This is a genomic window from Nocardia sp. NPDC055050, from assembly GCF_053608345.1.
This window is the reverse complement of the sequence record NZ_JBSGVG010000011.1, coordinates 112490-168989: the sequence shown is the minus strand read 5'-3', so window position 1 is coordinate 168989 and position 56500 is coordinate 112490. Positions and strand designations below refer to the sequence as shown.

58 protein-coding genes and 2 pseudogenes (1 of these 60 only partly in view) are annotated in these 56500 nt (G+C 66.0%); 19 read left to right on the top strand and 41 right to left on the bottom strand.

Annotated features, from left to right (window positions below):
• A protein-coding gene (locus ACWGCN_RS14515) for a sensor histidine kinase (protein ID WP_452457191.1) crosses the window boundary here: on the top strand, window positions 1-1041 show its 3' portion. It extends 696 nt beyond the left edge of the window; 1041 of the gene's 1737 nt are visible here — the last part of the coding sequence; the start codon falls outside the window, past its left edge; the stop codon is at window positions 1039-1041.
• 3 nt (window positions 1042-1044) lie between these two features.
• On the opposite strand, the gene ACWGCN_RS14510 is transcribed toward ACWGCN_RS14515, so the two are convergent.
• Window positions 1045-1977 (bottom strand): CHAD domain-containing protein, encoded by a 933-nt coding sequence (locus ACWGCN_RS14510; protein ID WP_387443803.1) that lies wholly within the window; start codon window positions 1975-1977, stop codon window positions 1045-1047.
• A 204-nt stretch (window positions 1978-2181) separates the two neighbouring features.
• On the opposite strand from ACWGCN_RS14510, the gene ACWGCN_RS14505 reads away from it, so the two are divergent.
• The 5 genes and pseudogenes from ACWGCN_RS14505 (at window position 2182) to ACWGCN_RS14485 (ending at window position 6074) form a co-directional block, all read left to right on the top strand.
• On the top strand, window positions 2182-3045 hold the full coding sequence (locus ACWGCN_RS14505; protein ID WP_452457192.1) for a universal stress protein: 864 nt from the start codon (window positions 2182-2184) through the stop codon (window positions 3043-3045).
• Window positions 3046-3189: 144 nt separating this feature from the next.
• Window positions 3190-3582, top strand: a complete 393-nt coding sequence (locus ACWGCN_RS14500) for a YciI family protein (protein WP_387443799.1) — start codon at window positions 3190-3192, stop codon at window positions 3580-3582.
• Window positions 3558-4346 (top strand): annotated as a pseudogene (locus ACWGCN_RS14495) (RNA polymerase sigma factor); the annotation flags it as partial. The gene ACWGCN_RS14500 and the pseudogene ACWGCN_RS14495, both read left to right, overlap by 25 nt.
• A 52-nt stretch (window positions 4347-4398) precedes the next feature.
• Window positions 4399-4824: a hypothetical protein gene (locus ACWGCN_RS14490; protein ID WP_452457296.1), complete on the top strand. Its 426-nt coding sequence runs from the start codon at window positions 4399-4401 to the stop codon at window positions 4822-4824.
• Window positions 4825-5429: 605 nt separating this feature from the next.
• Window positions 5430-6074 (top strand): nuclease-related domain-containing protein, encoded by a 645-nt coding sequence (locus tag ACWGCN_RS14485; protein ID WP_452457193.1) that lies wholly within the window; start codon window positions 5430-5432, stop codon window positions 6072-6074.
• A 106-nt stretch (window positions 6075-6180) separates the two neighbouring features.
• On the opposite strand, the gene ACWGCN_RS14480 is transcribed toward ACWGCN_RS14485, so the two are convergent.
• The gene (locus tag ACWGCN_RS14480) at window positions 6181-6342 is read right to left on the bottom strand and encodes a hypothetical protein (RefSeq protein WP_452457194.1); all 162 of its coding nucleotides are present in this window, start codon (window positions 6340-6342) and stop codon (window positions 6181-6183) included.
• A gap of 460 nt (window positions 6343-6802) precedes the next feature.
• Here ACWGCN_RS14480 and ACWGCN_RS14475 point away from each other — a divergent pair, with 460 nt between their 5' ends.
• Window positions 6803-7219, top strand: coding sequence for a hypothetical protein (locus tag ACWGCN_RS14475; protein WP_452457195.1), 417 nt, complete (start codon window positions 6803-6805; stop codon window positions 7217-7219).
• Between the two features lie 259 nt (window positions 7220-7478).
• On the opposite strand, the gene ACWGCN_RS14470 is transcribed toward ACWGCN_RS14475, so the two are convergent.
• From ACWGCN_RS14470 to ACWGCN_RS14345, 26 genes and pseudogenes are all read right to left on the bottom strand, one after another.
• Window positions 7479-8135: a nitroreductase family protein gene (locus ACWGCN_RS14470; protein ID WP_067453708.1), complete on the bottom strand. Its 657-nt coding sequence runs from the start codon at window positions 8133-8135 to the stop codon at window positions 7479-7481.
• Window positions 8136-8657: 522 nt separating this feature from the next.
• Window positions 8658-8891: a hypothetical protein gene (locus ACWGCN_RS14465; protein WP_452457196.1), complete on the bottom strand. Its 234-nt coding sequence runs from the start codon at window positions 8889-8891 to the stop codon at window positions 8658-8660.
• A 281-nt stretch (window positions 8892-9172) separates the two neighbouring features.
• Window positions 9173-11329 carry an elongation factor G-like protein EF-G2 gene (locus tag ACWGCN_RS14460; protein WP_452457197.1) on the bottom strand — a complete coding sequence of 719 codons (2157 nt, stop codon included), beginning with the start codon at window positions 11327-11329 and terminating at the stop codon, window positions 9173-9175.
• A 516-nt stretch (window positions 11330-11845) separates the two neighbouring features.
• Window positions 11846-12277, bottom strand: a complete 432-nt coding sequence (locus ACWGCN_RS14455; RefSeq protein WP_452457198.1) for a DoxX family protein — start codon at window positions 12275-12277, stop codon at window positions 11846-11848.
• A 77-nt stretch (window positions 12278-12354) separates the two neighbouring features.
• Window positions 12355-12987: an HAD family acid phosphatase gene (locus ACWGCN_RS14450; RefSeq protein ID WP_378987280.1), complete on the bottom strand. Its 633-nt coding sequence runs from the start codon at window positions 12985-12987 to the stop codon at window positions 12355-12357.
• A 196-nt stretch (window positions 12988-13183) separates the two neighbouring features.
• On the bottom strand, window positions 13184-13501 hold the full coding sequence (locus ACWGCN_RS14445; RefSeq protein ID WP_378627985.1) for a GYD domain-containing protein: 318 nt from the start codon (window positions 13499-13501) through the stop codon (window positions 13184-13186).
• A gap of 262 nt (window positions 13502-13763) precedes the next feature.
• On the bottom strand, window positions 13764-14486 hold the full coding sequence (locus ACWGCN_RS14440) for a DUF6390 family protein (RefSeq protein WP_452457199.1): 723 nt from the start codon (window positions 14484-14486) through the stop codon (window positions 13764-13766).
• A gap of 29 nt (window positions 14487-14515) precedes the next feature.
• A complete protein-coding gene (gene hypE / locus ACWGCN_RS14435) occupies window positions 14516-15589 on the bottom strand; it encodes a hydrogenase expression/formation protein HypE (RefSeq protein WP_452457200.1) in 1074 nt (357 codons plus the stop codon).
• Complete coding sequence (gene hypD, locus ACWGCN_RS14430; RefSeq protein ID WP_378987289.1) at window positions 15582-16694, bottom strand: hydrogenase formation protein HypD; 1113 nt, start codon at window positions 16692-16694, stop codon at window positions 15582-15584. The genes hypE and hypD overlap by 8 nt, the downstream gene beginning before the upstream one ends.
• Window positions 16691-17035 carry a HypC/HybG/HupF family hydrogenase formation chaperone gene (locus ACWGCN_RS14425; RefSeq protein WP_378987292.1) on the bottom strand — a complete coding sequence of 115 codons (345 nt, stop codon included), beginning with the start codon at window positions 17033-17035 and terminating at the stop codon, window positions 16691-16693. Before ACWGCN_RS14425 ends, hypD begins: the two co-directional genes overlap by 4 nt.
• Before the next feature lie 17 nt (window positions 17036-17052).
• Window positions 17053-19401, bottom strand: coding sequence for a carbamoyltransferase HypF (gene hypF / locus ACWGCN_RS14420; RefSeq protein WP_387443747.1), 2349 nt, complete (start codon window positions 19399-19401; stop codon window positions 17053-17055).
• A complete protein-coding gene (locus ACWGCN_RS14415) occupies window positions 19398-19640 on the bottom strand; it encodes a HypC/HybG/HupF family hydrogenase formation chaperone (RefSeq protein WP_378627973.1) in 243 nt (80 codons plus the stop codon). The genes hypF and ACWGCN_RS14415 overlap by 4 nt, the downstream gene beginning before the upstream one ends.
• Before the next feature lie 3 nt (window positions 19641-19643).
• Window positions 19644-20165: a hydrogenase maturation protease gene (locus tag ACWGCN_RS14410; RefSeq protein ID WP_452457201.1), complete on the bottom strand. Its 522-nt coding sequence runs from the start codon at window positions 20163-20165 to the stop codon at window positions 19644-19646.
• Between the two features lies 1 nt (window position 20166).
• Complete coding sequence (locus tag ACWGCN_RS14405; RefSeq protein WP_378627967.1) at window positions 20167-20286, bottom strand: DUF6893 family small protein; 120 nt, start codon at window positions 20284-20286, stop codon at window positions 20167-20169.
• Window positions 20287-20301: 15 nt separating this feature from the next.
• Window positions 20302-21624 carry a hypothetical protein gene (locus ACWGCN_RS14400; protein WP_452457291.1) on the bottom strand — a complete coding sequence of 441 codons (1323 nt, stop codon included), beginning with the start codon at window positions 21622-21624 and terminating at the stop codon, window positions 20302-20304.
• A gap of 8 nt (window positions 21625-21632) precedes the next feature.
• Window positions 21633-22280, bottom strand: a complete 648-nt coding sequence (locus ACWGCN_RS14395; protein WP_378987310.1) for a DUF6084 family protein — start codon at window positions 22278-22280, stop codon at window positions 21633-21635.
• Entirely contained in the window at window positions 22280-22912 is a 633-nt protein-coding gene (locus ACWGCN_RS14390; protein ID WP_378987313.1) for a DUF5947 family protein, read from the bottom strand. Before ACWGCN_RS14390 ends, ACWGCN_RS14395 begins: the two co-directional genes overlap by 1 nt.
• Window positions 22909-23838: a NifU family protein gene (locus ACWGCN_RS14385; RefSeq protein ID WP_378987316.1), complete on the bottom strand. Its 930-nt coding sequence runs from the start codon at window positions 23836-23838 to the stop codon at window positions 22909-22911. Before ACWGCN_RS14385 ends, ACWGCN_RS14390 begins: the two co-directional genes overlap by 4 nt.
• Before the next feature lie 5 nt (window positions 23839-23843).
• A complete protein-coding gene (locus ACWGCN_RS14380; protein ID WP_379314902.1) occupies window positions 23844-25640 on the bottom strand; it encodes a nickel-dependent hydrogenase large subunit in 1797 nt (598 codons plus the stop codon).
• A gap of 12 nt (window positions 25641-25652) precedes the next feature.
• On the bottom strand, window positions 25653-26708 hold the full coding sequence (locus ACWGCN_RS14375; RefSeq protein WP_301907654.1) for an NADH-quinone oxidoreductase subunit B family protein: 1056 nt from the start codon (window positions 26706-26708) through the stop codon (window positions 25653-25655).
• Window positions 26709-26781: 73 nt separating this feature from the next.
• On the bottom strand, window positions 26782-27639 hold the full coding sequence (gene hypB / locus ACWGCN_RS14370; RefSeq protein ID WP_452457202.1) for a hydrogenase nickel incorporation protein HypB: 858 nt from the start codon (window positions 27637-27639) through the stop codon (window positions 26782-26784).
• Window positions 27597-27971 (bottom strand): hydrogenase maturation nickel metallochaperone HypA/HybF, encoded by a 375-nt coding sequence (locus ACWGCN_RS14365; protein ID WP_378987325.1) that lies wholly within the window; start codon window positions 27969-27971, stop codon window positions 27597-27599. Before ACWGCN_RS14365 ends, hypB begins: the two co-directional genes overlap by 43 nt.
• Window positions 27972-28060: 89 nt before the next feature.
• Window positions 28061-28780 (bottom strand): energy-coupling factor ABC transporter ATP-binding protein, encoded by a 720-nt coding sequence (locus ACWGCN_RS14360; protein ID WP_387443737.1) that lies wholly within the window; start codon window positions 28778-28780, stop codon window positions 28061-28063.
• Complete coding sequence (gene cbiQ / locus ACWGCN_RS14355; protein ID WP_452457203.1) at window positions 28777-29538, bottom strand: cobalt ECF transporter T component CbiQ; 762 nt, start codon at window positions 29536-29538, stop codon at window positions 28777-28779. Before cbiQ ends, ACWGCN_RS14360 begins: the two co-directional genes overlap by 4 nt.
• Window positions 29539-29895: a PDGLE domain-containing protein gene (locus tag ACWGCN_RS14350; protein ID WP_452529036.1), complete on the bottom strand. Its 357-nt coding sequence runs from the start codon at window positions 29893-29895 to the stop codon at window positions 29539-29541.
• Between the two features lie 66 nt (window positions 29896-29961).
• Window positions 29962-30606, bottom strand: a pseudogene (locus ACWGCN_RS14345) (energy-coupling factor ABC transporter permease); the annotation flags it as partial.
• A 129-nt stretch (window positions 30607-30735) separates the two neighbouring features.
• On the opposite strand from ACWGCN_RS14345, the gene ACWGCN_RS14340 reads away from it, so the two are divergent.
• Window positions 30736-31134: a low affinity iron permease family protein gene (locus ACWGCN_RS14340; RefSeq protein ID WP_378987334.1), complete on the top strand. Its 399-nt coding sequence runs from the start codon at window positions 30736-30738 to the stop codon at window positions 31132-31134.
• Window positions 31135-31174: 40 nt separating this feature from the next.
• Entirely contained in the window at window positions 31175-31585 is a 411-nt protein-coding gene (locus ACWGCN_RS14335) for a VOC family protein (protein WP_378987337.1), read from the top strand.
• Window positions 31586-31689: 104 nt separating this feature from the next.
• Here ACWGCN_RS14335 and ACWGCN_RS14330 read toward each other — a convergent pair whose 3' ends face one another.
• Window positions 31690-32109, bottom strand: coding sequence for a DUF6223 family protein (locus tag ACWGCN_RS14330; protein ID WP_452448999.1), 420 nt, complete (start codon window positions 32107-32109; stop codon window positions 31690-31692).
• Between the two features lie 220 nt (window positions 32110-32329).
• Here ACWGCN_RS14330 and ACWGCN_RS14325 point away from each other — a divergent pair, with 220 nt between their 5' ends.
• A complete protein-coding gene (locus tag ACWGCN_RS14325; protein WP_452457204.1) occupies window positions 32330-33445 on the top strand; it encodes a sensor histidine kinase in 1116 nt (371 codons plus the stop codon).
• The gene (locus tag ACWGCN_RS14320; protein WP_449964969.1) at window positions 33442-34104 is read left to right on the top strand and encodes a response regulator; all 663 of its coding nucleotides are present in this window, start codon (window positions 33442-33444) and stop codon (window positions 34102-34104) included. The genes ACWGCN_RS14325 and ACWGCN_RS14320 overlap by 4 nt, the downstream gene beginning before the upstream one ends.
• A gap of 167 nt (window positions 34105-34271) precedes the next feature.
• Here the strand turns inward: ACWGCN_RS14320 and ACWGCN_RS14315 are convergent, their stop codons facing one another.
• The 5 genes from ACWGCN_RS14315 to ACWGCN_RS14295 all read right to left on the bottom strand — a co-directional run bounded on the left by ACWGCN_RS14315 (window position 34272) and on the right by ACWGCN_RS14295 (window position 38409).
• Window positions 34272-34895 carry a nucleotidyltransferase family protein gene (locus ACWGCN_RS14315; protein ID WP_452457205.1) on the bottom strand — a complete coding sequence of 208 codons (624 nt, stop codon included), beginning with the start codon at window positions 34893-34895 and terminating at the stop codon, window positions 34272-34274.
• Between the two features lie 284 nt (window positions 34896-35179).
• Window positions 35180-35605 (bottom strand): DUF302 domain-containing protein, encoded by a 426-nt coding sequence (locus ACWGCN_RS14310; protein ID WP_379314207.1) that lies wholly within the window; start codon window positions 35603-35605, stop codon window positions 35180-35182.
• A 28-nt stretch (window positions 35606-35633) separates the two neighbouring features.
• The gene (locus tag ACWGCN_RS14305) at window positions 35634-35876 is read right to left on the bottom strand and encodes a YgaP family membrane protein (RefSeq protein ID WP_378987349.1); all 243 of its coding nucleotides are present in this window, start codon (window positions 35874-35876) and stop codon (window positions 35634-35636) included.
• 46 nt (window positions 35877-35922) lie between these two features.
• The gene (locus ACWGCN_RS14300; RefSeq protein WP_378987352.1) at window positions 35923-36189 is read right to left on the bottom strand and encodes a metal-sensitive transcriptional regulator; all 267 of its coding nucleotides are present in this window, start codon (window positions 36187-36189) and stop codon (window positions 35923-35925) included.
• Between the two features lie 63 nt (window positions 36190-36252).
• Window positions 36253-38409 carry an MMPL family transporter gene (locus ACWGCN_RS14295; protein ID WP_452457206.1) on the bottom strand — a complete coding sequence of 719 codons (2157 nt, stop codon included), beginning with the start codon at window positions 38407-38409 and terminating at the stop codon, window positions 36253-36255.
• A 525-nt stretch (window positions 38410-38934) separates the two neighbouring features.
• Between ACWGCN_RS14295 and ACWGCN_RS14290 the strand changes: the two genes are divergently transcribed.
• Window positions 38935-40440, top strand: coding sequence for a hemopexin repeat-containing protein (locus ACWGCN_RS14290; protein ID WP_452457207.1), 1506 nt, complete (start codon window positions 38935-38937; stop codon window positions 40438-40440).
• A gap of 551 nt (window positions 40441-40991) precedes the next feature.
• Here the strand turns inward: ACWGCN_RS14290 and ACWGCN_RS14285 are convergent.
• From ACWGCN_RS14285 to ACWGCN_RS14275, 3 genes are all read right to left on the bottom strand, one after another.
• Window positions 40992-41441, bottom strand: coding sequence for a hypothetical protein (locus tag ACWGCN_RS14285; RefSeq protein WP_452457208.1), 450 nt, complete (start codon window positions 41439-41441; stop codon window positions 40992-40994).
• 11 nt (window positions 41442-41452) lie between these two features.
• A complete protein-coding gene (locus ACWGCN_RS14280) occupies window positions 41453-42430 on the bottom strand; it encodes a toll/interleukin-1 receptor domain-containing protein (RefSeq protein WP_452457209.1) in 978 nt (325 codons plus the stop codon).
• Between the two features lie 471 nt (window positions 42431-42901).
• On the bottom strand, window positions 42902-42985 hold the full coding sequence (locus tag ACWGCN_RS14275) for a group II intron maturase-specific domain-containing protein (protein ID WP_378988448.1): 84 nt from the start codon (window positions 42983-42985) through the stop codon (window positions 42902-42904).
• Window positions 42986-43024: 39 nt separating this feature from the next.
• Here ACWGCN_RS14275 and ACWGCN_RS14270 point away from each other — a divergent pair, with 39 nt between their 5' ends.
• Complete coding sequence (locus ACWGCN_RS14270) at window positions 43025-43666, top strand: hypothetical protein (RefSeq protein ID WP_452457210.1); 642 nt, start codon at window positions 43025-43027, stop codon at window positions 43664-43666.
• A 12-nt stretch (window positions 43667-43678) separates the two neighbouring features.
• The gene (locus ACWGCN_RS14265) at window positions 43679-44734 is read left to right on the top strand and encodes a hypothetical protein (protein WP_452457211.1); all 1056 of its coding nucleotides are present in this window, start codon (window positions 43679-43681) and stop codon (window positions 44732-44734) included.
• A gap of 27 nt (window positions 44735-44761) precedes the next feature.
• Here ACWGCN_RS14265 and ACWGCN_RS14260 read toward each other — a convergent pair whose 3' ends face one another.
• Window positions 44762-45001: a hypothetical protein gene (locus ACWGCN_RS14260; protein WP_379316403.1), complete on the bottom strand. Its 240-nt coding sequence runs from the start codon at window positions 44999-45001 to the stop codon at window positions 44762-44764.
• A gap of 156 nt (window positions 45002-45157) precedes the next feature.
• Between ACWGCN_RS14260 and ACWGCN_RS14255 the strand changes: the two genes are divergently transcribed.
• Entirely contained in the window at window positions 45158-48508 is a 3351-nt protein-coding gene (locus ACWGCN_RS14255) for a DUF4185 domain-containing protein (RefSeq protein ID WP_452457212.1), read from the top strand.
• A gap of 52 nt (window positions 48509-48560) precedes the next feature.
• On the opposite strand, the gene ACWGCN_RS14250 is transcribed toward ACWGCN_RS14255, so the two are convergent.
• Both ACWGCN_RS14250 and ACWGCN_RS14245 read right to left on the bottom strand, forming a co-directional pair.
• The gene (locus ACWGCN_RS14250; protein ID WP_452457213.1) at window positions 48561-49610 is read right to left on the bottom strand and encodes a peptidoglycan-binding protein; all 1050 of its coding nucleotides are present in this window, start codon (window positions 49608-49610) and stop codon (window positions 48561-48563) included.
• A gap of 813 nt (window positions 49611-50423) precedes the next feature.
• On the bottom strand, window positions 50424-51074 hold the full coding sequence (locus ACWGCN_RS14245; RefSeq protein ID WP_452457214.1) for a TetR/AcrR family transcriptional regulator: 651 nt from the start codon (window positions 51072-51074) through the stop codon (window positions 50424-50426).
• 109 nt (window positions 51075-51183) lie between these two features.
• Here ACWGCN_RS14245 and ACWGCN_RS14240 point away from each other — a divergent pair, with 109 nt between their 5' ends.
• The 4 genes from ACWGCN_RS14240 to ACWGCN_RS14225 all read left to right on the top strand — a co-directional run bounded on the left by ACWGCN_RS14240 (window position 51184) and on the right by ACWGCN_RS14225 (window position 54805).
• Entirely contained in the window at window positions 51184-52611 is a 1428-nt protein-coding gene (locus tag ACWGCN_RS14240) for a cytochrome P450 (protein WP_452457215.1), read from the top strand.
• The gene (locus ACWGCN_RS14235; RefSeq protein ID WP_378987379.1) at window positions 52608-52799 is read left to right on the top strand and encodes a ferredoxin; all 192 of its coding nucleotides are present in this window, start codon (window positions 52608-52610) and stop codon (window positions 52797-52799) included. Before ACWGCN_RS14240 ends, ACWGCN_RS14235 begins: the two co-directional genes overlap by 4 nt.
• Window positions 52800-53156: 357 nt before the next feature.
• Window positions 53157-54683: a sulfatase family protein gene (locus tag ACWGCN_RS14230; protein WP_452457216.1), complete on the top strand. Its 1527-nt coding sequence runs from the start codon at window positions 53157-53159 to the stop codon at window positions 54681-54683.
• Entirely contained in the window at window positions 54680-54805 is a 126-nt protein-coding gene (locus ACWGCN_RS14225; RefSeq protein WP_378987385.1) for a hypothetical protein, read from the top strand. The genes ACWGCN_RS14230 and ACWGCN_RS14225 overlap by 4 nt, the downstream gene beginning before the upstream one ends.
• Here ACWGCN_RS14225 and proS read toward each other — a convergent pair.
• Window positions 54799-56238, bottom strand: a complete 1440-nt coding sequence (proS, locus tag ACWGCN_RS14220; protein WP_452457217.1) for a proline--tRNA ligase — start codon at window positions 56236-56238, stop codon at window positions 54799-54801. The two genes, ACWGCN_RS14225 and proS, sit on opposite strands and share 7 nt — an antisense overlap.
• Between the last annotated feature and the right edge of the window lie 262 nt (window positions 56239-56500).

The following is a 56500-nucleotide window of genomic DNA, read 5'->3' as shown; positions in this document are numbered from 1 at the left end:
GTGCTCGGCCTGGTCGCCGAACGCGGACGCGCCCTCACCGATTCGGCCTGCACATTTCTCGCGCTGCCCGAAGACCCGGATGTTCCCCCCGACGAGATCACCGAACTGGTCGTGGTCGCCGCCGCCGGGATCGATGCCGGCAGCCTGATCGGCAAGCACATCCCACTCGAGGATTCGCACTCGGCCGAGGCGTTCCGGTCCGGGCGCACCGTCGCCGCCGACTCCCCCACCCAGACCCCGATCTTCGACTCGGTCGACGATTTCGGGCCGGTCCTCACCTTGCCCCTGCGTGCGAACGGCTCGGTCACCGGCGTCCTGACCTCGGTGTTTCCCGCCGGTGCGGCGCAGCTCAGCGCGATCGACCAGGCGCTGATGACTACCTACGCCGACCAGGCCGCGGTCGCGTTGCAGCTGGCCGACACCCAGCGCCGGATGCGCGAACTCGACGTCTATGCCGACCGCGACCGCATCGCCCGCGGCCTGCACGACCACGTCATCCAGCGCCTCTTCGCGGTCGGCCTGTCACTGCAGGGCACGATGCAGCGAGCGAGGTCGACCGAGGTGCGCGGGCGTCTCGACGAGACCATCGACGACATTCAGGCGATCGTGCAGGACATCCGCTTCTCGATCTTCGACCTGCAGAGCAACACCACCACCGACTCCTCGACCTATCGCAAACGCCTGCACGACATCATCACCGATATGACCGACGAGATCGGCCTGCGCACCACGGTCCGGCTGGCCGGGCCGGTCACCGTGCTCGAGCCACCGCTGTCCGATCATGTCGAAGCCGTCCTGCGCGAGGCGGTGAGCAATGTCGTGCGGCACGCGAAGGCGAGCACGGTGGCGGTGGAGCTCACCGTGCGCGACGAGGTGTCGATCGAGGTCACCGATGACGGGACCGGTATCGACCCCGAGATCGGCCGCCGCAGTGGCCTGGCCAATCTGGCGGCCCGCGCCGCGGAGATGGGCGGGACCTTCACCATCACACCGAGGCCCCAGGGTGGAACCACCATGCGCTGGACGGCACCGCTGGACTGATTTCTACGCGTGCACGTCCGCCATCACCCGGGCATCACGCAGTGATCGCCAGTAGGCCGACGGCAAGTCCGCCGAGCATTGCTCGGTCCGGTCGATTTCGCGCTGCAACAGCAACCCGTAGGTGAATGTCGGTTCGTCGGCGTTCTCAGCTTCCCTGGCGATCTGGACCAGGTGGTGTTTGGCCACCACCGCGTCCTGGTGCTCGCCGAGCAGATCTTGTATCGCGGTCATGCCCCCGCATGCCTGCGCGGTGCGCGCCGGCGCGAGATTGCGCACGCTCTCGAGGTAGTAGCGGGTGCGCCGAATCGCTTTGCGCAATGCGTGGATCGCCGCGTCGCGGGCGTCTTCCTCCCCCGCCGAGTCGACCGCACGCATGCGCGACCTGACCCGATCGAGCAACGCGCCGAGCACCACGGTGTTGTCGACATCGTCGATCCCCGCGACAACGCCGCCGCACAGCAATCGTTCCTCGGCCATCAGGTCCTCGATCATCGCGGGAAACCGGGCCGATCCGAGCAGGTCACAGGCGGCCATCCAGGCGAGTCTGGTTCGTTCCCCGAAGTACTCGCTGATCCTGGCGCGCACCGGTCCGCGGACATAGCGCGGACGCAGCACATCAACGGCGGCGTGCAATCGCGCCGACTGTGTCCGCAGCTCGTGGGCCGCGCCGACGCTGATACCGAACCAGCGCAGTTCCTCGATCAGTCTGCGCACCTCCGGCTCGGCATGAACGGTTCGCCGGTGTGCGCTCAGGACGCTACGGGCCCGCCGCGCCGCGATCACCATGGCGGGGACCGAATCCGGATCGTCGTGCGCCTCGACCGTGATCTGACCATCCAGGATCGTCTCGCGCTGCGTGTGCAGGTAGCCGGCCAGCAACGTGCTCACCGACGCGGGCTCGCGGACATCGACGGTGAGAGGGCTCTCGGTCTTCATCGCAAACCTGCCTTGCTGAGTGGGTGAACGGTTCTGTCTCCACCCTGCTCGCAACACCGTCACCCGCCCAGGGTCGTTCGCCCCCCGCAGGTCCCCGATCGGGGTGTTCTCGCCGACGACCTAGTTCCTCTCCGCACGGGCCATCTGACCCTGCTGCGCTGCGAAAGCCAGGCTCACAGTGGAGGAAACAGAAAGGCCCACATCATGTTCACTCCTGGACACCCGAACCGGCCGGTCGTCGTCGGCGTCGACGGATCGCAGCAGTCCCGCATCGCCCTGCGCTGGGCTGCCGAATACGCCGCGCGGCACCGCACCTCGCTGCAGCTCGTCTACGCCATCGATGTCCCGGTCGACTACGGGCCGGGCCTCGTCGGGCCACTCTACGATGCGGAACAGCTACGCACCCACGGCGAATCCATCGTCGCCGCGGCTGCGGCAACGGCCGCGAAGGTCCCCCTCATCGCCCGGACCGTCATCTCCACTGCCGCGGTGTCCGGTTCCCCGGTTTCCGTGCTGCGCGAGCGCAGCAGATCGGCGCGGCTGGTGGTCGTCGGGAGCCGTGGGCTCGGCGCAGTGCGTCGCACCCTGCTCGGCTCGGTCAGCACATCACTCGCCTGCCACGCCGAATGCCCCGTCGCGGTGATTCCGGAAACGGTAGCCGACACCGGCGCGGTGGTGGTCGGTGTCGACGGTTCGCCCTGCAGCGCCGACGCGATCGCGATCGCGTTCGATGAGGCCGCACAACGCGGTGCGGGTTTGGTGGCAGTCCATACCTGGTCGGAGTTCTACCGCTACGAAGCGCGCACGACCATGCAGACCGAGGCCGAAGCGGTGTTGTCGGAATGCCTGGCCGGCTACGCCGAGAAGTACCCCGAGGTGTCGGTCGAGCGCGTCGTCGCAGAGGAACTGCCCGCCGAAGCGATCCTCACCGCCTCCGCAGCCGCACAACTCGTCGTCGTCGGCAGCCACGGCCGTCGCGGATTCGCCGGCATGACTCTGGGCTCGGTCTCCCAGGCGGTACTGCACAGCGCCGAATGCCCGCTCATCATCGCCAGGCCCACCACCTGAAATTGAACTACGTGCGCTGCGCGGAACCTCGCCCTCGCACGGCGGGTAGGCGAATGCAATTGGGATGTCGATATCAGGGCGTGGACTCCGACGTTCAGGTAAGGATGGGTCATCCGGCGCATCCGCGATCGCGAAGGAGTCGTGATGAAATACGTGATCCTGATTCACTCCAATCCGCAGCCCTGGGGACATCCGACGGGTGACTACCTGCCCGAGTACCAGACGATGTCGCAGGAGCAGCGGGGTCAAATGAACTCCGATTTCGAGAAGCTGCTCGGCGAGATGCAGGAGAAGGGCGAGTTGCTGACGGGCGAAGCCCTCGGGGCGCCCGAATCATCGCGGCTGTATCGGTGGAGTGACAGCAAACCGCTGGTAACCGATGGGCCGTATTCGGAGGCCAAGGAGCATCTGGCGGGGTTCTTCCTCATAGATGTGGAAAACCGCACCCGCGCCGAGGAGATCGCCGCGCAATTCGCCGGCCCTGGCGAAACCGTCGAACTGCGGCCGACGATGTGGCCGGGCGGCGACGACCAGTGAGTGACCCGGTGGTGGAGGACGTGTGGCGGCACGAGTCGCCGCACGTCCTCGCTGCCCTGCTGCGCAGGCATGGTGACTTCGCAGACTGCGAGGACGCGGCCCAGGAAGCAGCCGAGGCGGCGGCGGTGCAGTGGTGTCGCGACGGGGTGCCTGCCAATCCACGCGGCTGGCTCATCACCGTGGCGTCGCGGCGATTGATCGATCGGTTACGGGCCGACCGCGCACGGGCTGGGCGCGAAGAGGCGGTGGCCGTCGCACAGCCCGGCGGCGCGTACATCGCGCCGTCGGCGGATCAGGCGACTGCCGGCGACTGCGACGACATGCTGCAGATGTTCGTTCTGTGCTGTCACCCGAGTCTCAGCCGCTCCTCGCAGGTTGCGTTGACTCTGCACGCCGTCGGTGGACTGGGAACCCGCGAGATCGCTGCCGCTTACCTGGTTCCGCACCGGACCATGACGCAACGTCTCACCCGGGCTCGGTCGATCCTGAGGTCGGCCGGTGCTGTGTTCGAGCTCCCGAGCGAACAGGACTTGCCCTCGCGCGTCACGTCGGTACTCGATGTGTGCCACCTGCTGTTCACCGAGGGTCACACCCGTTCTGCCGGTGGCGCACTGGTGGATTGGAGTCTGACCGGTGAAGCAATCCGGCTGACCCGTCAATTGCATTGTGCGATACCGGATCACGACGAGGTGGCGGGCGCTCTGGCGCTGATGCTGCTCACCCACTCGCGAGCGGAGACCCGCACCGAGAACGGCAACCTGATCCCGTTGGCGGAACAGAATCGTTCCCGGTGGGACCGGGACCTGATTGCGGAAGGTGTCGCAATTCCTGGAGCGGGTCCTGCCCCGCGGCCATGTCGGCCGGTTCCAGTTGCAGGCGGCGATCGCTGCCGTGCACGCGGAGTCGCCCACGTGGGAGAGCACGGACTGGCGGCAGATCAGCATCCTTTACGACATGCTCGACCGAGTGGGACCCAGCCCGGTGGTGACGCTCAACCGGGCCATCGCCATCAGCATGGCTTTTGGCCCGAAGCAGGGATTGGACCTGATCGCTCCCCTGCTCGACAACCCGTCGATGCGGCGTCATCACCGAACCCACGCGGTACGCGCACACCTACTGGAAATGATCGGCGACCGGACCGGCGCCGTCGAAAGCTATCGGAGGGCCGCCCAACTCGCCACCAGCGTCCCTGAACAGCGGTACCTCAACGATCGGATGCGTCGCCTCGCCGGCCGAGAATGACGCGGGTTGAGGTAATGGAGTCGAAACGTGCCTCGGGCCGGACAGGGGTGCCCACACACGCGGTATCGACGGATCCGCTACTTCTTCTGAGGAAGGAGTGCGTCATGCGCGCAGCGCAGTTCAGCCGCTTCGGCGGCCCGGAGGTTCTCGAGATCGTCGACCTGCCCGATCCCTCCCTGGACCGGAGACATACGGGGTTCCGGCAGTAACAGCTCGCCGGCAGTGCGAGCAGGCTCGGCGCCGAGTGTCGCCGGATCGAAGTGGGCGGCGAACTCCGAGAATCTATGGCGTTGGTCAGCGCCGAGATCGAGCCACAGGTTCCCGACCTGATCGCTGCGCTCGATCGGCGCAAGTGCGCGTAGTAGCCCTTGTCGTATCCCTCCACGATGCGCAGCATGTCCACCGCCTCACCGAGAGCGACGAAGCGAGCCGGGGTCGTGCACCGCCACCGACTCGCGGCGCCCGGATGCTCGACTCCTGCGGCTTCACCGTAGCCGAAATCGCCACCAGCGCAGTCATTCTCAGCCGATACTGTTGGTGCGACAGGTTCCACGTAGCCGGGCGGGAGTGGCTCGCCGACGGGGACCGAACGGGGGTGCAGAGGCATGCTGCTGCTGGTCAACAACCGGCGCCGGGATCTGTCCGGTGCCGAGCTGCGTTTCGCCAACTGGGTCCAAGCCAGCCCGAAACAGCCCGGTGTCGCGGTGCTCAACGTCGAGGTCCCCGGCCGCGGCCGCCGCTCCCGTCAGGTCGACGCTCTGGTCTGGACACCGCAACGTTGTATCGCCACCGAGATCAAGGGCTTTCGCCGGCGCCAGGACGGAGTGCTGGTGGTGCCACCGAACGGGCCGTGGCACATGGACGACGGTCGTGTCGCAGACCTGTACGGCAACGACACCGGCCACAACCCGGCCGAGCAGGCCCGCGCAGCGAGCCTGGCCACCAAGAACTGGATCACCGAGGTGACCGGCGAACAGTGTCTCGTCCACGGGATGGCACTGGTGATGTTGCTTCCGAGGCAGCAGGTTCCGCGCCTGGACTGCGCTCACACCCCACCGATGATCGACATCGTGATCGAGGACTACGGCGTGTGGCGCTACTACCTACACCTGGACCACGCCGAACCAGCCCGCTGGGACAGCGACCAGGTCGCGCGCGTGCTGACCAGACTCGGCCTGGGCCCGCTGTTCCAGAACAACCCGACCATCCTTGCCGACGCGCTCGGCGAACCGATCCGCAGGCGCGCATAACCCGGACACTTGGGCCGACTGCGGTGCGCTGTGGTCGGCCCCGGTAGTTCGGTGGGCTGCAGTTCGAGAGCGTTTCCTCGAGCGTGACAGGCGAGACCCGTCCATGTCAGCGCACGGCGAACACCGTCGACGCGTACGCGAGACCGATGCCCAGCAGCAGTACTATCGGGTTGATCCACGTTCGCCACCAAGTCGGCACAGCGACGGTGGCCAGCAGGTACTGAGCGACAGTATCGGCGGCGGGGGCGCTATCCGAGCCCGCACCCATGGTGTGGCATGGACTCGTCGATGTTCAGGTGTGCGCTGGGGCCGCCCAGATCGGTCTTCACCCAGCCCGGCGCTATGAGCAGCAACGTGCGCGGGTCGTCGCCGCGCGGCGAAGCTGAGCATCAGCTGCGAGAGGCTCAGGCCGAACGGGCTCTTCGCGGTACTTGTGCTGCGGCGGTTCGCCGACCGCACCCTGCCGGTACCACCCCGAATCGCGGAGCCGCGGTGAGGCTTTCGGCGACCGGCCTTCCGGTCGCCAGCGGTGACATCTCGACGATCGCGCCCCGGCAGCTGCGTCGCCCGCTCGGATCGGGGTATTCCACGGAGTGAAGGGCGGTGACGCCGGGTCGCTGTGCACCGTGGCATCACGATCGTCGGTCCGCTCATCGGGTCGACTCGCACGCGGCCGGCGGGCGGGCGGCACCACACGTATACCGGTGTAACCGGATTCGGAGACTGTCATGATTGTTTTCCTCGGCCTGGTCCTGCTCATCGCCGCGGTGGTGATCGGCACGGCGGGCGTGCTGAGCAACAGCGGACCCGCCCACACGCTCAGCGACGACTTCAGCCTGCTCGGCTACCACATCACCGCAACGTCGGGCACGTTGTTCCTGTGCGCGGTCGTGCTCGGAGCCCTCGGCATGCTCGGCCTGGTCCTGCTCACCGCCGGCGCGCACCGTTCGTCGCAGCGCCTGCGTCAGACCAAGGCCGATCTTCGGCTCGCCCGTCGCACCGGCACGAGCGGGCGGACCTTCCGTCCTTCGGCCGAACCGAAGGAGAAGGGGACCGTGCTCGCGAAGACACCGCGTAGTGCGAGCGCACGCCGCACCTGGCGACATCCCTTCGGTGAGCGCTCCGCCGACGCCGTGACGCACTGACCCGACCACAGCACGGCGTCGCAGAGGTCGAGCGGGCGTGGACCGATCGAGCCTACGGGTTCCGAGCCTGGCTCGGGCCCCGCCACCGAAGTCAACAGCGTCGAGGTCAACGCCGCCGAACAGTGTCAGAACAGCGGACCGAGACCGCAAGAGTGAACGTGTTGCGCAGTCCGGAAAGACCGACCTATCTACCCGCCGCTGCCGAGTAGAGCTTCTCGACCGCCGGCGTAGACGAAGCTGCGGGCGAATCGACTCAGCACTACCATTTGTTGACGTGCAGTACTGTGTCGAGCGGGGCGCGTTTGGCGAGCTTGAAGTCGGTGCCCTTCGTGTAGGCAACAGGCAAGAGCACACCCTGCCGAACACTCGGGGGAACTCCCAGCGCCTCGGCGACCTCTCGTTCGTACTCCAGATGCAGTGAGGTCCACGCAGACCCGAGGCCGCGCTCACGCAGTGCGAGCGCGAAGCTCCAGGCGGCGGGGAGCAGCGAACCCCACAGACCGGCCTGGTTCCCCTCCGGCAGCTGCCCACCCGGAACGTGGATCGCACCGATCACCAGCACCGGTACCTGCTCCATCACCTCGGCCAGATAGGTCGCACTCGAAGCCACCTTCTCCGCGGTATCGGCGTCCTTCGGTGGCTTCGCCTGCCGCACGGCCGCACCCGCCGCAGCGTAGGCGGTGTAGGACTTGCGGTAGTACTCCGCCACGATCTTCTTGGGCTCGGGATCGGTCAGCACGATCCAATGCCAGCCTTGCAGGTTACTGCCCGACGGCGCCTGGAGCGCCACCTCCAATGCGTCGGTGACCACCTCCAGCGGTACCGGCCGATCCAGGTCGAGACGTTTGCGCACCGACCGGGTCGTGGTCAGTACCTCGTCCGCGGACAGGTCGAGATGCGGGAACTCGACAGTCATACGTTCTCCCATCTTGCGCTCGGTATCAGGATCGCCCCGTCATATAGTCGACGGTGCGCATATCAAAGTATGCGAAGATCCCTTCACGGGCATCGCCATCCCCCAGCACACCACGAAATCGCTGTTCACCGATGCGATCAGCTCCGCAGGCCAGATCTTGCCCAAGCCTCGATCCGGCGCACCGCAGCTCCCGCCCGTCACACCACGCTCAACTCGGCAAGTGCGGACATTCCACCGATGCAGGCTTTCGAAATCATGTCGTGCCGTTGATCTTTCGTCACGACCTCAGGCCGTAGCCAAGCTGCTGAAAAACTGGATCGCGTTCTCGGCGGCCTCACGATCACGCATCGCGCGTTCGAGCAGCGGTTCGTAAGGAACTGCTTGATACCGAGCATCGAGGGCCATCCCCAGACCATAGGACTCAGCTCGAGCAGGCCCTAGCCGACATTACATAGTCGGCATGGGCGCGCGTTCAGTGTGGAACGGGCCCGCGGATCGTCCGACGGGCCCGCCTGGTCGATGTCAGACGCAGTGCGCGGGCGGGACCGGGCTCCAGCTGCCGATGCAGCCCGCCGCGATGTACGCGAGTAGATCGATTACGGCCGAGCCGGTCTGCAGGACGACCGGTTCGGCTGCGGCGGTGTGGCTGATGGTGGGCTGCGTCGGTGTTTCGGGCACGGCGACGGCGAGTCCGGTGGAGGCGGCGCCGAACGCGGCGACCGCGATGGCAAGGGCAGCAAAGCGTTTCACGAGCATGCGAGCGAGCCTAGTGTGAAACACAAGTATTTAGACATGGATCGAAACCCCCCGATTTCGGGGGGTTGCCCGTGCCGCCCACATCATCGCTGATGCCGCCCGCACCATGCCGCACACGTTGCGCCAGGTCGATACCGGCGATGAAACCCCGACCGAGCTCGGTGGTTCTTCTCATCTGACCTGTGCACTCAGGGCTCCAGCGAAATCGCCCGAACTCGAAGGCATCTAGCAATCGGCGGCGCCCGTCGAGGACACCCGCTCTGCACGATCGCCCCGGCGATTCAGGCCGACGCCTCGGCGATTTCCTTGCGTGCCCTTTCGGCGACCCCGGTCGGCATCGGCTCGTGCCGCAAATACCCGCGGGCGAACGACCCCGCCCCGTGGGTGAGCGATCGCAGGTCGATGACATACCGGCTCAGTTCGAGTTCGGGTACCTCGGCCCGGATATGGGTGAAGCCGGTATCGGCCTGCTCGGTGCCGAGAATGCGTCCGCGCCGGGTGGACAGGTCGCCGAGGACGGCGCCCAGCTGGTCGTCAGGGACCGTGACCCGCACTGCGGCAACCGGTTCGAGCAGCAGGGTCCCGGACGCGTCCGCCGCGTCACGAAGGGCGAGCGCACCCGAGGTCTGGAAGGCGGCGTCGGAGGAGTCCACCGAGTGCGCTTTCCCGTCCACCAGTGTCACTCGCACATCCACCAGCGGATATCCGGGAGTGACCCCGCGCGCGGCCTGCGCCCGTGCCCCTTTCTCCACCGACCCGATGAACTGCCGCGGCACTACCCCACCGACCACCCGGTCGACAAACTCGAATCCGGCCCCCGCAGGCAGTGGTTCCACCTGGATGCGGCACACCGCGTACTGCCCGTGCCCGCCGGACTGCTTGACCAATTTGCCGTGCCCCTCGGCTTCCGCGGCGAGCGTCTCCCGTAACGCCACCCGATACGGTTCCACTTCCACTCGCACCCCGAACCGCCCGCGCAACCGTTCCAGGGCGACGTCCCGGTGGGATTCCCCCAGACACCACAGCACCAGCTGATGGGTGTGTTCGTTGTTTTCCAGCCGCAGGGTCGGATCCTCGGCAACGAGCCGGGTCAGACCCTGCGAGAGCTTGTCCTCATCGGCCCTGCCCTGCGCCCGAACAGCCACAGGCAGTAACGGTTCCGGCAGCTGCCACGGCTCGATCAGCAGGGGTTTCCCGGTGCCGGAGAGGGTGTCGCCGGTTTCCGCGTGGCCGAGTTTGCTCACGAACGCGATATCGCCGGCGACGGCCTCGGTCAGTGTCTGCTGTTGCTTCCCCAACGGCGCGGTGACCCCGCCGACCCGGTCGTCGGCATCGTGCTCGGGTCCGCAGACGCGGACGGTGTCCTCGCTGTGCAGCGTGCCGGAAAACACTCGCACCAGCGATACCCGTCCCACGTACGGGTCCGACGAGGTCCGGATGATTTCCGCGGCGAGTTCGGCCGCCGGATCGCAGTCCAATGCGATGGGCGCGGTGCCGTCGCCGCGCGGCGCGGCCGACAGCGGGTGTTCGATCGGTGTCGGGAACCCTGCTGTGATCAGTTCCAGCAGTTCGAGCACGCCCAAGCCCTGCTCCGCTTCCTCAGCTGCCGGTGCCGCGAACAGCACCGGATGGAAGCTTCCGCGCACCACGGCTCGTTCCAGGTCGCCGATCAGGGTGTCGACTTCGACGGGTTCGCCGTCGAGGTAGAGGTCCATGAGCGTTTCGTCTTCGCTCTCGGCGATGATCGCCTCGATCAACCGATCGCGGGCCGGGTCGATCACCGCGAGCTGTTCCGCGGAAGGTTCGGTGCGCACCCGTTTCCCACTGCGATAGTCGGCAACACGTCGCTCGAGCAGTTCCAGCAGTCCGATCGCGGGCCGGTGCCCATCGGGAGTCTTCTGCCCGTAGACCGGCAGGTGCAGGGGAAGGACTGTGTCGCTCGCTCCCCCGGTCAGCAGTGCCTGACAGGTCTGCACCAGTTCCGCGTACTCCGCCCGCGCCGTGTCCAGATGTGTCATCACGATCGCCCGCGGCATCCCCACCCGCGCGCATTCGGCCCACAGTTCCCGCGTAGGCCCCGCTACACCCTGCACTCCGTCGGCCGCCGACACCAGGAAGAGGGCCGCGTCCGCCGCCCGCAACCCGGCCCGCAGTTCGCCGACAAAATCCGGGCATCCCGGAGTATCGATCAGATTGACCTTCACCTCGCCCCACGTCACCGGGACCACCGACACCTGCACAGATCTGTGCTGTCGCCGTTCGACCTCGTCGTAGTCCGACAGTGATGTTCCGTCCTCCACGCGGCCTGCGCGGTTCACCGTCCCGGTCGCCAACGCCAGCGCCTCCACCAGCGTCGTCTTGCCCGCACCACTGCTGCCGACCAACGCTACGTTCCGGATGCTCTCCGGTCGCTGCGCCGCGTTTGTCCGGTCCACCATGTCGCTGCTCCCTCGAGTCGGGATCCGGCTCCTTCGAGCTTCCCACCGCAGGTAGGGACACGTCCACGATTTCCGGGATCGATGCTGCAGCGCTCGATTCAGCGTGTGCTGACGCAGCCCACGTAGCGGCGCTGGTCGTGGACGACACCGCGACAGCCCGCCGTGCCGACGTTGATGTCTGCGGTGTCGTGCCGGATCGCGAGCACACGGACTCGGCCGGGCACGTCGACGCCGTGGCGCCTCCTTGTCGCCGCTGAAACCGTCCACACCACAATCGAAACCGGGCAGGACACCGCCTTCTACACCGGCAAGGTCGCAGTGGCCTCGTTCTTCACCACCTCCCCCACCTCACCGCCGACTCGGCAGTGGTCTCGGGCACGGACCTGCCGATTCGGGGCTGGTGTTGCATGCGTCGCGATTCGAGGTCTGCACACGGCCGGAAAGCGACCCGCGGCCCGTCCGCACCGAATCCGCCTGCTGCGCGTTTGGCGATCATGTCCACGTCCGGCGCGCCCGTCACTTCTGGTTGAACTCAGCGCGCTCCGGCAGTCCGGCCGCCCACAGCGCCGCGGCGATCAGCGCGGGCTGACCGAACAAGCGGAGCAGGCGTTTGGCGTCCGTGTCGAGGCCGAACGCGGTGGTGCCCTCGACGTATTGAGCGATATTGCCCGGGAAGATCGCGATAAAGAACGCGGCAAGTGCGATCCCGGTTATTCGCCGCTTGCGTGGCAGGCCCAACAGCGCGAGGCCGAATCCGATCTCGGCCACACCGGAGCCGAGCACCGTGAGGTCGGCGTCGAGGGGGAACCAGTCGGGCACCTGCGCTTGGAAATCACTGCGCGCGAATGTCAGGTGCGAGACGCCGGCAACCGACATGACACCGCCGAGTGCAAGCCGGGTGAAGCGCTGTGAGGGGCGCTCGGACGAAGGGCTGGTGAGTGAGAACATTGGTCCTTCCGATTTGGGATCGCACCTGACGGCCCATCGAGCGCGCCACTTGTGGCTTTTACGACTACCCAGGCGGATCAGTTCAGTGCGCCGTTGTAGTCCGGGAACTTGAAGGTGCGCTCGGCATGCCCGCCGGACAGGTCCGAGGGGCTGTTGCCGAAATTGGCGACGATCGTGTAGCCCTTGCTCTCGATATCGGCCCGGCTCGCGGTCTTGTACTCGGCCAAGCCGGAATTGCCCGCCGACAGTGTGGTCGGCGCGCTGCCGTACAGCGCGTCGACCGGGTAGCCGACCGAGGTCAGGTTCGCCTGCGAGTAAGCGTTGACCAGGGCAGGCCTGCCGGTGACGAAGATGATCGCGGCGCCGTTCTGTTTCGCCCAGGTCGCCAGGCCGAGCACCGGCTGGATCGCCGGGATGATCAGGCCGGTGTTGTAGGAGGTTTCCAGCGTCGTGTTGTCGATGTCGAAGACGATCGCGGGCCGTATCGCGCCGGGCAGCCGACCGGCGAGGTAGGTCTTCGCCTCGGCCACGACGGGGGTGATCTCGCCGATCCACTGCGCGTACGGCGGCAATTCGGACTGATTGCCTGACAACGAGGACGAACCGCCGCCGGACAAAGACGACGAACCGGTGTCGGCGTCCGCGGCGGGCAATGGCGCTAGGAGCGCGGCCGCGACACCGACGACGAGCGATGCAGTAACACGTTTCATCTCTCGCACGCTAACAGCGGACTGAGCCACGCAGCTTCGAAGTCTCGCGCAGTGGGACTGCTACGCGGGCGCGCCCGCTTGGTCGGCATCGACGCGCACAAGGCTGGTCGGCACGTCGCGCTGAGATCATGCTTCCCGCTACCACCCGGAGCATCGTGGTCGTGCTGAGCAGAACGTGATCGTCACGCGGCGGAACTTACGTCGGCGGCCGGTAGGTAACGTCCCTAGCTATCGCTTCGTCGATCTGCTCGGGGCTGAGCAGACCCACTGTATGCGACACGGCGGCACCAGCGGCCGCAGTTCGAATCGCGAGCGCTGCGGCTGAGACATCGTCCGGGACATCACCGATGACGAACAAGTCGTCCTCGCCGAACGCGAAATAACAAGCTTCCACCCGACCACCCACGCTCTCCACCATCTCCGTGATGGCCGCACGGCGCGCACTACCGCCCTGTGCCAATAGACCTTGTGCCCCCTCTTGGAGATAGCTGACTCGCCACAAGTACTTGGGCATACCCACCAGCCTCCTCGGCTCCAGACGATCTCGGCGAGACCGACCCTACGGGTCCGCCGCCCCACAAACCGTCCAGGACGAACGCCGTCGTCGCAACGATGCGGCAACGTAGCTGAGGCGATATCGGAAATCCAGAGCGCAACCGAACCAACTGCCGTACAGGAAGCTCTCGCCGAGGCGGACGAGGGATCCTCGGTAGCTGGTCGTTCGGCTGATCCCGAGCTCGGTAGCCACCGCATGCGATTCGACCCGTCGATGCTCTCTATCGCAGAGCGGCACGCGCGGTGTCGGCCAACCGACGATTGGTCACCCGCAACTGCCGTGCGGTGCTGGTGGCCAATGCCTGCGTCTGATCGGAATCGAGGCGGCCACACACGCGCCCCCAATGCACGGCGACTTGGTCACCGACGGCCACCTCCGTCGCGAGGTGATCGTCGTCGACCTCGGCGCGCCATAGCGCTGGACCGGACAACCGCAGCAGCGGACCGTCCGAGACCAACCGCCGACAGCGGACGGAAGCAGCCCCGCCTTCGCGAGCCACCACGGTGCCCCAGGTGATACGGCAACTGTCCAGGATGCGGATCGGGTGCTCGTCGGCGCCACGTCCCAGCAGGCGGGTCCACGGATACACGCCGAACACGTGGAATCCGTGGTTGGCGGCGGCTTCCTCGGCGAGATCGGCGTTCAGATACGACCAGTAGTGTCCGGCCATCGGCGCGATGATCGCGAGCAGTTCGGTGGTGAACGCGCCGGCGTCGAGGTCGGCGCCGATCCCGCCACCGAGCCAATAGGACTCGACGAGGCGCGCGTCGAGCGGATCGGCGATGCCGGTCAGTCTCGACATCGCCCGCAGGTAGGGCCAGGCTCCGGAGAACTGGCGGGCCAGCGCGCGGATATCGGCGGCCGAGCCGTTGTGCAGCGCCCGCGCGTCGGCGGGACCGCAGTAGCCGAGCCGGTTGGGCGCGTAGGCGTAGCGGGCGAACATCTCGGTCCCGTCGATGATCGCGCCTCCTGTCAGCAGATCCGCGGCAGTTGTTCTCCGGCAGGCAGATCCACCACCCGGGTACCGCCGAGGGCGGTGCGGGCGACCACCATGCCCGGATGGTCCTCGACGCACACACCGATGGCTTCGGCACGAGCACCCAGCGGATGCGCGCGCATCGCCGCGAGCACCCGGTCGGCATCCTCGGAGGAGACGAAGGCGACCAGCTTGCCCTCGTTGGCGACATACATCGGATCGAGCCCGAGCAGCCCACACGCGTCCCGGACCGCGTCCGGGACGGGCAACTTCCGTTCATCCAGTGCCACACCGACTTTCGCGACACCCGCGATCTCGTTGAGCGTCGCCGCGACCCCGCCGCGGGTCGGGTCACGCAGCACGTGCACATCGGCGCCGGTGGCCAGCATCGCGGCGACCAGGCCGTTGAGCGGGGCGGTGTCGCTACAGACGGTGGTGCCGAATTCGAGGCCCTCCCGGCAGCTCATCACGGCGACGCCGTGCACCCCGATGTCACCGCTGACGATCACGACGTCACCGGGACGGGCGCGCTGCGGGCGGATGTCGACGCCGGCGTCGATGATGCCGATGCCCGCGGTGTTGATGAAGATGCCGTCGCCGTGGCCGGAGTCGACGACCTTGGTGTCGCCGGTGACCAGCTTGACCCCGGCCGCGAGCGCGGCAGTACCGACAGCCTCGGCGACCCTGGCGATCTCGGCGAGTGCGGTGCCTTCTTCGAGGATGAACGCCGTGGACAGCACCATCGGCCGCGCGCCTGCCATGGACAGATCGTTGACGGTGCCGTTGATGGCCAGGTCCCCGATCGACCCGCCGGGGAAGGCCAGCGGTTTGACGACGAAGGAGTCGGTCGAGAACGCCAAGCGCACGCCGTCGAGGGTGAGCACCGCCGAATCACCCATGCCCGCTTCGGCGGCGGAGCCGAACGCGGGCAGGAACAGGTGCTCGATCAGCTCGCCCGACATCGCTCCCCCGCCACCGTGGCCCATCACGATGGTCGGTGAGTCGCGCAGCGGCATCGGGCACACCCAGCTGTCCATGTCGAGGCCGGTCGCCGCGTTGTCCTCACGCATGAGCCACCTCCGCGGGCAGGTCGAGGCGTCGGTACAGGTAGTAGGCCGCGCAGGCACCTTCGGAGGAGACCATCGTGGCTCCCAAGGGGTTTCGTGGGGTGCATTGTTTGCCGAAAGCGGCGCATTCGTGCGGCTTGATCAGTCCCTGGAGGACCTCGCCGGAGCGGCAGATCGAGGACTCGGCGGTGTGCAGGTCGGTGACCGCGAACCGGTGCTCGGCGTCGTAGGCGCGGTAGCGTTCCGAGAGCCGCCAGCCGCTGTCGGGGATCACCCCGATGCCGCGCCAGGCGCGGTCGGTGACTTCGAAGACGTCGGTGAGCATCGTCTTCGCAGCCGGATTGCCTTCGGCGCGGACCGCACGGGGATAGGCGTTCTCGAGCTGGTGTCTGCCGTCCTCGAGCTGGGTCACGGTGCGCCGGATACCTTCCAGGATGTCGAGGGGCTCGAAGCCGGTGACCACCATCGGCACTCCGTATTTGTCGGCCAGCGGCGGGTACTCCTCGGTGCCCATGACACTGCAGACATGTCCGGCGGCCAGGAAGCCCTGGACCCGGCACTTCGGCGATTCCATGATCGCGGCGATGGCGGGCGGAACGAGCACGTGCGAGACCAACAGCGAGAAGTTCTCGATGCCCAGCCGTTTGGCCTGATAGACGGTCATCGCGTTGGCCGGTGCGGTGGTTTCGAAGCCGATGCCGAAGAACACCACCTGCCGATCCGGGTTCTGCCTGGCGATGGTGAGCGCGTCCAGTGGCGAGTACACCACTCGCACATCACCGCCTTCGCTCTTGACCCGGAACAGATCGCGTTCGCTTCCCGGCACCCGGAGCATGTCGCCGAAGGAGCAGAAGATCACCCCGGGCTGCGCGGCGATCTCGAGCGCCTTGTCGATCACCTCGAGCGGGGTGACGCACACGGGGCAGCCGGGGCCGTGGATCATCTCGATCTCGTCGGGCAGCAGTTGGTCGATGCCGTGGCGGATGATCGAATGAGTCTGTCCGCCGCAGACTTCCATGATGGCCCACCGCTGGGAGGTGGCCCCGCGGATCTGATCGAGCAACTTCTTCGCCAGGTCGGGATCACTGAATTCGTCGAGATACTTCATGACGTCACCTCCGTGTCGTCGCCGGCGCCGGAGTCGGTCGCTGCCGGTTCTGCCGTGGGATCGGGGAGCCCGGATTGTCTGGCGGCGAGGGCGAACCCGTCGCCGAACTCCTCGTTGAGCACACCGAGGTGCTCGAATTCGGCCAGTGTGCGCAATGCCGATTCCTCGTCGAGGCGCTGGATGGCGAAACCGACATGGACCACTACGTAGTCGCCGATCGCCGCGTCCGGAATGTATTCCAGGCACACGTCTTTGTGCACGCCGCCGAAGTCGACGACCGACATCATGGTGCCGTCGCGTTCGTGCAGGCTGAGCACCTTTCCCGGGACTGCCAGGCACATCGCTGCTCTCCTTTCGCTCAACCCGCACCGGCGGCGAGTAGTTGTCCGAACGCGAGACCACCGTCGTTGGGCGGCAGTCGGCGATGGGTGATGACGTGGAATCCGTTGTCGCGCAGCGCGGTGCGTGCTGCCGAGAGCAGCAACGCGTTCTGGAACACCCCACCCGAGAGCGCGACGGTCGTCGGGTGGGGTGCGAAATCCAGAGCCAGGTCCAGGACCAGCGCCGCCACGGCGTGATGGAAGCGCGCGGCGATCACGGCGGCCGGGACGCCGTGAACGGCGTCGGTGACCACTGCCGCCACGACCGGGGCCGGGTCGATCACCGCCGGGTCCGCGGTGTGATCGAGGCCGAACCGGTAGGTGCGCGAGCCGGGATCCGCGGCGCGCGCGAGGGCCTCCAGTTCGATCGCGGCCTGGGCTTCGTAGTCGACGGCGTGGCGAACCCCGGCCAGCGAGGACACGGCGTCGAAGAGCCGTCCCATGCTCGACGTCGGGGTACACCCGAAGCCGGAGCCGAACTGGTGTGCCAGCACCGCGCGTTCGTCGGCGGGACAGGCGGCGACCGAGGCGATCGTGTCCGACCAGTCCAGTCCGGCCGACCACAGATGTGCAAGCGCCATCCGGTAGGGCCGGTGCACGCTGACGTCCCCACCCGCGAGCGGCACGTATTTCAGGTGCGCGAGACGCCGGTAGCCCTTGTAGCCGGCGGCCAGGACTTCACCACCCCAGATGGCGCCGTCGGGTCCGAATCCGGTGCCGTCGAACGCGATCCCGGTGACCGTGTCCGAGGCGCCGAGTCCGTGTTCGCCCATGACCGCGGCGATGTGCGCGTGGTGGTGCTGGACGGTGTGGACCGGACGGCCTTCGGCGTGGGTGCGCGCCCAGGTGGTGGAGCGGTAGCGCGGGTGCGCGTCGGTGACGAGCTGGGTGGGCGCTACCCCGGTCAGTTCCGCGAGGTGCTCGGCGGCGAAACCGAAGGCGCGCAGGGTGGCCAGGTCGTCCATGTCGCCGATGTGCTGGCTGAGCCAGGCGTAGCGGCCCTCGCCGACCGCGCAGGTGTTCTTGAGGTCCGCGCCGACGGCCAGCGTCGGCGGCACCGGGACCGGCAGGGTCAGCGGGAGCGGCGCATACCCGCGGGAGCGGCGCAGCGGCAGCTCGACACCGTCGACCACGCGCACGACCGAATCGTCACAGGGCGTCAGGATGCGGCGGTCGTGCGACAGCCAGCCGTCAGCGAGGGCGGCCAGGCGGGTGCGGGCGTCCTCGTCGTCGAAACAGATCGGTTCGCCACCGAGATTGCCGGAGGTCATCACGAGCACCCGCGGGACGGGCCGGTCGCCCGACAAGCCGAACAGCAGCAGGTGCAGCGGTGTATAGGCGAGCAGGACGCCCAGGTCGGGGTTGCGGGGCGCGACCGAAGGGGCCAGTTCGATGGTGTCGCGATCGAGCATGTCGTGCGAGTCGGCATCGGATGCCGCTTCGGCGGGGATGCGGACGGGGGCCCTGCGGGCGAGCAGGACGATCGGGCGTTGGGGGCCCGTGAGCAGTAACGCGGCGGTGTCGTCGACCTCCGCGATCGTGCGCGCGGTGCCGAGGTCGGGAACCATGACGGCGAAAGGCTTGTCGCCTCGCCGCTTTCGGCCCCGCAAGGTGGCCACGGCGCGCTCGTTCGTGGCATCGCAGGCGAGGTGGTAACCGCCGATGCCTTTGACCGCGAGAATCCCGCCCTCGCGCAACAGGTTTCGCGCCGAGTCCAGCGGCCCCTCGGCCGATGAGCCGGAAGGACCGAGGTAGGACAGACGCGGGCCGCAGTCCGGGCACGCGATGGGCTGGGCGTGGAAGCGGCGGTCGGCGGGGTCGGTGTATTCGGCGGCGCAGTGGGCACACATCGGAAAGTCGGCCATCGACGTGCGGGACCGGTCGTAGGGCAGTTCGGCGATGATGGTGAATCGGGGTCCGCAGTTGGTGCAGTTGATGAAGGGGTGGCGATAGCGCCGGTCGGTGGGATCGGCCAGTTCGGTGGCGCAGTCCGCGCAGATCGCGACATCGGGTGAAGCCAGGGTGCGGCCGCCACCGTCGCGGGTGGTGTCGGCGATACGGAATCCGGTGCCGCCGCGCAACGCGACGATGCTCTGGTCGACCGATTCGACGACGGCCAACGGCGGTGGGCGCTCGCGCAGGCGTCGCGCGAACTCGTCCAGATCGGCGGGGGCGCCTTCGATCTCGATGATCACCCCGGCGCTGTCGTTGGCCACCGACCCGGACAGGGACAGTTCCGCGGCGGTCGTGTAGACGAAGGGCCGGAAGCCGACGCCCTGCACCACCCCGCGAACCACGAGGCGCCGACGTTGCCGGTCGGCGGTCATGACTGTTCGCCTCGTCCGAGCAGATTCAGCCCGGCCAGTGCGGTGGCGGCGCCGGCCTGGTCGGTCTTCTCGACCGCCAGACCCATGTGGATGATCACCCAGTCCCCGGGATGCACCGGATCCTCTTCCAGCAGACCGATGTTCACCTTGCGGTTCTCGCCGGAGACCGTGACCAGGGCGAGTTGCCCGTGGTATCCGTCGAGGATCTCCACGACCTGTCCGGGGATACCGAGGCACATGGTTCACCCCTCCGATCGGTTCGACGGCGCGACGGGCCCGTTCGAGTCGGCGACCATCGCGGTCGGATCGGCGACCAATCGCGCCAGAACCGCTGCGACCGCCTCGACGGCAGGATCGACCGCGGCACCTACCGGGCCGGACAGGCCGATGCCTTCCTCTACCGAGTCGACCTGGCAGCCGACGACGACGGTCGGTGGCAGGGTTCCGCCCAGCGCGCGAACGCTCGCGAACACGGCGTCGGGGTTCATGGCGTGCGCGTCGAGCTGCGCCGCGCCCGCTGGGCCGGGTTCGGCGTGGAAGACCGCGAGAGTACCGGGTGCGCCGCGGTCGGGGACGGCGTCGACGAGCACCAGCGCGTCCCACGGATCGAGCAGGTCGTAGGCCAGGTGCATGCCACGGATGCCGTAGTCGACCACGCGCACGGTCTCGCCGTGCGGCGGTAGTCGCCGCACCACTTCGGGTCCGAAACCGTCGTCGCCGAGGAAGATGTTGCCGATCCCCGCCACGAGCACTCGCGGCGTCATCTCACATCCGGCGGATCTTCAGATAGCGCTGGACATCCGGTATCGAACGCACGCCGAGCACTGCGGCGGCCACAGCCACCACGGCGGCCAACGCCACCGCGAACATTCCTATCGTCGTCATGATCGACCTCTTCTCTCATTCTCGTGGGCTGTCGAGCGGTTCGATCTCCTCCGGGGCGAAATACAGGTACCGGCCGTACCATTCGTGCAGGTCGGCGGCGGGGTCGTCCTCGATGACCACGCCGACGTGGGATTGCCCGTCGACATCGGCGTGCACCGAGACGACCTTGGCGGTGCGCCCGTCGTAGAACAGGTCGTGGGCATCGGCGCGCCGAGACGGATGCAAGCGCACCCTTGTCCCGTTGCGGACCCGGACCGCGCCGACCATGATCGCGTCGGCATCGGGGCGAACAGCATTGTCGGCCAACGGGTCCCACCAGTCGACACCGTCGGGTACCTCAGGGATCAGCGCGGCCTGCTCGGCGTGCGGGTTCCGCAGGACACCGTGCAGCTGCTGCAATGTCTCCGGTGTCATCGCGTCGCAGCGGTCGATGATCTGCGCCGCCCGCTCGTCGGTCGCGCGGGCCTGGGCCTTCTCCTCGTCGGTCATGGTCATCACGCGCAAGGTGAGGATCTCGTCGATCTCGGTGGAGTCGAACAGCGGTCCCTCACTCTGCTCGGCGATCTCGGGGTGGTCGTAGAGAATGATGGGCGAGATCAGCACGATGCTGTGGTCACCGGGTGGCCCGGCCAGCACCGGGAAACACCGGTGCTGCGAGCATCGGGCGACGGCCGCTTCGGCGTCGGGCGGCGGTTCGAGCAGGGAAACGAACCGGGCGCCTTCGGTTTCGGCGATGACGTGCGCGCCGATCAGGGAGCGGGCGATGGCGTCGTGCTGGTCGGTCGCGGGGGTGCCGGTGTTGCGGAGGGTGACACTGAGGCGCAGAAAGCGCTCGTCACGGTCCACGGTCAACTCGACTTCCCCGTCGAGGTGCGCGCGGTGTCGGACCAGTCGTCCGGCCGGTGCACCGTCGGGGCCGGGAATCGCCTCGTGGTCGGTGCCGGCCGGAATCGTCAGCCGCGCAGTCCAATCGGTCAGCGGCAGCGGACCGATCACCTGTTCGCACTCGACCGCCTCGTCCCAGCTGATCCACGATCGGCCTTCGGCGACGAGCTCGGCGACCGGTGTGTGCCCGGCATCCTCGACGGTCCGGCGCTGCAACTGCAGAAACCGTACGGTCAGCGTGACCGAGGCGGACTCCCCCGCGTCGAGCAGACATTGCGCCGACAGTTGCGGTTCCTCGCCGAGTCCGGTCGCGGCCGCCCCGGTGGGGCCGAGGACACCGAACTGCCAGCGCGACTGGTTCTTTCGCGAGTTCGCCCGGTAGGGGTACAGCAGGTAGCCCTCGTACAGCACCGCGTCGGCGACCGCGCGCGCCCTGGCCTGCGACCTGGTCAGCTCGATGCTCATGGGTCCTCCTCGGCGGTGTCGAGCAGGCGCAGTACCGCGTCGTCGAAGCCGAGCATCCCGTGGCTGGATTTGTACGCGGCGAGCGCGTCCAGAGTCTCGCGGTGCAACCGCACCCACCCTGAGTTCGGGAAGTTCGTGGCCATCAGGTCGTCCCAGACCGAGACCGGCATCGCGAACTTGTCCTCCCGGTCCCAGGGAATCTGCTGCACCGCGAAACCCGTGGCGCCCCGGATGAAGACAGTGCCGCTGAACAGGAAGATCAGCGGCACTGTTCCCTCCCGTAGGGCGTGCAGGTATTTGGCGCCGCTCACCTCGAAGTCGTAGGTGCACGGCATCGGCAGGTCCACTTGGGCACCGCCGTGGAAGCCGGGAACCATGGTGGCGCAGTGCATCCAGAGGAAGGAGCGCTGGGTGTCGCGCCAGCGTTCGCGTGGGCCGAACAGGTCGACCAGGCCCGCGCTCTCCTCGTCGGTATAGCTACGGCGGTGCGGTTCGATCCGCACCTGTGCGCGCAGGGCGATGGCGTGCACCGGTTCCTCACCGAGCGCCGCGATGCCGATCCGGGCCGACAGCGTCGGTGTGGCGGCGTAGGGCTCCGGCGCGATGTCGAGCACCGCGAAAGTCGTCGAGTAGGCCGGGCACATCACGCACCACCTGGTCGCGCACGCGCCGAGACCGTGGCGAAGAACTCGTCGAGATACCGGTGCACATCCTGACCGCCGTCGAATCCGCGCCACAGCATCCGCATCCGGCCGACGAATTCGTAGCAGGTGTCGATGGGCAGCAGCAGGCAAGCCGCCTCGGCGGTGCCCCGCTCGGGGACCCGGATCATCAGTGCTTCGACGTCGGGGACCGCGACATCGATCTCGGGGTGCCGGTCGAGCAGGGTGCGCCACTGGTCGAGGGGCAGCTCGGATTCGGTGGCGCCCGCCGGTCCCGGATAGAACGCGACGGTGCGGCCCAGCGCCGAGTTCTCGAAGAAGAACGCCAGGCCCACCGGGATCTCGAGTGCGTCCCATTCACCGTGGCCGATGGTGAAGGTCGGGAAGCGCAGGTAGCGGTCGGGCACCGCGCGGTACCGCAGGACCGCGTTCTGGTCGGTGAACAGCAGGTAGCAGCCCCGGCACACGCATAACAGTTGGCGCCCTTCGACATTCACCACGTGCTGATGCTCTTCGGCGATGGCCTCGGCGCACATCTCACACCGCTCGCCCGCCGGGACGGCGGGTTTGCGGTCGACGGTGAGGCGGCGCAGCACTCCCAGCCCAGAACTCATCCGGCCACCCCCACGGGCACGGCCACCGAGAGCTCCCCGGCGCGTACGAGCACGGGCAGTGGTTCCAGGTGTCCTTCGCCGTCGACTCTGGCACCGGCGTGGACGGCGTCGTAGTGCGCCCGGCAGGTCGGGCAGCGCAGTACGGCGTCACCGACCGGGAAACCCATCCGACGATGCAGTGCCGCGCCGGCGAGCGAGTGGTCGCAGGCGGGGCAGTGATCGCGGTAGACGAACAGGTCATCACCGACCCGGCAGGCGAGCACGGTCTGCCCGCCGATGACGAAGCCGCCGACCTCGCCCGCACCGAGTTCCCCCAGCTCCGGAACCGCTATCCAGCTCCCGTGCTGCGCCTCGACCGGGTGGGCGTCGGCGTGCACCCGGGCGAACAACGAATCGGCGGAGATCAAGGCATCCGCCGATTCCGGTTGCGCAGCAGCCACTTCGATCGATGCGATTTCCGGCGCGGCGGCACGTACCGCGTCCTCTACCGCCAGTTCCAGGGTCACCGACGACGAGGGGCAGGTGCGACAACTTCCCGACAGTTCGAGCCGGACAACGCCGTCGGCCACGCCGAGCAGTTCCACGTCACCACCATGGGAGCCCAGGTAGGGGCGCACGCTGTCGAGAGCAGCGCGGACGCGAGTGTCGACGTCGTGCGGATGCAGGCCGTGCACCAGCAGCAGACTCGCGACCAGATCGTCGGCGACGAGCTGCTCACGAACGTCACCATCGACCAGTTCGAGCACGCGTGCCAGCCCGGCACCGTAGAGGTCGGCGACCTCACGCACCAGCTGCTCGGCGCGCTCGCGAGCGACGACGCCACCCGCCGAACTCGCGTCCAGCAGGGTCTCGATCCGGTCGCCTGCGCCGCGCCACCGGTCTGGGTCGAACGCCGCCTCGTCGTGCTCCCCCGGACGATCCGGCATCACCGTTACTCCCCGGTGAGTGTCTGGGTCGGCGAGTGGAGTTTCTCCAGCGACTTGCCGTTGCCGAGGTACATGTGCACACCACACGGCAGGCAGGGATCGAAGCTGCGCACGGTGCGCATGATGTCGATGCCCTTGAAGTGCTCGCGGTCGTTCTCCTCGAAGATCGGCTGGCCCTGCACCGCGTCCTCGTAGGGTCCCGGCGTGCCGAAACTGTCGCGGGGGTTGGCATTCCACGGCGTCGGCGGATACGGGTGGTAGTTCGCGATCTTGCCGTCCCTGATCACCATGTGATGGGACAGGACCCCGCGCACCGCCTCGGTGAACCCACAGCCGATGCTCTCGTCCGGTACCTCGAAGTGCTCCCACGTCTTGGTCCGTCCCGCCCGGATCTCCACGAGCGCCTGCTCCGCGAAGTGCAGCGCACTGGCCGCGGCGTAGGCCTGGAAGTAGGTGCGGGCGCGGTTGCGTTCGATGGTGTTGCTGCCGAACGCGGGGATCTTCCATTCGAAGCTGACCGGGCCCTTCAACGCGGTCTTGGGCAGGTTGATCTGCACACTGTGTCCGGTCGACTTCACGTAGCCGATGTCGACGAGCCCGGCCAGCGCCGTCGACCACAGCCGGGCCAGCGGGCCGCCGCCGGTGTCGAGGGCCAGATGGTCGGTGCCGTCGAACCAGCGCGGCGACATCACCCAGCTGTACTTGTCGTCCATGTCGCGCTTCTGCGGCTTGGGGTTGGTGTGCTGGTTCCAGGGGTGACGCCGGTCGACCGGATTGCCGAGCGGGTCGGTCTTCACGAACATCTCCTGGTCGTTCCAGTCGTCGTAATACGAACTGCCCAAAAGGATTCGGATGCCGAGATTGATGTCGACCAGGGACGTCGTGACCAGTTTTCCGTCGACGACCACGCCGGGGGTGACGAACATCCGCCGACCCCACTCCTCCATGTCCTTGTACTCGAAATTGCACACCTCGGGGTCCTGGAACGAGCCCCAGCAACCCAGCAGGGTGCGCCGCAGTCCGACCTGTTCGTAGCCCGGCAGCGCCTCGTAGAAGAAGTCGAAGAGATCGTCGTGCATCGGCACGACCTTCTTCATGAATTCGACGTAGCGCATCAGGCGCGTCATGTAATCGGTCATCAGCTGGATCGTCGCGACGGTTCCCACACCGCCGGGATACAGCGTCGACGGGTGCACGTGCCTGCCCTCCATCAGGCAGAACATCTCACGGGTGTAGCGGCTGACGTGCAGCGCCTCCCGGTAGAACTCGCCGGTGAACGGATTGAGCGCGCGCATGATGTCGGCGATGGTGCGATAGCCGTGTGCGTCCGAATGCGGCGCGAGCGTGGTCTCGGCCTGCGCGAGGACGCCGGGGTTGGTCTCGGCGACCATCTTCTCGCAGAAATCCACGCCGACCAGATTCTCTTGAAAGATGTTGTGGTCGAACATGTATTCGGCGGCCTCACCGAGATTGACGATCCACTCGCCCAGGTGCGGCGGTTTCACCCCGTAGGCCATGTTCTGGGTGTAGCACGAGCAGGTGGCGTGATTGTCGCCGCAGATCCCGCAGATGCGGCTGGTGATGAAATGCGCGTCGCGGGGATCCTTGCCCCGCATGAAGATCGAGTAGCCGCGGAAGATGGACGAGGTGCTGTGACACTCGACCACTTCACGATTCTCGAAATCGATCTTGGTATAGATTCCCAGGCTGCCGACGATGCGGGTGATCGGGTCCCAGGCCATTTCGACCAGGCTGTCGGGATCGATCCGCTTGTGTGACGGCTCGGGGATGATGGCAGTCATTCCAATCGCCTCCTACCAGGTGCGGGTGGCGCCGGATTCCAGCTTCTCGCCCTTGTGCCGCCATCGCGGCTCCTTGTCCACCGTGCGTCCGGTGATGTGGCGCAGACTGCGGATCACCGACCCGTACAGCCCTGATGCCGTCGAGGAGATCTTGCCGCCGGGCGGCTCGTCCATGAACGGCATGAATTTGTCCGGGAATCCCGGCATAGTGCAGCCGATACAGATGCCGCCCACGTTCGGGCAGCCACCGACGCCGTTGATCCAGCCCCGCTTGGGGACGTTGCATTTGACCACCGGGCCCCAACATCCCAGTTTCACAATGCATTTCGGGGAGCCGTACTCGTCGGCGAAGTCGCCTTCCTCGTAGTAGCCCGCTCGATCACAGCCTTCGTGGACGGTGGCGCCGAACAACCATTTCGGGCGCAGCGCCTCGTCGAGGGGAATCATCGGGGCCTGTCCGGTGGCCATGTAGAGCAGGTAGGTCAGCGTTTCGGACATGTTGTCCGGATGGACCGGGCAACCGGGCACGCACACGATCGGGATCCCGGCCTTGGATTTCCAGTCCCAGCCGAGGTAGTCGGGCACACCCATCGCGCCGGTGGGGTTACCCGCCATGGCGTGGATGCCGCCGTAGGTGGCACAGGTGCCGACCGCGACCACCGCGGTGGCCTTCGGGGCCAGCCGATCGAGCCATTCACTGGTCGTCATCGGCTGTCCGGTGGCGGGATCGTTGCCGAAGCCGCACCAGTAGCCCTCCTCGTGGAGTTGCTCGTTCGGGATGGAGCCTTCCACCACGAGCACGAACGGTTCGAGTTCACCCCGGTCGGCTTTGAAGAACCATTCGAGGAAATCGTCGGCGCCGCCGGTGGGACCGCATTCGAAATCGATCAGCGGCCAGTGCACCGCGATCTGCGGGAGCCCGGGAAGAGCGCCGAGCGCGATCTCCTCGATACTGGGCTGCGTCGCGGCGGTCAGCGCGACCGAATCACCGTCACAACTGAGGCCGGCGTTGATCCACAGCACGTGAATCAGGGCCTGTTCTGCTTTGATTGCTTCCTGGGTAGGCATGGGCTGCGCCACTTTCTGAAGCGGGGCATCGCAGGCTCGCGGGAACCTGCGGTGTGATCCTGATCACGCAAGTCTATGTCGCTGGTGAGTGATCCTCAATAGTTGCTGACCGCTGCCGCCGGAGCCAGTCGTACCACTGCGCCATGCCGGAACCGCTGGTCACCGAGAGGGGCAGGATCTGCGCGTGCGGGTTGATCGACGCCGCGTATTCCCGGCATCTGCCCAGGTCGAAGTCCACATAGGGCAGCAGATCGATCTTGTTGACGAGGACCAGAGACGCCGCGGCGAACATGTGCGGATACTTCAGCGGCTTGTCGGTGCCCTCGGTCACCGAGATCACCACGACTTTGCCGCGTTCACCGAGGTCGAACAGGGCCGGGCACACCAGGTTGCCGACGTTCTCGATGAACAGCAGGGTGCCGGGGGCGGGATCGAGGGACTCGAGCGCGCGGTAGGTCATCTCGGCGTCGAGATGACAGCCCGCGCCGGTGTTGATCTGCACGACCCGACAGCCCGTCGCCCCGATCCGCTCGGCGTCGAGCAGGGTCGCCTGGTCGCCCTCGATCACCGCGATCGGTATCTCGGTGGACTCGCGGATCGTGCGCTCGAGCAGGGTGGTCTTGCCCGCGCCGGGTGAGCTGGTCATGTTCAGCGCCAAGATGTCGCGGGCGGCGAGCCAGTCCCGGTTTCGCTGGGCCAACAGGTCGTTCTTGGCCAGAACCTTTTGCTCGAGGGTGATGGTCTCGGTGACCGGCAGATGCACGTGATCATCACCGTGACCATGGCTGTGCCGGTGCGGCTCGTGCTCGTGGCCGTGGCCGTGCTCGTGCTCGTGGCCGTGGCCGTGCTCGTGCTCGTGCTCGTGCTCGTGCTCGTGCGGGAGGGTGATCACCGCGGCGTCGTCGTCGCCACATCCACAGGTTGCGCACATTCTCGGCTCACTTCCATCGAGCGGATTCGGAGTTCGTGCCCGGCTCTGATCTCGACATCGGCGCTGCCGCACTCGCACAGGGCGATCGGCTCGAGCACGGTGAACTCGGCGCCACAGCTTCGACAGCCCGCCCGGCCGGGCACCACGTCGATCTCGAGGCTCGCGCCCTCGGCCAGGGTTTCCTCGGCGGCGAGCTCGAAGCAGAACTGCATCGCCTCCGGAACGACCGCGCACAGCACGCCCACTTCCAGCAGCACGCTGTGCACCCGTGCTCCCGCCGCGTGTTCGCACACGGCGTCGATGACACTCTGGGTGATCGCCATTTCGTGCATCGCAGTCTCGGTTCGTCGAGGGAGGAACCCACCGCTCAGGTTACTCCTGGGCAACCCTCCGACGCGATGGCCGGCCGACGGATGAAGGCTCAGCTGAGTCGGTGTTCAGCGAGCAGCGCGGCATCGCCGAGGATGTCGGCGGTGGGGCCGTCGGCGACGACTTCACCGGCGTCGAGGATGACGACCCGCTCGCAGATCCGTTGCGCGTAGGGCAGATCGTGGGTCACCACGAGCATGGTGGTGGGCAGCGACAGCAGGATCTCGGCCAGTTCGCGACGTGCCACCGGATCGAGGTTGGCGGCCGGTTCGTCGAGAACGAGGACCTCCGGTCGGCACGACAGCACCGTGGCCAGCGCAGCGCGGCGGCGTTCCCCGAGCGACAGGTGCGCCGGTGAACGCCCGGCCCTGTCGGTCATCCCTACCGCGGCGAGCGCCTCGCGGACGTGTTCGGCGAGGGCTTCGCCGCGGACACCGAAGTTGGCGGGACCGAACGCGACATCCTGTTCCACGGTCGGCATGAACAGTTGGTCGTCGGGGTCCTGGAACACGACCCCGACCCGCTGCCGGATGGCGCGAACACTGTTGCGGTCCAGCCGCACACCGCCGATGTGCACCTGCCCCGATGTGGCGGTGAGCACCCCGTTCAGGTGCAGCATCAAGGTGGATTTGCCCGCGCCGTTGGGCCCGAGGACGGCCACCCGCTCCCCCGGCGCGATCTGCAGATTCACCCCGTTCAGTGCGCCGGTCCCGTCGGGATAGGCGAAGGTCAGCTCGACCACACGCACCGCCGGCGCCGTCGGTTCGGTCACCGCACCATCCAAGCACCTGCGCAGACAGCGATCGCGGCGGCCGCGGGCAGGCAGCCGAGCAGCCACTGCCTGCCGGTGGCGGGCGGGGTGCCGACATCGGGCACGGTGCCGTCGAATCCGCGCGACAGCATCGCCAGGTGGACCCGTTCGCCGCGTTCGTAGGATCGCAGGAACAGGGTGCCCGCGCCGCGTGCGGTCGCACCGGCTTGGCGCAGGGTGCGTGGGTCGTCGCCGCGGGAGATGCGGGCCAGCCGCATCCGCGCCGCCTCGGCGACCAGCACGTCGACATAGCGCAGCATCAGGACCACGATCATGACGATCGTGCCGGGCACGTGCAGCCGCGTCAGCCCTTCGGGCAAGGAGCGCACGCTCGTCGTCGCGGCCAAGGTCAGTGAGATGCCCACGCCGATAGTGCCTTTCGCGATGATGCCCCACGCTGCGTAGAGGCCGGTCACCGACAGCGACAGCCCGAAGATGTCGGTGCGGGGTTCCCCGGCGGCGAAAGGCAGCAGGACCGCCAACACGACGAACGGCAACTCGATGAGCAGACGCGGCCCGATCCAGCGCAACCCGATTCCCCACCACCGCCACAGCGCCACCAAGCCCAGGGCATAACAGCCGTACGGCCACAACAACTCTCGTGGTGTCGCCACGACCGCGAACACCGCAACCACCGCGCACACGATCTTGACCTCGGTCGGTGCCCGATGCGCCGGTGAATTCCCCGTCAGATACAGCCGGTGGACCGCGGCGCTCACCTACTCCGGCTCCGCATCCGTCCGCGCCGCGACGTCGTCGCGCCGACCCCCGGAGCGCGATCCGCTTCGGCCGATCCGGACCACCGCGAACAGCACGGCGAAGGCGACCCCGACGCCGACCACGCCTGCCGGACCGGCCAGATCACTGTTGCCGTCAATCGCGTAGTCCGCCAGCGGAGAACCGGCGAACCGGTGTTCCTCGGCGCTGCGCGCGATGCACTCACCGTGCAGTTCCTCAACCCCGTTCACCTCGACCGTGGTGCACCCGCGTCGGGTGGTGGCGTCGAGCCCGTCGGGCTGTGAACTCGCGGCATAGGACAGCCCGCCGGCGACGAGTACCGCGGCCGCGGCGAACACCCACAGGAAACCGGTGAAGGACACCCGCAGACGAACGGGAGACGCCGACGTGGACACCGGCCCAGCGGCACGCAGAACATAGACCAGATCCGGTCGTGCGCTCACCACCACCACCACGGTGATCGCGGTGATGATGCCTTCACCGATCCCGATCAACGCGTGGGTGAAGAACATGTACCCTGCGACCGCCCCGACCGTGGAACCCGCGGCCCCGCCGATTGCGTACTCGAGGACGAAACCCATCGCGGCACACAGGGTTCCGACGAACGCGGCGGCGAATGCCACGACACCCACCCCCGTGTCGCTGCGCCGCCGCAGCAACGCTGTCCCGGCCCGAGCGACGAGGTATCCCGCGCCGACACCGATCAGGGCCATGTTCGTGATGTTGGTGCCGAGTGCGGTCAGCCCGCCGTCGGCGAACAGCAGCGCCTGCACGACCAGCACCACCGCCACGCACAACGCCCCGAGGTAGGGCCCGACCAGAATCGCGGCCAGCGCCCCACCCAGCAGGTGCCCACTCACACCGGGCAGGATCGGAAAGTTCACCATCTGGACCGCGAAGATGAACGCGGCCACCAGCCCGGCCATCGGCGCCGCGCGCTCGTCGAGTTCGGCGCGCGCCCGCCAGCTCGCGAGCCCGAGCCCCACCGCCGCGATCCCCGCGAAGATCAGCGACGTCGGCGCATCGACGATCCCGTCGCTCATATGCATTGCCACGGTGCTGCCGTTCACCTATCAGAACACTACGCCCTTTATCTGTCCAAGTGAACAGATAAAGGAATGTCCGACCGCGATATCAGTCCGGCTGCGACAGGGGGTAGATGCGACTAGAATTCGATGATGGAGCGCCGCAGCGAAGCCGCGCGCAGCCGTGGCGGGGGTGACCGCCGTTCGCCCTTCGACCGGTTCGTCGAACAGGCCGAACTGCGCGTGAGTCAGGCTCCGTTCTTCTTCATCTGCGCTGGAATCGTCACGGCGTGGCTGATCAGCTTGCCGTGGTGGACGGACCTCAAAACGTGGCAGGTTGCCATTCACACCGTTGCGAGCGTTTTCACGCTGCTGTTGGTGGTGCTGCTCGAAAACGCCGGCCGCCGCGCGAGCGAGGCCGCGCAAGAGAAACTCAATGTCATCGCCGAGGCATTGGCCGCGCTCCTGGAATCCTCCGCGTCCACTGATCCCGAACTCCGGGCGGCCGCGGATCGGCTACGAGAAGCTGTCGGGCTCGAAGAGCGCCACTGACTGGAGGAACCCTCGACACCCCCTCGAAAGGAAGCGCGCCATGACCTCAGCCACCGAATTCGTCGGCGTCCGCTATCTCGTCGATGACGTAGAAGCCGCCATCGCGTTCTATACCGGTCATCTCGGTTTCACCGTGCACATCAACGCCGCACCCGCCTTCGCCGACGTCATCCGAGGATCATTGCGCCTCTTGCTGTCCGGACCGGCAAGTTCCGGTGCGCGTGTCACCCCCGCCGACATCGCCACTCCCGGCGCCAATCGCATCCACCTCGTCGTCGAAGACCTCGACGCCGAGATCACCCGCCTCAGGAACGACGGCGTCGAATTCCGCACCGAGACCGTCACCGGTCCCGGCGGAAGCCAGATCCTGCTCGCCGACCCCGCCGGCAATCTGATCGAGTTGTTCCAACCCGCCGAGCACAGGCCCACGGCGCCAGAACAGCATCGATGATCTGGGCCTCGCGGTCGTGGTCCTCGAGGCGCTCGTCTACCTCGCCCGCCGCACGCTGATGCCCAGCGACCTCGATAGAAGTCGAATACTCGAACTGCGCGAGCTCAGCCGATGCGGTCGACACTGCGAAATCGGTTCAGTGCCAGCGCGCCGAGGACCAGCGCGACCAATCCGAACACCATGGCGGCCCAGGCCCCGACTATCCCGTTGCCGGTACCTGGGCCGCCCTCGGCGGTGGCCGCGAACCAGCTTCCCAGAGCCAGGCTGATCAGCCCTGAGACCAGCGTCAGCACTGCCTGGTTCCGGATGTTGCCGGGACCGTTTCGGCCGACCCGAGCCAACACACGGACGCCGAATACCACGGCGATCAGTCCTAGCAGCGCAGTCGAGGTGGGTCCGAGTCGACCGGAGGTCAGTCCGGTGGTGGCGGCACTGTGGTGGATCGAAGCTGTGGCTGGTGCAGCAACCGCGATACTTGCGAACAGCGCTGTTGCAACGACGGCAGGGAGATGGCGGGCGGACATCGGGTGCTCCTTCAAACGTTCGGTGGCTCGATTCCGCTTCATCATGTCCGCCTATTGCATCGCCGATCATCGTGCAGGCGTAGACAATTCGCGCTGCCATCGGTGCGGCAGCCGACTGCCGCAGCTGCCGTAGCCGCCGCGGAATTACTGCGTTCGTAGTAGACGATTGATCGTCTGTCCGCCGGATTTGCTGCCATGCGATTGCGGCTAGGGTGCACCCATGAGCAGGGCGCGGATCGACATCGCGGACGGGGCGGTCGCCGTCGCGGTCACGGCCGTGCTGCTGGGCACCGGGCTGAGTGCACACCGTGACCCTGCCGAGCTCGACGTGCTGGGCTATGCGCTGTTGACGATCGCCGGGCTCTCGCTCGCGATGGCCCGCCAGGCTCCTGTCACCGTTCTGGCGATGTCGGGTTCGGCTGTGTTGGGTTATCAGGCCACCGGTTTCGATGTCCCCGCGATCGGGTTCCTGGTCGCGGTCTACGCCACAGTCCGGGCCGGGCAGCGACTGGTCGCGGTGGCGGGTTCGATACTGCTCGTGCTCACGCTGCCTTTCGCAATGCTGCTCGCCCACCCCGACTGGGCTGTGGGCGAGGCATTCACCCATGCACGCGATGCGCTGCAACTGGCCTGGCTGGTCGCTGCCGGCGCGGCCGGCGAGGCGTTGCGCCAAGCCGAGCGGCGCGCCGAGGAAGCCGAACGCACCCGCGAGGAGACCGCACGACGCCGCGCGGACGAGGAGCGGTTGCATATCGCACGGGAACTGCACGACTCGCTCACTCACCAGATCTCGGTCATCAAGATCCAGTCCGAGGCCGCGGTACACGTCGCCCACAAGAAAGGCGAACACGTGCCCGAGACACTGCTGGCGATCCGGGAAGCCGGCCGGGAAGCGGCCCGGGAACTACGCGCGACATTGGAAGCCCTGCGCGAGGACGTCAACGCATCTCGGCACGGACTCGGCCACGTTCCAGAACTGGTGGAACGTGCTCGCGCAACGGGTTTGGACGCCACGTTGACCATCACAGGAGAAAACCCGACGTTACCGGCCGCGCTGGACCGCACCGTCTACCGAATCGTGCAGGAATCGCTGACCAACATCTCCCGGCACGCACACGCCGTGACGGCCTCGGTCCGCATCGACTACCGCCCCGACGCGGTGATCGTGCGCGTCGATGACGACGGTGGATTGCGGCCGGGCAGCGGGGCGGTACACGGTGTCGGCCTGCTCGGAATGCAGGAACGCGTCACAGCTCTCGGCGGGCGCCTGCACGCCGGGCCCCAGCCAGAACGCGGCTTCTCCGTCCACGCCGAACTGCCCGTTGATCCCTCATGATCCGTGTCCTGCTCGTCGACGACCAGCCATTGATTCGCAGCGGATTCCGGGCTCTGCTCGACCTCGAAGACGACATCACAGTGGTGGCCGAGGCCGCCGACGGAAGCGAGGCCCTGGCTCTGGCTCGCCAGTACCTACCCGACATCGCGCTCATCGACATCCAGATGCCCGTCCTCGACGGTATCGAGGCGACACGGCAGATCGCGGCAGACCCCGCATTGGCCGAGGTGCACGTTGTCATCCTCACCAACTACGGCCTGGACGAGTACGTCTTCCACGCTCTGCGGGCAGGCGCCGCCGGATTCCTCGTCAAAGACATTCTGCCGGAGGACTTTCTGCATGCCGTTCGCGTCGCTGCCCGCGGTGATGCGTTGCTCGCACCCTCGATCACCCGTCGGCTGATCAACCGGTACGTCTCTCAGCCGCTGAGCACCGACAATGCGACGAAGCTGAACGAACTGACCGGCCGTGAACGCGAGGCCGTCACCCTCGTCGCCCAAGGCATGTCCAACGAGGAGATCGCCGACCGTATGGTCATCAGCCCGCTCACCGCGAAAACCCATATCAACCGGGCAATGACCAAACTCCACGCACGCGACCGCGCCCAACTCGTCGTCTTGGCCTACGAATCAGGGCTGGTCGCTCCGCGAAATCTCTGAGGTAGGGCTCCAACCGCGATGCGCGATAGTTCGGCATTACAGGATGCTGGCGGACCCAACTGAAGAGGGATAGCGCAGGTTTCGAATGTTCCTGCCACCAGCGGTGCCGTACGCGGGCACAACCGCCGAGTGCCACATTGCGTCCTGTCGAAGTTTGTCTGCACTGATCAAGTTGCTCGTGATGTGGGTGCCGATGTCGGCCAGGGCATGACGGTCAATTCGGGCCACTGTTGGAGCCAGCGACCGGCCTTGGCCTCGTAGACGGTGCGCGGCGCGAGGACCGGATTGGGACGGACGATGAGGTTGAACACGTCCGACAGCCCGTGTGGGGCGTACACACGCCAACGCCCGCCAGGTTGTTCGAGGCGAACTCCCAGACAGCAAGTGGTGGCAGCGAAGGAGTCGATCGCATCCTCGGTGGACCGGTGGGCAGGACATGGCGTCCCGAATTTCTGCTCGTACCAGAGATGAACACGTGCCTCGTTGCGGATCTCCACCTCGGCGGGGATATCGGCGAAGACCTGCTTCGCCGACTGGATTACCGCGTCTTCGGCCTCCCAGGACAAATCAGCGGAGTCGAAGTAAAACAGGTCGTAGTCCTTGATGCCTTCGCCGGGTCCCCGGCCGGTGACTGTGTTCCAGACGGTCTGGAACAGGCAGCCCGCCGTGAGATACCAGCCGGGCAATTCCAGCGATGCCGACAAGGTCAGCACCTCCGTCAGTACTTCGTTGTGCGAGAGTGCCTCTCGGAATGCGTCGAGTTGTTCGTCGACAGGCAGCTGGCCGATCATCACCTATGCCTACCACCCGCCCCGGGACGCCACGCACAGTTCTTCGTTGTCCCCACGAGCACCCTCTCCCTTACCAATAGTCAACCGCCTCAATACAGCTCGATCCGCCGACAAGTTCGACTTGATGCATAGGCATCAACTCCACAAAACGCCCGCCGCGGCCGAGTTCACCGTCGAGCGCTCCACTTTGCACGGCCACGATCCACTACACCCGGTGCCATGGACCGAGAAGTCCATGTCGGCTTCAATCGCAGCCTCGCCCTGAGCGTGCACGCCGACTGCATTCACCGCTGCGAAGGGCCGGGGCCTGCGTGCCGGTCGAGAGTCTCGAGTGCGGCTGCCAAGCGGGCCGCGGCGTCCGCGGCGACCGGGCGCAGTCGCGCGTCGCTGGTGACCTCGACCATGAGCTCGGGGTTCATGGCTTCGACGTGGATCAGCTCGGTGTCGTGCGGGTCGCGGCGCACGACGACATTGCAAGGCAGCAGCAGCCCGATCTGGCGGTTGATGCCGACCGCCTGGTGCGCCAGAGGCGGGTTGCAGGCGCCGAGGATGCGGTAGTCCTCCATATCGTGGCCGAGTTTGGCCTTGATCGTGGCCGCCATGTCAATGTCGGTGAGGATGCCGAATCCTTGCTCGGCCAGAGCTTCTCGGACCGCGTCCACGGCGCGGTCGAAGCCGGTGTGCAATGTGGTCGACAGGGCGATGTCCATCACGTAATCACCTTCCTTGCGTAAGATTTCAGGAGAGTTCGGGTGAGCAGACGCCCGAGGTGATCCCCGCGCGGCGCATGAGCAGCGTGGCCGGGCACCAGCCCACCGCGCTGTAGAGCAGCAGGTTGGCTCCCACCAGTGCCGGGACGATCAGCCACCACGCCGATATCGTCGCGGCCGCCGCGGTGCCGACCAGGACCAGGGTCCCGGCCAGCAACGGCACCAGCCGGGCAATGGTCCAGCTTCTGCCGGTCAGCGGTGAGGTCGACATGGATCTCCCTTTCTCGGATCCGCCCTCGCCCAGGATGGTTCCCGGGTCAGGCCAGGGCGAGGAACAGTTTTTCGAGTTCGGCGACGGTCAACGGGTCACCGGACTCTTTTGATTCATCGAGGCATTCACGGAGCCCGGTGGCCAGGATCTTGAACCCCGCCCGGTCCAGGGCGCGTGAGACCGCGGCAAGCTGGGTGACCACGTCTTTGCAGTCACGGCCCTGCTCGATCATGGTGATCACCCCGGCGAGCTGTCCGTGTGCCCGGCGCAGCCGGTTGAGAACCTGGGCAATGCTGTCTTCGTCGCCGACCACGGCATTCTCCTTCATATCCGTCCGACCACCCACAATACCCCCGGGGGTATTACTGCAGGTGTGTCAGTGATGAGCGAAACTGATTCGCGGAAGCACCCGACGCATCCAGGCCGGTGACCACCAGGCCGCGCGCCCGGTGAGCCGCAGGATGACCGGCAGCAGGACCAGCCGGACGATAAGGGCATCCAGCAGGACCGCGACACCGAGGATGATGCCCATCTCCTTCGGCGGCAGCGGCTCGGCGAGGGCGAAGGTGAAGAACACCGCGACCATGACCGCTGCCGCAGCGAAGATGACCCGCCCGGAATGGGCCAGCCCTTCCACCGCCGCGGTCCGGGCATCCCCGGTGCGTTCGAACTGTTCTTTGGCGCTTGCCAGCAGGAACACGGTGTAGTCCATCGCGATCGCGAAGATCATGGCGAAGAAGAACACCGGACCCCACCCGTCGAGGAACCCTTGCGGGGTGAATCCCAGCAGCCCGGCGCCGTGGCCGTCCTGGAAGATCAGCTTCGCCACCCCGAACGCCGCGGCCGTGGAGCCGAGGCTGACCAGGGTCCCCAGGAGGGCGATCAGCGGGGCCTGCAACGCGACCAGCAGCAACACGAACCCCAGCACCAGAATCACCGAGACAACGATCGGCAGATAGTCGTTCAGGGCCTGCTGCAGATCCAGGTTCTCCGCGGGCGCGCCGCCGACCAGGGCTTGGTCGGGCAAGCGATCCCGCAACTGCTCCAGCACTGTTCCCATGCGCTCGTCGGAGGGATCCATGTCGGGCAGAGCCTGCATCATGACCCACCCGGAATCGTCGGCGGCAGGTTGCGCGGGCGTCACCATCGCGATTCCGGCGCCGGCCGCCGCCTTGACGGTGCTGTCGGCCTGCTCGGCGGGGGTGATGATCTGTAGCGCGCCGGGCGCACCGGCACCGAGCTGGCGCTGGACCAGCTCATAACCCTGGCGCACCGGTGCCTCGTCGGGTACCACCTGGATCGAGGGCATCGCGACCTTCAACCCGAGCACCGGCAGCGCCAGCACGATCAGCACACCTGCCCCGGCGATCGCGAACGGCCACGGACGCTCGTGCAGCAACCGGCCCCACCGGGCGAACCATGGCGAGCGGTGCTGCTGACGGGTCGCATACGGCAACGCCGCCGCATTGATCCGGCCCCCGAGCGCGCCGAGCGCGGCAGGCAGCAACGTCAGTGTCGCGGCCAGCACGAGCGCGACCGCGAGCATGATCCCCACCGCCATCGTGCGCACCGCAGGCGCCGGCACCAGCAGCACCGCCGAAAGGCTCACCAGCACAGTCAAACCCGACAACACCACCGCCTTGCCCGCGGTGGCCATCGTCTCGGCGACCGCCCGCCGCGCATCAGTGGTCCGGCTCAGCGCATCACGGAACCGGGCCACCATGAACAGCGCATAGTCGATACCCAGCGCGAGGGCGAACATCATCGCGAAATTCATCGCCCACACCGAAATCGGGGTCACCTGGTTCAGCAACACCAGCCCACCAGCCGAGGCCACCAACCCGGCCACCGTCAGCAACAGTGGCAAACCCGCCGCGACCAGCGAACCGAATGCGAGCACCATGATCAGGAGCGTGACCGGCCATGAAAACAGCTCTGCCTGGATCATCGCGTCGTGATTGGCCTTGTTGAAATCGCTCCACAACGCCGAGGCTCCCGTCGGATATACCTCGATGCCGTCACCTGAGAGCGCGGTCAACGCTGCCTTGTGCTCGTCGACAGCCCGCACCATGTCATCGGTCGACGCGTTCGCCCCCGCGATCAGAATCCCGGTGTGCCCGTCCGGGCTGATCGTCATCCCCGGTTGCGGGTCGATGACCGCTCCGAACCGGGAATCACCGGCGATTACCGCAGCCACCTCGCCCAGTGTTGTCTGCATCTGCAGATCGGAGACCCGCGCGGTATCGGAATGCACTACGACCTGCACCGCCGCCGAGGAATTACCACCGAAATGCTCCTGAGCCAACTCCCTGGCCTGCACTGATTCCGAACCGTTGGCCTGCCATCCTGCACCGGCCAACGAACTGAACACACTCGGCGCCGCAGAGCCCAGCGCGATGAGCGCCACCAGCCATATCCCGAACACGACCCGAGCGCGACCGGCCATCACGGACCCCAGACGTGCCAGCACCCCTGCACTCGTCTGCCCGGGCCCAGCCATGCCCGGCGGCCGCGCTGTCTTCGTCTCCGTCATGTTCCTTCACCTCTCGAGCACTAGGTCTTGTCCGAAGCCGAACTTATACCCCGGGGGGTATAGGTTTTCCCGGTCCACGTTATACCCCCGGGGGTATATAAATCGATGAGCTGTCCACCACACCCGATGCCCAGCCCTGGAACAGCCGATCCGGATCTCCGAGTTCGCCCGGTCCATCACCGGCGGTCTACGAGCACGTTCGCCGACTGTCCCGCGATTCCCTCTTAGCTGCAGCCACCTGCTATTGGTCGGCGGCGCAGCCTCGACGGCCGTCGAACTCGCCGAAGGCCTGGTGGTCGACGCCGAACGAACGCGCAGACCCGACAAGCAGGGAACTGCGACACGAGAGTCGGTGCCAGAATCTGGCGGCTGGACCGTGTCGAGAACCCAGCGGACCACAGATTCGGGTAAGCGACTACTCGTTCTTTCGGTCCCTGTGCGGAGAAGGCTCGGTGGTGCGGTTCGTCCTGGTGGTTCGGACCCTCCGGACCCAGGCACCCGAGCCGCCCGCACAGGAGGTGCGTGATGGCCCTCAACGATCTGATCCGGCGCAATGTCGCTGAAATTTCCGAGAATGAGCGCAACCGATTACGTGATGCGTTCATAGCGCTCAGCGCGTCGAAGCGATACCCCGATGGTGTGTCTTACTGGGACAAGCAGAATGCGATTCACCAAGCTACCCACGTGCATGGCACCCCGGCATTCCTGGCGTGGCATCGTGAGCTGTGTAATCGGCTCGAACGACTGCTCCGGGAGGTTGATCCCTCGCTGTCGCTGCACTACTGGGACTGGACAACCGATCCGACCTCGAGTGCCGATGGAGCCAGACTCTTCACCGCCGAGTTCATGGGCAGCGCGAACGGTGATGCGGGACGTCCTTTCCAAGACTTCGAAAGCACCGAGGGCAACGGTCACAAGCGGGTCTGGCGTGCCGTGCGGTCCGGGTTGCCAGCGGTCCCGACGGATGCCGCCCTCATCGGCACTGGCAACGAGGCGGCCGAGGCCGAGCAGTTCTCACGAATGCGTGAGGCCCTGCGACTGATGGCGCACGACGTCGCGCACAGCTATATCGGTGGAACCATCGGCCAACAACATTTTGCGTTCCACGATCCGTTCGTGTTCCTGCTGCATTCCAATGTCGACAGGCTGTGGGCGAAATGGCAGACCGCGCGGGGTAGCGCGTGGCGCAAGAATCCGGACCGGATATACGGTCGCGAGGGGACCGACCCGACGATCCTGTCGAGTATCCAACCGTGGGCCGGTGGCACCGGGCTGCGGCCGTGGGCACCTCCGGAAAATCAGCAGGTTGTGAAGAACTGCAGAGACCTGTCGGTGGTCGGTCCCCCGCTCTACGACACCAACGAAGGCTTGCCCAGTTCGAAGGCGGCGGCACTGCGGAGCGGGCCGAAGACATACTTCTTCGCAGGCACTCGCTACATCCGGGTCACCCGCGGCAACACCGGCGCCGGCACCATCGATCCCGGCTACCCCACGAACATCTCTGTATGGGGTTGGGGCAGCTTCGGCGAAGGCCTATTCGGACTGTGGGGTGGGATCGACGCCGCGTTGGATAGCGGACCGAAAACGTACTTCTTCGCGGGCACTCGCTACATCCGGGTCACCCGCGGCGACACCGGCCAGGGCGACATCGATCCGGGCTACCCCAGAAACATCTCCGCATGGGGCTGGGGCGACTTCGGTTCAAGCGGAATCGACGCTGCGCTGTCGAGCGGACCGAAGACGTACTTCTTCGCGGGCGATCGCTATATCCGGGTCACCCGCGGCGACACCGGCCCCGGCACCATCGATCCCGGCTACCCCAAAAACATCTCCGCATGGGGCTGGGGCACCTTCGGCAGGAACAGGATCGACGCGGCATTGGATAGCGGGCCGAAGACGTACTTCTTCGTCGGTGATCGCTACATCCGGGTCACCCGCGGCGACACCGGCCCCGGCACCATCGATCCCGGCTACCCCAAAAACATCTCCGCATGGGGCTGGCCGGCCGATTTCCGAGACTCTTGGGTATAGCCAGCCATGTCGAAACGACGGTGCCTTGTCCGTATTGTCAGTGCCTCAGCTGACACACCGCCCACCACGATTGTCCACTGGCCGACGAACAGATCGAACACCTCCTGTCGGTCGCGGCAACCAATGATCAGATCCACAGCTCGGTCCTCCGGAACTCAGCGCGCAGGCTCACCGACGCGGGACGCGGGACGCGGGACGCGGATTGCGGTGTGCGCATGTGGGGGCCGTGTTAGGTCTCGATTCCGCCGATCGGTCGACGGTAGAATCGTTGCGGCCGAAGCTGAAGCGGCTGACGGCGCGGGGATGACTGACCGAGCCGACGCCGGGGTTGTACACCGTTGCCGATGGCGTCCGAGGTCAACGGGTGAGGTCGGTTGTCGTATAGCGGGATTGGCGGCTCTTCCGTCTAGGTTCGAAGGTGCCTGAACCTATTCGAACCTCCAGATGAAAGAACCCGCGGTGACACCGTATGACGCACCCGCGAGTGCCGGCCCCTTTGAGCTGTCACGGAAAGTGTTCGCATCGTTGATCGTCGAGCGCGAAGCCGATCGTCACTCTGCACACAAAACGGACATTTCGCGGAACATGGCAGACAGCGGACTGCCGGGTGTCGGCGTGTTGAGCACGGACATTCCGGCCGTTGCCTCGCCGGCGAGCTGAGCCGACCCCGGTAACGCTTCCCATTGCCGTGCACCGGCGGCTCGCCACTCCCCCGTGATTGCCGAACCGTTTCGTTGAAGACGTAGGTCGACTGCATCTGCCGACGTCCGTACCACCGCACCCGAACCCGCCTCATCCGCATAGGGTGTCGTCAGCTTGACGTGTTCGCCGTTGATGGAGAACTCGAAGGCAATCGCGTCGAACGTGCCGTGGCCTCGCTCGAGACGAGCATAGTTGAGCTGATCGACCATGATCAGCAATCCGGCGGCTTGATAACTCTTCGTCGGATCTACGGTCACACTGGTCTCCAACACGAAATCATCCCGCACGGGAACGCTCACGAACGCAGCCGTCACCGAGCCTTGAAAATCGGTCCGCACATCGGAACCAGGCGCACCACAATGAGAAGACCGTCCCGTGTGTACTCCGGTTCCGTCGGCAAGTGAGCGGTAGCGAATTGTGGATACTTCGACCCATTCGTGAAATCAGCATCCAACGCGCCGCACGAACTGTTCGTCTGGTCGCCCCCAGCCACGAACTTCACGAGCACAACGCCACCGACGACGGCCGCAGACGCGAGGATCGCTGCAATCACCAACAACCGCGACCGGCGGCGTTGCGGCTCGCTCTGGTGTACCGGTTCGAACGACGCGGCACGAGTGAATTCGGGCGTGCGCGCCGGTCGCGCCGATGGTTGGGTTACCTGCCTCTGGTGGGGTTCGACGGAGGACGTGTCGGATTTACTCACATCGTCGGCGGGCTCGCGGATAGCGTCGGGCACTCGGCCCCCGGTCGGATACTCGGAGGCCAACGCTGTCGGACGGACATGCTCGGCTGGCGTCGCGCTCCCGTCCAGCAGCATCGTCAAGCGGTCGAGCAGCCTGTTCACGTCTGAACGGAAGGACTCGTGCGATAGCCGGATGGCGTTGCGCACGGCCAGGGACTTGATGGACGGCGGAAGTTCCGATCTACGCGGCATGTCGGCGCCGTCCACGAGCACCGGAATGACGCGGATGCCGCGTGCCAGCGCTGTCGCGATCTCTATTACGACGAAGTCACCAGATCTGTCCAGTCGGCGGTGGCCGTGCTCGTCCACGACCGACACCCAGCGCCGGCCGATCAGCGCGAGGAATACGTCGCTGACGCCGACGGCGTCGACGATCGCCTTCGTGAAGTCAACTCCTATCTCGATCGAGTCGATGTCCATGAACACCCGATCGGCGCCGAGTCGGTCAACGAGGCGTTCGCGAAGGTGGCGGGCGGTGCCTTGGGTGTCCTCGCGTCGATAGCTGAGGAATACGCGACCGGAAGCCTGTTGCATCGATGCCATACTCCGCTCCTGTGATGCAGTCCCGCACACCCGCCCCTGAACTGCTAGGGCCCCAGTTTATGCTGGAAGCACACAGTATTGAGAGTCATCCGTCGCAGAGCCGCACGACGTCGGACTATCAAGTCCCGCTGTGTCGGATTGTCCCCTTTCGTATCGGTGTGGCGGTCGGCATCGGGGCTGGATCGCGAGTCCATCGGACCGTCCAGACTTGATCTGCCGCGGTCCGGCCCCGAGTCCATCGGTCGTTTGTCCGGATGCATCGTCGATGCCGTCCGCGCCGCCGGTACCGAAACTGGACTCAGTGCCGTTGCCGACTGGACTCAACTGCGTCGGATACCTGCCCGACAGCTTGCAGGGCGGAAGTGACAGATCGAATGACTGCTAGAACCAGGTGTTGCAGGCACAAGACTGGCACCTCTTGGACGAGGGTCGGTGCCCCTCAGCATTGATCAACGCGTTCGAGGAATGACGTCAAATATGAACCGGTCCTCTGATCGCGACGTACTTGAAGTAGTTGGGCCAGCCGCGCAGAATCTGGTTGAGACCCACGATCACGTAAGGATCAGCAGGCCGTCATCGGTGACCGGAGGATGCGTGGACTACATCTGCTACATTTCGCGAACCAAGGTGGACAGTCTGCACGGGCAACTCGATCCGGAGCGCAGTAGCGAGTTTACCGAGCAGGTGATCTCCGAACAGTCGGGTGTTCGAGATCTCCGCATGGGTTTGTCCCTCGGCCATATTGTCAGCCTGTTCAACGGCGGCATGACCTACGGGCGGAAGAACGTGATCCAGCGGGAACGCAGGGTGAAGCTTGCCTATTTCGAGAAGCTCAGGGACGTACTGTTGACCATAGCTGCGGACCACGGCGACGTGCCCGATATCAGAGAAGCCATCTCTTCGGGACAGAGCGGGACATACTACTTTTACGATGGCCTCTTCCGGATTGAGATGCCGGTTGATAACCCCACTGCGGCGGACATTGTGACAATTCGTTCGTCGTTCGGCGGCCGCGACCTGCTCTTGGACTGCTCGCTGCGCTTCTTCAGCGAAGGTCCTGAGCCGGACGGAACCTTCCTGCTGCATTCGGGCAACTACCGCTTCTTCGGCGGCCAGGTGCAAATGAGGATGTCCACCGTCTTCGCACTACTTGGTGTAGATGGAACAGACGTCGTCGGAACTCCGCTCTACCTCCAGCTGTCGGGCGCTGATTTATCGCCCGGAGCGGCGCTGTAGGCGTGGTGTGTCGTGGAGATGCTTGATGTGCGCAAGCACGATCCCGAGGAGTACGAAGGGAAGGGGATAACCATCCGCGGCTGTCTGTATCGGATCGGTCCCCAGCTCGGCTCGGGTTATTCGAAGTTCGTCCATGTGCTGCGCAACGCCAGATCGGGTCTGCACCTGAATGTGCTCGCGATCTATCGTGACGCCGACTCGGGCCGACAGGAGCTGGGCCGTGAACTGGCTGTCAAAGCTCTCGACGACCTTATGGAGGGACAAAGGGTGGTGCCCAGTCTCATGGAGGTCGATCTGCCGGGCGGAGTCGCGTACATCCAGGACTACATAGGCCCCTATGAACCCGCGCCGAGTCAGGACATCGTGTCTGCGGAGCGACTCATGGTGGCCGGTGAATGGTTTGAGGCCGCCGATATGTTCTCGCGTGTTCTCGAGACGCGGCCGGACCACACCGTCGCACTGTTCAACCGCGCATCAGTCCTCAACTCCATGCGTCGCCCGGACCTGGCGGCAAACCTGATGGCGCGGGTTATCGACATCGAACCGAACTACCGCGCCTACCTGCGCGACTACGTGAAATACTGCTCGGCCGCCGAAATGCCGATCGAGGTCATGGATGGGTGGAGGGCCATCACCGAGCGCTACCCGCACGACACCAGCTGTCGACAGTACGTCGACAAGGTGCCGCGACAGGCCGCCGCGCTGCACAACAGGGGAGTCCAACTGGCGACCGAAGGCCAGTGGAATGAAGCGGCAACGTCGACAGAACGGGCGATCGAGTCATACGTTCGGCTGGCCGAATTCGATCACAAGAAATTCGATCAGGAGCTGGCAGAGAGCTTGTTGAACTATGGGATATTCGCAACAGCGGGCGGCAACATGATTGGCAGCATTCAACCGCTACTTCAGACCATGCGCATCGCCCATGAGTACGGGCGTCACGATCTGTATGACCTTGCCGCACACGAGATGCGGCAAGCATTGGCGCTCGACCGGCAGACTGTGGCGGAGGAACTCGAGCGGTTGACCGGAGGCCCGGTACCACCATGGTTCGGCAATCCGAGCTAGCGTGCGGCGGCGCATGTACGCGCGGATTCAGATACGCACGTCTGCAAGAGAATTGGTGGCTTCGGTGGATGCGCAGGGCCTGATGCGAGCGCACGGACACTCCTCGAGAACCCACCACTGAGTGGGTGACCAGCGCTCGAGGTGGATGAACGTCGAGCGGGCACGGAGTTGCGGGCAGAGATTCGGCACAGGCAGCAGCTGCGCAATCGCATCGCCCAGCAAAAGGCGGTCGATGACTGCGTCACCGCCGGAATCGGGAATGGTCACGACCCGATTGTCACCCCGCTCGGTCACCTGGCGCCATGACACCGCCGTCGAAGAATTCGAGTAGTGGATTACGCGCGTGATCATCGCCCCTGGTTACGACAATCAGAGTCTCGAACAGTGGCCAGCCCGTTGTACCGACGAAGCGAGGAGGCTTCCATGACTACCAGGCCAGTGCACAGCACATTCCGGATTTCGTCGGGCTTTCGAACGCCGGATCGACCTGACCATGACGGTATCGATTTCGCCGCACCGGCAGGCACGCCAATCTTCGCACCGGTGGACGGTGTGGTCGTCGAGGGTGCGGAACGCCCACCGGGGTCGGTGTCGGGGTTCGGAAACTGGGTGTGGCTGGATGCACAGGACAGCCGCGGTGTTGATCTGATCTTCGGCCACATGCGTCATGCGAGCATTCTGGTGAAGCAAGGCGATCGGGTGCGGGAGGGCGAACAGATCGCGAGTGTGGGGTCGGAGGGCCAATCCACCGGTCCGCATCTGCATTTCGAGGTGTGGGGCCCGCCCGGGCGCATCGGCGGTGAACCGAGGAATCCGCAGCCTTTCCTCGAGGGTGCGGTCGACCCCGGCACGCAACCCGACCCCGGTACCGACGGGTCGAGCCCGGAGGCCTTCCCACTGCCGCGAGGGTTCTTCTACGGACCGTTGGAGGGCCCGGCCTCGTCGATCTCCGGGCGTCACGGCAGCGAACGGCCCGAGTGGATTGCGGGCTTGAAGCGCTGGCAGCAGGCGCGGGGCCTGCCACAGACCGGTGTTTACGACCAGACAACCGCCGACGCGGCGCGTTCGGTGCAGTTCGCGAATGGGTTCACCCCTGATGGACTGATCGGCCCGGCGACCTGGCGGGCGGGATTCACCAGCACCTCGCCCGGGGAGCGTCCATCGAGGATGCAGCTGGTCGATCACGCCGCGGCGCGCCCCGGGGCGCAGGCAGTGAAGGCCGACGGTTACCACGGGGCTGTTCGCTACCTGGTGGACTCACCTGAACGCGGCCTGATCAACAAGAAACTCACTCCCGAGGAAGCCGCAGGGTATCTCGATCTGAAGATGCCCCTTGTCAGCAATTGGCAAAAGGGAAAGAACGCCACTGCCGATTGGCGCCGCGGGTTCGACGGCGGTGTCGCCGACGCCCAGGCCGCCGACGCGTGGCACCGGCACTGCGGCGGCCCGGCCGAGGCTCCGATCTTCTTCTCCATCGACGACGATCTGTCGCTGTCCGAGTGGAACAGCATGGCCATCCACTATCTGCGCGGCGCGGCGTCGGTGCTGGGCAAGGAGCGCGTCGGCGCGTATTGCAAATACCTGGCGTGCGATTGGGCAGTCGAGGACGACGTCGTCGGCACGTGCCGCGACGGCAGCGGAAAACGGTTCCTGTGGCAGCCCAACACCTGGCTGGGCGGTAGGCCGCTCGGCACGATCTCCGAGCACGCCTGCCTGTTCCAGCGGCTCATTCACCCGCGCGACAACGTCAAGGTCGCTGGGATCAACGTCGACGTCAACGACACCCTCACCGCCGACTTCGGGCAATGGCAATACGCCGCCCAGCCCGTTACCCCAGAACCGATCGTCGTTCCCGGCCCGATTTCGGTGCGCGAACCCGACGGCTACGACATCGCCTGGCACCCCGGGCCGGGCTCCCGCTCCGGGCATGGCCCTTACAAGCGGATCTACCTGCACACCACAGAGAATCAGGACTGGATCAGCCGCGCCGAAAACGTCGCCGACGGTCAAGCGGCCAGGCAGGACGGGTCATATCACTACATCGTCGACGACAACCACATCATCCAGACAGTCTCCACGAAGAACGCCTCCTGGAGCGTTCCGGTGCGCGGCGTCAACGACGAGAACCAGGATTCGGTGCATATCGCCCTCGTCGGGACCTCCGGCGCGATTCCACGGTGGACCACCAGTCCGAGCCCCAATGTCGAATCGAACCCGAAGCAGCGCTCCGTGTGGCTCGAGCACGACAAGATGCTCGACATGGTGGCCTTCACCATCGCCAAAATATCCGGGGAACACCACATCCCGATCGAGCGGGTCGACATCGCCGGTGTCGGAAACGACATGCACGGCGTCTCCAGCCACAACAACTACACCTACGGTTCCGTGAAACTGAGGGGCTTCAAGGACGGCACCCACTGGGACGTCCCCGACACCTTTCCCTACGATGTCGTCCTCGCTGCGGCAAAGCAATACGCGGGCATCCCCGACGACCCCGACCGTTTCCCACTGCCGAACGGGCACTACTGGGGTCCCTTGTCCGGGCCGCAGGAGTCGTGGTCGAACAGGTTCGGCAACGAGCCGCAAGCATCGAAGGACGGCTTGCGCCGCTGGCAGGCCGCCCTCGGAATTGCACAGACCAGCGTGTACGACGACGCCACCCGCGACGCTGCGACCGCGATGCAGAAGGCACAGGGCTGGCCGGTCACCGGCCATGTCTACGCCGGTGAGTGGTACGGCGTCATCAAGGACGGCTGGCGGTTGCCTGCCCCCGCTGCCGTCCCCACCGGCACACGCAAGATCACCGACGCGACCGGCCCCGGCCACACCGACCAGTTCGGTATGGCCGCAACCGATCTCGGGGTGATGACCCGTACACCCTCGGGCCGAATTCTCGCCGTCTTCGGCGATACCTTCCGCGACCCGATGGTCGGCAGTGACGACTGGCGCTCGCCGGTCGCGTTGTACTCCGACACAACGAATTTGGACAACGGAATCGTGTGGCACGAAGCCGCGGGACCGGTTCCGAACTACGCCCAGCAACTGTGGCCCTACGACCACGCGGGAGGGACGACGGCGCTGCCCTCCGACGTCATCACCATCGGCCAGGACATCTACCTGCACGTGATGATCAACCAGGGCCTCGGCAACGTGGTGCGCACCGAGATCTGGACGTCGAGCGACGACGGAAAGTCCTGGCGGCACACCGGTGCCCAGTTCGACGCCGGCCTGCACAACGGGTTCGCGCAGCTGTGGACCTGGGAACGCGACGACGACGGGTGGGTGTACGTCTTCTCCACCGGATTCCAACGCGACAAGGGGGTCATCCTGCGCCGCGTCCGCCAGGACCGGATCACCGACCCCGGCGCCTACATCGGCTGGGGTTGGCGCGACGGCAGCTGGAACTGGGGAAACCCACCGACACCGGTACTCGAAAGCCAGCCCTCCGCGGAAAAGTTCGGCGAGATGTGCCTGCGCAGAATTCAGAACAAATGGGCTCTGGTCAACTTCGACGCCTCCACCACCGGTGGCTACGATATCGACCTGCGTCTGCTCGACACTCCCACCGACAACCTCTACCAGGTGCCGAAGACGACACCCATTCGCGGGTCGGCATGGGGAGAAGAGGGCAATGACAGGGTCGCGCAACTCTACGGCCCGTGCATCATCCCCGGATCCACCCTCGACGCCGGCCTACACCTGTTGGTGTCGCAGTGGAAGACCACCGACGGATGGCCTTACCGCGCAATGCACTTCAAGATTCCCGTCCGATAGCTGGCGGGATCGGCGAGTATTTCCACCAGGTTATGAGCAGGTCTGACTTCAGCTAGTCGGGCGACGTGATGTCGCGGAGGACTTGCTCGGCGCGCTCGATTCCGGTGTGGCCGTCGAAGTCCGGCCAATCGTGATAGTGAACATGCGGATTACGGATCAGGAACTCGGAGACGACCTGCATGGTTCGGACGGCCTTGACGAAGTCGACACCGAGTCCCGTCGGCACGGTCATTCGGCCGACATTGCCGAGCGGGCCACCGAGACCACCACCGAGGATGTTCGATTGCAGGAACTGCAACACCGCAACCGCAAACGGCACCGTCAGCTCCGCCTGGACGAGTAGGTCGTAGAACTGCTCGAGCAGCGTGTCGTCAGTCGTCGTCGCATACATGTCACCGTCGAGCACGAAATCGAAGGTGCGGTCGCGGAATTCCTGGGGCGTGTAGTCGCCGGAGATTCCGGCCCCCGGCGGGTTGTTACCCAGCAGCGTGCGTCCCGGCGGACGGCACGGCGACCCGAAGGTGATCACGCGCCGCAGATCGTCCGCGCGGTGCGCGAGCGGCCCGCCGTCTGTCATGAGCATCATCAGCCGCACCACGACTTCCGCGCCTTGGCTGTATCCCGCGAGGATGAAAGGGCCGGGATTCAGCAGGATCAGCCTGATCCCCTCCCCGACGCCGAGCGCGACCGACTCCCGGTAGCTGGTGTGCGGGTCCGGATTGAGAAATCCACTGGCGGGGTATGCGACCGGTTGATTGCGGACCCGGCGCTCGCCTTCGAGCGCCGAGCCGACGTCGAACGGTGGTCCCTGACTCCAATGGCCCCACGTGCCGGCGAAACTGTAGTACAACGGCAGGGTCCCGGCTGGTGGCAGCCGGTCGAAGTTCAGTCCGAGCCTGCGCAATGTCGTGGCGTCGGCCGTGCCGGGTTCGGCCACATCGAGTCCCGCCCGGCGCTGAAACTCCGCGACGACCGTGGTCGTGGCTGGGCCGTATTCCCCGTCTACGACCAATCTGGAGTAGAGGGGGTAGTCACGGTTCAGCGTCGCCTGGAGCACCCCGACGAGGTCTCCACGATCTCCGGGCCTGAGTACCACGCTCATCGGACCAGCCCGCCGACTCCCAGTGGCAACACCCCGCCGTTGTTCCCCTCGAGACCTGTCACCCTGATCTCCGCTTGATCGCCATGATCGGAGTACCTTTCCATCCTGATGTCGCAAGGAAGCCGACTCTGGAACCTGATCGGCTCACGCGCAGAACTCACGAAATCGAACGAAGGAATGTGACTGGCACGCCCTCTGTAAGGGCAGTCCGCACCGCAGGGGAGGGACCAGAAAAGTTGGGCGGAGATCGAGAGCTAGCCTCTCGGCCATCATCCACCCAAGTTCGACTAGTGGATAGAGGTCGAGACCGATTTGTTGCTATGAACTAACTTGCTTGCGGCACAGTGTGATCAACGTTGCCGCTGACATGCGAACTCCCGACGCTCACACCTAGGACCAGTGGATCTTCTCCGCTCAGCCCAGCGGACGGCTCCGATCATCGGGTCGGAGACACCGGATGGGACTTCGACACAGGCCTAGGGTGCCGAGCAGGCGGCAGCGTCCAAGGCCCGGGGGCCTGCGTGGTAGCGGTCGTCTATCAGTTCTTAATTGAGGGCGATGGCTATGGAATGGACAGCACATGGGCATACGGCCTCGGCCTGGCACGAATCACCTCTCGCGCCCATTGCGCATCGGGCTCGAAATCGGCGAGCACGGAGAGCGCGTTGCGGATCGCTTCGGCGATATCCGTTGTCCCCCAACGTGCGGTGCAGGCGCACCAGCCCGACCAGATCAACCACGTCCTGCGAGGCCGATGGAAGTCGCCGAGCAGCTTTGCCCGGCGAAGCTGAAATGCGTAATCAGCGCGTGCATTCAATGCGCCAATCGGGCGGCCATCGTAGTCAGGTTGTCGGCAAACGTCAGCACGAATTCGACGCACAGGTTGATCAGTTCGTCGCGGCTGATGTCCATACCGCCGTCGAGCCAGGCCAGGACCAATTCGGCGGCGCCGCCGGTGATCATCAGGGAGACCGCACTGACCAGGGTTTCACTGCCGGCAGGCGGGTCCAACAGTGCGCGTTCCTGTTCGGCGACGACATCGGCGATAGTGCGCATGGCGGCGGCGCGGCGTCGCATCAGGATTTCGCTGCCGTGCGCCTCGGCGAAAGCGATGCGGGCGCGGCGGGGGTCGTCCACGACGGAATTGAGGATGGCGGTGACGGCTGCCCGCGTTTTGGCTGCGATGTCCTCCGGTGCGGCGGCGAGTGCGTCCAGTGAGCTGCGGATCGCGGTGTCGACGATCTCGTCGTGTACGGCGGCGGCGAGTGCGTCGAGGTCGTCGAAGCTCTCGTAGAAGAACCGCGGACCGACCTTGGCCTGTTCGCAGACTCCGCGCACGGTGGTCGCGGCCCAGCCCTGGGTGCCGATGATGTCGAGGGCAGCGTCCATCAGCCGCTGGCGGCGTTCGTCGCGTCGCTGTTCGGCCGAGGTGCCGCGATAGATGCCGGTCGCTGCCCGTGTCACACACCTCAGTATGCCGCAACAGAAATAGGAATCAACCGTTTACGGAAACGGTTGATTCCTGTATGGTCCAGATCACACCACATCGCAACGGTGCGAGAGGACCACGAGCATGATGTCCACCCTGGGCCGACGGGCCAAATCCGCCGTATCCGCTCTTGCCGAGCGATATCCCTCGCAGACCCGCGCGCTGGCAGACCCGCTGCCCGACAGCGGATTACGGCCGATCATGGGCGATTACGGTGTCCCAGTCATCGGACACGCCATACCCGCGATGAGCGACAGTCTCGATTTCGCCCGCCGCCGCTTCGACAAATACGGGCCGGTGCACTGGGTCGGGATTGCCGGGCGAAGCGTCGTCATGGTCGCCGGACCGGAAGCCACCGAAGAGGTACTCGCCGACCGCGACAAGGTGTATTCCGCGCAACGCGGCTACACCTTCTTCATCGGCCCGTTCTTCCACGGCGGCATCCTGCTGCGCGACTTCGAGGAACACCGCTATCACCGTCGGATTTTGCAGCAGGCCTTTACCCGGCCGCGGTTGGTCGGCTATCTCGATATCACCAGTCCGGCCATTGCGCGCGGTATGCGCGAATGGACACCGAATCGCGATTTCCAGCTCTATCCGGCGGCCAAACACCTGCTGCTCAGCTTGTCCTCGGAAGTGTTCATGGGGGCGAATCTCGGGTCGGAGGCCGCCGGGCTGGAGCGGGCGTTCATCGATGCGGTGCGGGGCGGCCAGGCGCTGGTGCGCACGAATCTGCCCGGCGGTCTGTGGGCACGCGGACTGCGCGGGCGCGCGGTGCTGGAGGATTATTGTCGTCGCGAACTGCCTGCCAAACGCGCGGGAAATGGCGAGGATCTGTTCAGCGTGTTGTGCCGCACCGCGTCCGAGGAGGGCCATACGTTCACCGACCAGGATATCGTCGACCATCTGATCTTCGTCCTGCTCGGCGCGCACGACACCAGCACGATCGCGGTGTCGATGATGGGGTATCAGCTCGGATTGCATCCCGAATGGCAGGACCGGCTGCGCTCCGAATCGCAGGCGTTGGGCAAGGAGTCACTCGACTATGCCGATCTGGACCGGCTGCCGACCCTGGAGCTGGTCTTCAAAGAGATTCTGCGGATGTACTCCCCTGTCGGGCAGCAGATCCGCGAAACCGTGCGGGATACCGCGATTCAGGGTCAGTTCGTCCCCGCTGACACCTTGGTGATGATCGGCTCGTACTCGGCCATGCGCCAGGCCCGCTGGTGGAACGACCCCGACGTGTTCGATCCCGAACGGTTCACGACCGAACGGCACGAGGACAAGGCTCACCGCTATACCTGGGCCCCTTTCGGTGGTGGCGCACACAAATGCATCGGACTCTATTTCGGCGGTATGACAGTCAAGGCGATCATGCACCGCATGCTGTTGAACTACCGCTGGACCGTGCCCGCCGACTACACGCCGCCGATGGGCTGGGCGACCGGCCCTATCCCCCTCGATGGCCTACCCATCCGACTCGAACACCTCGGCGCCTCGGGGTCGGCATGAAGATCGCCGCCGACCGCACCCGTTGCGAGGGCCACGGCATGTGCGAAGCATTGCTGCCCGATATATTTCGGGTCGACGACGAAGGCAACGTGACGGTGCTGACGGAACAGGTAGCCGAAGCCGAACTCGACGACGTGCGGCTGGCGGTCGACAGCTGCCCGGTGGAGGCCCTGCGCCTGTTCGACTGAAGCACACTCGCGCCGGCCCTGGCCACGGGTAGGGACCGCTTATCTGTGGTACAGGCGACGTGCCATGATCGATAAGTTGAAGAACGTGGGCGATTCGGCATTCGATCGAGCCGAGTTCGATCGGCTACTCTGCTCGCCGCACGCGGAGTTGCACATGCACTGCTCTCGGCTTTTCGGCTCGGCGCACCACACCGATGACGCCTGACAGCAGGCATTGCTACCGATAGCAGCTCGTCGGCGAGCTCAGTCCCAGTCGCCTACGAATGGGCGGCCACCATCGCCTGCGGCAGGATCGACGAAATAGGCCGGATCGCGAAGAAAACCAACACCCCGTTGCCCTTCTCGAGGAGAAACTCAATGCGCGCACGTCGCTTGTCGCGTCGTTTCCTGACCGCGGCGGCCGCGGTCCTGCTCACAGTGACCGGGTGCGTCTCCACAGCGTCGGCCTCGCCGGCGGCCGGAGACCGGCGGCCGAACGTGGTGATGATCCTGGCCGACGACCTGGACGCGGCAACCACCCCGGTGTGGCAAGCGATGCCGCGCACCGCGGCACTGATCCGTGACCGCGGAGTGGAGTTCACCGACGGCTTCGCGCCGATGCCGATCTGCTGCGCGGCCCGCGCTTCCATCCTGACCGGCGAATACGGGCACAACACCGGTGTCCTCACCAACGCCGGCGAGGTCGGTGGCTTCGACACCTTCCGCGCGCGCGGCAACGAATCCCACACCATCGCCACCACCCTGCACGACGCCGGATACCGCACCGGCATGGCCGGGAAATATCTCAACGGCCTCGAACACGACCCCGGCCACATCCCGCCCGGCTGGGACGACTGGAACGCCGGAGTCGACAACTTCCTGTACTCCGGCTACAACTACACCCTCAACGAAAACGGGACCCGCGTGAAATACGGTGTGGCACCGGCTGATTACCAAACCGACGTGATCCGCGCCAAGTCCGAGCGGTTCCTCACAGACGCCGCCGCCTCCGGGCAGCCGTTCTTCTGGTACGCCGCCTCCACCTCCCCCCACTTCCCGATCCCGCCCGCACCCCGCCACCTGCCCAGCACCCAGCCCACCCTCGCCCCGCGGTCACCGAACTATCAAGAACCCGACGTGTCCGACAAACCCTCATGGCTGATCGACACCGCCGACGCGAGGGCCGCGACGATCGCCGCGACCAACGACATCGACTACACCAACCGCCTCGGCGCTCTCAAATCACTCGACGACATGGTCGCGGGAATCGCCGAAACCCTCGAACGAACCGGCGAACTCGACAACACCTACCTGATCTTCACCTCCGATAACGGCTACAGCCTCGGCGCCCACCGCCTCACCCAGAAAATGGCCCCCTACGAAGAATCCATGCGGGTGCCCCTCGCGATCAGCGGCCCCGGCATCCGCCCCGGACGCAGCGACGCCATGGCCCTGTCGATCGACCTCGCACCCACCCTCTACGACTGGGCGAACATCCCCATCCCTGACCAGGTCGACGGCCGGTCCCTGACCCCCGTACTGTCCGGCGACACCATCGGCTGGCGCACCGATTTCGCCGCCGAATACGGTGGCAACGGCGACAGTGGCCGCAACGGAATCGCCCAGGAACAAATCCCCGGCACCGACACCCCCGTCATGTACGCACTCGACATGCCGTCCTGGAGCGCCGTGCGCAACCACCGGTACCTCTACGTACGCTGGTACGAACGAGAACGCCCCCTCGACCAGCGCGAATACGAACTCTACGACCTGCAGGCCGACCCCTACCAACTCACCAACCTCATCAAGACCCCCCAAGGCCGCGCGGCCCACGCCGACATCGTCACCGACCTCGACCACCGGCTCGGTGAACTGACCACCTGCACCGGACCCTCCTGCCGGTGACAACCCACCGGGTATCGGTCTCGTCGTTCACCGCGCTGCGCGGCATGCGCCGGTCGATAACCACCTACGCCACGAGCAAGGCAGGGGTGGCCGCCCTTGCCCCACCCGAGGGGGTTCAGTAGGCCCGGGAGAAGATCACCCGTTTGCCGTAGGAGGCCGGTGCGTCACAACGAACGCACTGGCCGCTTTCGGCGTCGCCGGTCAGCGGCACACACCGCGGCGTCGCCGCCGTGAGGGCCTTGATGTCGATCTCACACTGCGGTTTACCGCAGTGCAGGGCCAACGCCCAACCCGTCGCGACGGCCGCCTCGAACGCCGCCCAATCGTCGACAGCGCTGGTGTTCTCCTCGCGGAACGCGGTCGCGCGAGCGAGTAGATACGCCTGGAAATCGTCGAGGATCCCGGGCATGAGGTCAGGCAGGGTCGCCAAGTCGACCGACCGCTTGCCCTCCTCCCCCAAGCGCCGAACCATCACCGCTGTCCCGGCAGCGAGATCGCGCGGGCCGAGTTCGACGCGCACAGGGACACCGCGCATCTCCCACTCGTTGAACTTCCAGCCCGGCGTCTGGTCCCGATCATCGACGTACACGCGGACCCCAGCGGACCGAAGCTTGCCTGCCAGTTCATCGGCGGCCGCGACGACAGCGGCCGCGGCATCACCGCGCATGATCGGCACGATGACGACCTGGTGCGGCGCCAGGCGCGGCGGCAGCACCAGGCCGCGGTCATCGCCGTGGGTCATCACGACGCCGCCGAGCATCCGGGTGCTCATTCCCCAGGATGTCGTGTGGCAGAATGTGTCTCGCCCATCAGAGGCGGCGTACCGGATTCCGAATGCCCGCGCGAAGTTGGTTCCCATGTAGTGCGAGGTCCCGGCCTGCAACGCCTTGCCGTCCCGCATCATCGACTCGATCGTGATCGTCTCGACAGCGCCCGCGAAGCGTTCACCGGGGGTCTTCTCACCCGGCACGACCGGCATCGCCGCCAGCTCCCGGGCAACGGTCTCGTAGATCCCGAGCGCCAACTCCATCTCGGCACGAGCCTCCGCCTCGTCGGCGTGCGCGGTATGGCCTTCCTGCCACAGGAATTCCGTCGTGCGCAGAAACATTCGCGGGCGCATCTCCCACCGAACAACATTGGCCCACTGGTTGAGCAACAACGGCAGATCGCGATGGGAGCTGATCCACTTCGCCATCATCTCGCCGATGATCGTCTCGCTGGTAGGTCGCACGACAAGTGGTTCTTCGAGCTCCTTACCGCCCGCGTGCGTGACCACCGCAAGTTCAGGCGAGAACCCCTCGACGTGGTCGGCTTCGCGTTCGAGGTAGGACTGGGGAATCAGGAGCGGAAAGTAGGCGTTCTCGTGACCGGTCTGTTTGATACGCCGATCGAGCTCGGCCTGTAGCAGTTCCCAGATCCTGTACCCGTACGGTCGAATGACCATGGTGCCTTTGGCCGGTCCGCGATCGACGAGGGCAGCCTTTACGACGACCTCGTTGTACCAGTTGGAGAAATCTTCGCTCTGGGCGGTAACTCCGCGCTCATCCCGTGCCATACCGACAAGGCTAACGCCCCCCACCAGCGAATTTGCTGGTCCTGGCTCACCTGCGGACCTGCGGATTTCGCGACAAGCGAGTGCGGCCGCGCGAGGGATAGAAGGGGCCGTCGCGACGTTCTGCGGGGCCGCGCAGTGGCGCTTGGAACGTGAACTTCCACCGACCTGCCTGCTGCTACGCGCGCGAGGTGCAGACCCGCGGCTGTAGCGAGGTGCCGCGCTGCGAGTTCCGCGATCACCGTTGTCCGCCAGCTGGTTTCAT

Bases quoted from the DNA above. Each gene is read 5' to 3' on its own strand.
- ACWGCN_RS14510 (WP_387443803.1), bottom strand. From the start codon at position 1,977: ATGAAGACCGAGAGCCCTCTCACCGTCGATGTCCGCGAGCCCGCGTCG.
- ACWGCN_RS14505 (WP_452457192.1), top strand. From the start codon at position 2,182: ATGTTCACTCCTGGACACCCGAACCGGCCGGTCGTCGTCGGCGTCGAC.
- ACWGCN_RS14500 (WP_387443799.1), top strand. From the start codon at position 3,190: ATGAAATACGTGATCCTGATTCACTCCAATCCGCAGCCCTGGGGACAT.
- ACWGCN_RS14485 (WP_452457193.1), top strand. From the start codon at position 5,430: ATGCTGCTGCTGGTCAACAACCGGCGCCGGGATCTGTCCGGTGCCGAG.
- ACWGCN_RS14480 (WP_452457194.1), bottom strand. From the start codon at position 6,342: ATGGGTGCGGGCTCGGATAGCGCCCCCGCCGCCGATACTGTCGCTCAG.
- ACWGCN_RS14475 (WP_452457195.1), top strand. From the start codon at position 6,803: ATGATTGTTTTCCTCGGCCTGGTCCTGCTCATCGCCGCGGTGGTGATC.
- ACWGCN_RS14470 (WP_067453708.1), bottom strand. From the start codon at position 8,135: ATGACTGTCGAGTTCCCGCATCTCGACCTGTCCGCGGACGAGGTACTG.
- ACWGCN_RS14465 (WP_452457196.1), bottom strand. From the start codon at position 8,891: ATGCTCGTGAAACGCTTTGCTGCCCTTGCCATCGCGGTCGCCGCGTTC.
- ACWGCN_RS14460 (WP_452457197.1), bottom strand. From the start codon at position 11,329: ATGGTGGACCGGACAAACGCGGCGCAGCGACCGGAGAGCATCCGGAAC.
- ACWGCN_RS14455 (WP_452457198.1), bottom strand. From the start codon at position 12,277: ATGTTCTCACTCACCAGCCCTTCGTCCGAGCGCCCCTCACAGCGCTTC.
- ACWGCN_RS14450 (WP_378987280.1), bottom strand. From the start codon at position 12,987: ATGAAACGTGTTACTGCATCGCTCGTCGTCGGTGTCGCGGCCGCGCTC.
- ACWGCN_RS14445 (WP_378627985.1), bottom strand. From the start codon at position 13,501: ATGCCCAAGTACTTGTGGCGAGTCAGCTATCTCCAAGAGGGGGCACAA.
- ACWGCN_RS14440 (WP_452457199.1), bottom strand. From the start codon at position 14,486: ATGTTCGCCCGCTACGCCTACGCGCCCAACCGGCTCGGCTACTGCGGT.
- hypE (WP_452457200.1), bottom strand. From the start codon at position 15,589: ATGCGTGAGGACAACGCGGCGACCGGCCTCGACATGGACAGCTGGGTG.
- hypD (WP_378987289.1), bottom strand. From the start codon at position 16,694: ATGAAGTATCTCGACGAATTCAGTGATCCCGACCTGGCGAAGAAGTTG.
- ACWGCN_RS14425 (WP_378987292.1), bottom strand. From the start codon at position 17,035: ATGTGCCTGGCAGTCCCGGGAAAGGTGCTCAGCCTGCACGAACGCGAC.
- hypF (WP_387443747.1), bottom strand. From the start codon at position 19,401: ATGACCGCCGACCGGCAACGTCGGCGCCTCGTGGTTCGCGGGGTGGTG.
- ACWGCN_RS14415 (WP_378627973.1), bottom strand. From the start codon at position 19,640: ATGTGCCTCGGTATCCCCGGACAGGTCGTGGAGATCCTCGACGGATAC.
- ACWGCN_RS14410 (WP_452457201.1), bottom strand. From the start codon at position 20,165: ATGACGCCGCGAGTGCTCGTGGCGGGGATCGGCAACATCTTCCTCGGC.
- ACWGCN_RS14405 (WP_378627967.1), bottom strand. From the start codon at position 20,286: ATGACGACGATAGGAATGTTCGCGGTGGCGTTGGCCGCCGTGGTGGCT.
- ACWGCN_RS14395 (WP_378987310.1), bottom strand. From the start codon at position 22,280: ATGTGCCCGGCCTACTCGACGACTTTCGCGGTGCTCGACATCGCGCCG.
- ACWGCN_RS14390 (WP_378987313.1), bottom strand. From the start codon at position 22,912: ATGAGTTCTGGGCTGGGAGTGCTGCGCCGCCTCACCGTCGACCGCAAA.
- ACWGCN_RS14385 (WP_378987316.1), bottom strand. From the start codon at position 23,838: ATGCCGGATCGTCCGGGGGAGCACGACGAGGCGGCGTTCGACCCAGAC.
- ACWGCN_RS14380 (WP_379314902.1), bottom strand. From the start codon at position 25,640: ATGACTGCCATCATCCCCGAGCCGTCACACAAGCGGATCGATCCCGAC.
- ACWGCN_RS14375 (WP_301907654.1), bottom strand. From the start codon at position 26,708: ATGCCTACCCAGGAAGCAATCAAAGCAGAACAGGCCCTGATTCACGTG.
- hypB (WP_452457202.1), bottom strand. From the start codon at position 27,639: ATGTGCGCAACCTGTGGATGTGGCGACGACGACGCCGCGGTGATCACC.
- ACWGCN_RS14365 (WP_378987325.1), bottom strand. From the start codon at position 27,971: ATGCACGAAATGGCGATCACCCAGAGTGTCATCGACGCCGTGTGCGAA.
- ACWGCN_RS14340 (WP_378987334.1), top strand. From the start codon at position 30,736: ATGGAGCGCCGCAGCGAAGCCGCGCGCAGCCGTGGCGGGGGTGACCGC.
- ACWGCN_RS14335 (WP_378987337.1), top strand. From the start codon at position 31,175: ATGACCTCAGCCACCGAATTCGTCGGCGTCCGCTATCTCGTCGATGAC.
- ACWGCN_RS14330 (WP_452448999.1), bottom strand. From the start codon at position 32,109: ATGTCCGCCCGCCATCTCCCTGCCGTCGTTGCAACAGCGCTGTTCGCA.
- ACWGCN_RS14325 (WP_452457204.1), top strand. From the start codon at position 32,330: ATGAGCAGGGCGCGGATCGACATCGCGGACGGGGCGGTCGCCGTCGCG.
- ACWGCN_RS14320 (WP_449964969.1), top strand. From the start codon at position 33,442: ATGATCCGTGTCCTGCTCGTCGACGACCAGCCATTGATTCGCAGCGGA.
- ACWGCN_RS14315 (WP_452457205.1), bottom strand. From the start codon at position 34,895: ATGATCGGCCAGCTGCCTGTCGACGAACAACTCGACGCATTCCGAGAG.
- ACWGCN_RS14310 (WP_379314207.1), bottom strand. From the start codon at position 35,605: ATGGACATCGCCCTGTCGACCACATTGCACACCGGCTTCGACCGCGCC.
- ACWGCN_RS14305 (WP_378987349.1), bottom strand. From the start codon at position 35,876: ATGTCGACCTCACCGCTGACCGGCAGAAGCTGGACCATTGCCCGGCTG.
- ACWGCN_RS14295 (WP_452457206.1), bottom strand. From the start codon at position 38,409: ATGACGGAGACGAAGACAGCGCGGCCGCCGGGCATGGCTGGGCCCGGG.
- ACWGCN_RS14290 (WP_452457207.1), top strand. From the start codon at position 38,935: ATGGCCCTCAACGATCTGATCCGGCGCAATGTCGCTGAAATTTCCGAG.
- ACWGCN_RS14280 (WP_452457209.1), bottom strand. From the start codon at position 42,430: ATGGCATCGATGCAACAGGCTTCCGGTCGCGTATTCCTCAGCTATCGA.
- ACWGCN_RS14255 (WP_452457212.1), top strand. From the start codon at position 45,158: ATGACTACCAGGCCAGTGCACAGCACATTCCGGATTTCGTCGGGCTTT.
- ACWGCN_RS14250 (WP_452457213.1), bottom strand. From the start codon at position 49,610: ATGAGCGTGGTACTCAGGCCCGGAGATCGTGGAGACCTCGTCGGGGTG.
- ACWGCN_RS14240 (WP_452457215.1), top strand. From the start codon at position 51,184: ATGATGTCCACCCTGGGCCGACGGGCCAAATCCGCCGTATCCGCTCTT.
- ACWGCN_RS14235 (WP_378987379.1), top strand. From the start codon at position 52,608: ATGAAGATCGCCGCCGACCGCACCCGTTGCGAGGGCCACGGCATGTGC.
- ACWGCN_RS14230 (WP_452457216.1), top strand. From the start codon at position 53,157: ATGCGCGCACGTCGCTTGTCGCGTCGTTTCCTGACCGCGGCGGCCGCG.
- proS (WP_452457217.1), bottom strand. From the start codon at position 56,238: ATGGCACGGGATGAGCGCGGAGTTACCGCCCAGAGCGAAGATTTCTCC.